The organism is Paenibacillus sp. QJM3NY_38 (assembly GCF_056173265.1).
Genome location: NZ_CM149665.1, coordinates 1,676,885 through 1,734,555, shown reverse-complemented (window position 1 = coordinate 1,734,555; position 57,671 = coordinate 1,676,885). Strand labels below are relative to the sequence as shown.

Below are 57,671 nucleotides of genomic sequence, written 5' to 3'. Positions count from 1 at the left end.
CACAACATATAATCTGGACGAATATGTAGGCCTTCCCGAGAACCATCCCGAGAGCTACCGCACTTTCATGAATGAGAAGTTCTTCAATCATGTGGACATCCAGATCGAACGGACCCATGTGCCGAACGGAAATGCTGCCGATCCGGAAGCAGAATGCCTGAATTACGATAAAATGTTGGAAGAATTCGGCCCGGTTGATCTCCAGCTTCTCGGCCTTGGACATAACGGACACATCGGTTTTAACGAACCTGGCGAAGCCTTGAGTGGGGGTACGCATGTGGTTGAGCTGCAAGAGAAAACACGCAACGCCAATGCAAGATTCTTCCCTACCCTGGATGATGTTCCAACCCATGCGATTACGATGGGCGTTGCCACGATCTTGAAAGCCCGGCAAATTCTTCTCCTCGTCCGTGGTGAGGATAAAGCGGAAATTGTTCACCGTGCATTGAAAGGACCGATTACCACAGAATGTCCGGCATCGCTGCTTCAATGTCATCCGAATGTGGTTGTCCTTTTGGATCAAGGTGCAGGGAGACTGCTGGTATGAGCGGCGAACGAAAAGAATCTGTCCAATTGCTGTATGGTCAAGTCCTGACGCCAAACGGCATCTGCGAAGATGGCGTGCTGGCGATTCAAGGTGAGAGCATCTCCTACGCCGGTGATGCTTCCGGGCTCCCTGCCGATCTGAAGCAGGCCGCAGCGGAAGTGATCCATCAACCGGATGGGTACATTATTCCCGGTTTTATTGATATCCACGTACATGGGGGTAACGGTGAAGATTTCATGGATGCCTCCAAGGATGTCCTGGATAAAATCACGTCGTTCCACAGCTCCCAGGGAACAACGGCCATGCTTGCTACCACGATGACGGCCCCTAAGGCAGCCATCGACCATGTGCTGCAAGAAGTTAACGACTACCAGAGCCAAGGCATGCCTTACACGAGACTGGTGGGCGTACATCTGGAAGGCCCTTTTATCAGCCCGAAATGGCCCGGCGCACAAAATCCGGAGCATATCGTTCACGCTAATATCGATTGGCTGGAAGAGTGGGTATCCACTTACCCTGGCCTGGTCCGCCAGGTGACGCTCGCACCCGAGCGCGAGGGAGCACTAGAGGCTATCTCTTGGCTGAACACCCACGGGATCGTAGCCGCCTTGGGGCATACAGATGCCACCTATGAGGAAGTCGAAGCCGCCGTTGAAGCAGGTCTTAGCCATGGCGTGCATACGTTCAATGCGATGACAGGATTGCACCACCGCAAGCCTGGCGTGGTGGGCGCGATGCTCAGTGATGATCGCTTAAGCTGCGAGATTATCGCTGACGGTATCCATGTCCACCCCGCAGCCATTCGGATTCTGTCACGCATGAAGCAAGAAGGAAATCTGATTCTGATTACCGACGCGATGTCCGCTACCGGTATGGCTGACGGCGAATATACGATTGGTGACCTGCCGGTTGTTGTCGAGAACGGCATCGCCACGCTCAAGAGCAACCGAGACAGCCTGGCTGGCAGTACGCTGACGATGATCAAAGGCTTTCAGCTGTTGGTCCGAGAGGTTGGGTTAAGCATTGAGCAGGCTTCCCGCGTTGGAAGTCTTAATCCCGCCGCAAAGATCGGCATCGCAGATCTTACAGGCTCTCTTGAAGCCGGCAAGCTTGCCGATGTGCTGATGCTTTCAAGTGATCTGGAGCTTCAAGGCGTCTGGATTCAAGGACAACGCAAACATTAATCCTGATTGATTATTACTTATAGCAGACATAGCAAAGGAGCTGCCTTTTTAGGGATGATTTCATTCCTAAAGAGCAGCTCCTTTTGGTATAGAGGTTTTACCGGCTGTTCCGATTACCGCCAAACCAACCGTCATCCGTATCATTCTTCATCAGGTTGCCGCGGGTATCGTTCATGCCGTCACGACCGCCAAGGTTCAGTGGGAACACACGGTTAATCCAGGTGCCGAAATCGCGCGTAAGCGTTCCAACCGTGTTCGCTGCATTACCGTCAGTTCCAAAACGATTGGCATGCTGATAAAAATCCTCATCTGTGGAAACATATACTTGACTGATATGCGGAGCGGTCTTGCGAATTTTGCTCGTAATCTCCTGACGTACATGTTGAGGAACCTCTTCACGATTGTTGCTCATGATACCCATATTATTGTTGTTGTAAGTGCCATAAGGAACGCCATTGATGCCTGTTCCCATATGAGTGTCATTTGTCGTACCGTTCGTTCCGTTAGTACCCATCAGTCCATTCGTGCGTGTTCCGTTTAACGTATTATAATTGCTGCCGCCAAATCCGCCATTGGTTGTCGTTCCGTTTACACCGAAGCCGCGGTTATCGGCATTACGGCCTAAACCTGTTCCAAGACCTGTCGTATTGTCCACAGCACGTCTTGTGTCGTTTGCCATTCCTTGCAGGAGTCCAACGCTGCCTGTACCTGAGGTACCGAAGGTACGGTTTCTGACATTCGTGGTGTTCGTGCCCGTCAGCGTACGGTCAGTGGCACGATTAGCTCCAGTGCTCATACCCGTCACACGACCGTTGATGTTGTTCGTGTTCATGCCATCCCGGGACAGCGATACATACGCATTGCGGTTTGTCACGAATACATGGGCTGTACCTAAACCACTGATATCCGAAACTTTTCTCGACAGCGTTTTGCTGTATTTCAGGTTGGTCAGGTCATGCTGCTGCGTGCTGCGGACGTTCTGGTTGTTCCGTACGGAATTCACACCGATACGGCCATTGTCCACATTGTTCGTGCGTGTCGTGTTGCCGTCGTTGGCGTTACCGCATCCTGCTACTGCAGCCATACTCAGCAGCAATGCCGTGGAGACGGTCAGGTTGAGGGCCTTGGATTTAATCATGATTCATCCTCCATCTCTATAATGAGTGTATTAACATCGTATAGGATGACCTTGCGGCAGAAGTGGTATTCTGAAAGGTTTTAACATGGAAGATTACTGATGATCAAGCCTAATTTTATGGACAAAAAAACACCGATTAGATCACGAACATCCATCGGCGTTTTATTTCAATTTACTTATGAAGTGGAGGACTGCACCTGTATTCTGGCGTCATCCATAATATCGGCAAGCGATTGCTCCAGGACGTATTGCGGGCTCCATCCCAGCGCTTTGAGGAGCCCGGCCCCTTGCTGCCCCCCGGTCCCCTTATTTAACGAATCCAATGAAAGCGAGGCGGATTCAGGTCCCCAATCGATGGGCACCGCCGTCCCGGTCTCCTTCAGTAAGCGCTCAGCCAGCTCTCCAAGCGTATGCTCTTTCCCTGAATCGATGGGATACGTCATGCCGGAAGAACCGCTCTTCAGAAGTACGCCGTATGCAGCTACCGCATCCCGAACGTCCAGAAAGTCCCTGGATTCGAATCGGGAACTGATACGGAATAGCGGCAGGCCCCTACCCGCTTCACAGCCTGCAATATACCGGGCAAGCAGCGTGCAGAATCCTGTCGATTCTCCAGGGCCAATCAGATTGGACGGCTCAGCAAGGACGATATGCTGGTTAAACATGCTGTGCCAGGCCGCTGCGGACCAACTGGCAAAGGTTTTGCTAAGGCTGTATGGATGAGGAACCGCGGCCGCGCCTTTTGCGGGATCTACGCTTAGTCTGGATCCAACCATCACCATGCGACTGTCCGGACAATGCTGCCGAACAGCCTCAAGCAGATAAATGGTGCCCATAACATTACTCTCCATATATGAAGCAGGATGCTTCCACGACTCCGAAGCTGAATTTTTTCCGGCTAAATGTAAAATATAATCGGGACGGTTAGTTTGAATAAGGTCATTCACCTGTTCACGGTCCTCCAGGTGACACTCGGCGGAAATGACGCCTTGTATCGAATCCAGCGTTTTCTTATTTCGACCGGCAGCAACGACCGTACAGCCCTGCCGGACGAAATAAGCACAAGCATGTAAGCCGGTAAAACCTGTGGCTCCTGTGATCAGCAGTTTTTTGTTTGTTAATTTTCTGCTGCCATTCATACATCTCCTTTAACATTTGAGCATAATCCGGGAATGGATAGGTTGCATCGAGTCGCGTGCTGCGCAGCGTCCGATCCTGAACAAACTCATCCGTCGGAACCACAACCACATCGTGTTTCCCCCATATGTCCTTGAACAACAGCAGCAACTCATATTTGCTTACCGGATTCGGGTGTCCGAGATGGATGAGACCTCCCACGTCCTTGTTCATGAAGAATTCGATCGCTTTGGCAAGCTCCAGCGTTGTAACACCGTTCCATAGCACAGCCCGGTAGCCGGAGACCTCGCCTCGCTGCTTCATAAACCAGTTAAACAGGCCGATTCCGCTCTGCCGAATTTCAGGTCCGATGATCGAGGTTCGAATCGTCAAGTGATCCGGGTCTTGGACCTCGCCCAGCGCTTTGGTTAACGCATAGGAAGTCACACCATCGGGAAGATCATCTTCCCGATAGCCTCCCTTGGTCCCCAGAAACACGCAATCCGTGCTGATATGAATAAGTCTGGCCGAAATGCTATTCGCTAAATACCGCAACCGATGAGGTAAAAATCCATTGATATGATACGCGTTTATCTTGTCTTGCTCAGCTCGTTGATTCAAGACGCCTACGGCGTTGATGATGATATCGGGCCCAACCGCCTTCACGATATGCTCTACAGCACTCATATCGGTTACATCGAGCACCAGGCCTTGTGAATCGCTTCTGTCCCGGGTCGTATAAAAGACATGATGCTTGCCGGATAACTGAAAGTACTGTACAAGCATATGTCCCGCCATGCCATTTCCCCCGAGAATGAGCATCTTCATGGCAAGAATCCTCCGCGGCGCAGAATATCCCGTATTTCGACCTTCGTCATCAATTGATGCTCCGAGCTGAAGCTGTTGAAAGACACTTTGGGCAGGTGCTGATACCGTTCCTTCAGATCAGGAATATCTAAAGTCGGTAATATGACCAAATACTCGTCATCGTAAACAACGGTTGTCTGGCTTTCAAAATCACTCATGAGTATTTCATGGATCTTCTCTCCCGGTCGAATTCCGGTTTCAACCACTGTGACGTCGTTTCGCCCGGAAGCCTCTATAAGCACTTCCGCCAAATCCACGATGCGGCAGGTCGGCATCGTCATAACGAAGATTTCGCCGCCTATGCTTTCAATCGACGCCTTGAACAGCAAAGAGATCGCGTCCTTCAAGGTCAGGAAGAAACGGGTCATGTTGTGATCGGTGATGCTGATCTGTCCCTTTTGCCGAATCTGATTCTTGAATACATGAACGACGCTCCCGTTCGTTCCGAGAACATTGCCGCCCCGCACGCAAACAAATTTGGTGTGATTACTCAACAGATTAGCATACACAATCAGCTTTTCGCCAATCACCTTGGTCATGCCGTAAAAGTTGGATGGATTTGCAGCTTTATCCGTTGAAATATATATCACTTTTTTTACTTGGTTTTCAATGGCTGCTTCAATGACATGCTGCGTGCCTACAACATTGGTTTTCAGAGCTTCATAGGGATGCTCCTCACATACAGGTACATGTTTCAGCGCCGCAAGATGAAAGACGTAATCGACATCCTGGCAGGCTGCCGTAAGAGCTTCCTTGTCGCGGATGTCCCCAATTCGGAAAGTGAGTCTCGGATCTTCAAACTCACGGTCCATGGCCACTTGCGTAGCCTCGCTTCTGGAATAGACGATGACCTGCTTAGGATTTAGCGGCAGTAGCTGGCTGATCAGTTCATGTCCCCAAGAGCCTGTGCCGCCAGTCACCAAAATCCGTTGATTAGTGAACATTCACTTTCCCTCCAAGCACATATTTTACGACGGTACGCGACACATTGTCCGCCAAGTATCCGTCCGGGCACTTCCAGTCGCGACTCAATTGAGTCATCAATTTGACCGCTCCATGGATCCGGTCGGCGCTCAAGCCGGATACGATGTTACTTCCGCAATCCACAGTCTCCGGTCGCTCCGTCGTCCGCCGAACCGTTACTGTGGGTACGTGCATGATGCAGCATTCCTCTTGTACCGTGCCGCTGTCGGTGATGGCACACAGCGCATCCTTCTCGAGCCTCACAAAATCAAAAAAGCCAAACGGCTCGTGGAATTCAATGAGCGGATGGAGACTAACCTCCTTCGCCCCTTCAAGGCGCGAAGCCGTCCGGGGATGAAGGCTGCATATGAGCCGGTGTCCGAACGTTTCCGCAACCGCGTTTAACCCATTTAAAATTTCCTTTAAATTCTCAGGTCGATCCACATTCTCGGAGCGGTGTATCGTGACCAGAAAATATTGCTGAGGCGACAAGGACAGCTGCTCCATGATCCGGCTTTGATTGACCCGAGTTTCATAATGCTTCATGACTTCATAGATCGGGTTCCCTGTCAGAACGATACGCTGACTCGGCACACCCTCGCGAAGCAGATGATTCTTGCTGTAGTTCGTATAAGGCATATTGATGGAGGATACCGCATCAATGACTTTGCGGTTCTTCTCTTCAGGCACATCAAGATCAAAGCAGCGGTTCCCCGCTTCCATATGCACCACGGGATACCCCAGACGCTCAGCCAGCACAGCGCAAAGCGCGCTGTTTGTATCGCCTAGCAGCAGAACGGTATCGGGCTTCTCCTGCTCCAAGATTTCTTCCATACGGCTGAACATGACCGACAGCTGGCCTCCGAGCGTTGCCTGACGGTCCTGAAGGACGTAATCCGGACTGCGGAGCCCCATCTCCGAGAAGAACACCCCGCTTAAGGTATTCGTGAAATTTTGCCCTGTATGCACGAGCACATGCCTCGTTGCATACTGGTCTAATAGAGGAATGATCAAGCTTAATCGGATAATTTCGGGCCTCGTACCCAAGATTGTCATGACTTTCATATCGGATTCTCCCTTGCCAAGTTAATCACAGATCCGAAGGCGATCTTTCCGCAGCACGACCATTCTTCCCGTATTCATGAGGAGGCAGAGTGGATGCATACCTGCTTTTCAATGTCTCAGCCTGAGGACCGCTCTGCCTTTCCTCTCGTCTTATGCCTTCCGTCGCCTTGCGGACGTTCTGCGTTGTCTAGGCTTTGATGCCCGTCGCCTGGTCGGTTTTCCTTCTGTTCTTCTGGTTCTCGTGCGAGGGATTATTCGGCGCAGTCCGGCTTTTCCGCGTTTCTTCCGGATCCGCTTACGTTGTTTATGCCGTCTCGTCGGAGCAGCCCGGTGCTTCGCCGTTCTTGCCGTCGCCTGGAACCACTCAGGATGCTCATTCATCCACCGGGAAACCATTTCGTTCACTCGTACCTGGTACATCGCAGGACCATAAACAGCCTGTGCTTGCATCCGGTTCTGCATTCCCAAGGAAACTCCCTGATCCGGCTGATCCAGTATGGACCTTACTTTCTCCACCAGAGAGGCCGTACTTCCTGGGTCGGCTAGCAGATGCGGACAGCCGGCAGCTGTCAACACTTCCTGGAGTCCTCCTGAGGCATAGGCAACAACCGGTTTTCCGTACATCAGGCCCTCCAGTGCCGTCAACCCGAATCCCTCCGGTACTACACTCGGTACAACAACAACATCGAGTGCACAGTACACCTGTGTGATATCATCCTGGGTACCGGCGAATATGAATCGGTGCTGAGCTCCGGACCAAGCAATTCGATCGCGGCACAGCCTCTCATAGTCCAGGTCCAGCACGCTGCCAACAATGAGGAAGACCGCGTCCGGATAGGCATCCTTGAGCGAAAGCGCCATGTCGATAAAATGATGGACCCCTTTGCTCTCGATCAGAAACGACGAGATCATTCCAATTACGGGTCTGTTCGATGTGATCCCAAGCTTCTCCCGGTAGGAGGCCCTCCATCCCGGCCATGCTTCCGGCTGAATGTCAGACTCGCTCCAGGATGGAGGAAGAACCGTCATCTTCGACTGCCTCACTTCCGGCGGGAAGCTCTCGGCTACCGATTCGGAAATACTGATGACCCAACTGCTGTACTGATGGATTAACGAAGTGGAGAAATGGGCATACCCGTTATCCGTAATTTTTTCTGTCAGCTGCCACAGCACGGGAATCCCGAGTCGTTTTCCGGCAGCCGCCGGCATAAAATGCACGCAGGTATTGGTAAGGATCACCTGAGGTCCTTCATTTGCTATCCATTTTGTCAAGGCACGGAATACAGGTGTTGTCATTAACTTTTCCGCTTCGTTTATAAGATGGGCACCAGGTGTATAGATACTGTGGAGCAATGGGATTTTGTAGATTTTGACCATAATCCCGGATTGTCTGGCCAGCATGGTCAACCGGCCTTCATTCGGTGCAACCAGAACACAATCGAAGTATGGAGCTAACTGCCCGCAGAAGAACAGAAGCAGCTTTTCCGCTCCCGTAATGCTTGAAGGATTGGATACGTGTGAAAAAATCAACATTTTCGGTTTAAGGGCCATCGGTATCGTCCGCATCTTCAGTAACCGTGATTCTCGCAGTACCGGATGCGATCCACCTCCTTTTCACCCAGTTGGTACAATATATTAGGGAGACAAAGATACCGCAACGACGCTTGTTCCCCCAACATTCATCTATTTCTGAATATCGATCAAGGGAAGATGACCGAGAACATCGTGTTCAGCCGATGTGCATAGGTATGCTCCTGAAACGTTCTCTCCAGCGCACGATGGGCGATATCTTTACGCAGTTGGTCATTCGTAAGGTAATACTCAATCTTCTCCAGCAGTTCACCAGGCGATCGGTATGTCTCAATCTCCACACCCGGCGTGTAAAAGCGTGCCAGATCCGCGCGCTCATCACAGAGTTGAAGCGTACCGCAGGCACTGATCTCAAACGTACGAGGGTTTGGGGAAGCCGCAGGAATATGACCTCTATTTTGATTAATGTCGTCGTCATCTACCGCACGGTGCAGATTGATGATAATCTTGGCACTGTTGTATACGTCTGCCGTTTCCGCGGGGCCCATCCACTTGTTGACCTCGATTCGGTTGTTATATCGCCCATACCCAGGGAACCGTTCCCACCAATTTCCGTTAATAAATGTACGGTGCGCCATCAGTTGATCCATAATGGGCTCAAAGAACTGAATCCGCTTCGGGTAGGCTGTACCGACAAAACTGATATCGCGGGTTGCCGCTCCAGGTTTGACGATCGGACGATAATGGCCGGGAAATGCAGCGAATGGCAAATAATGAACCTGAGCGCAGCCCAAGTTCTGATAATGAGCCACACAGTTAAACTCCAGCGTAAACACATAATCATAGTGATGAACCCAGCCTATGGTCATATCGGTATAATACGGATCGTCGGTCATCCATACGGCTGTCCGAATCCCCATGGCCCGAACGGCATCCATCTGTTCCACAGGAAGATACATGCCGTCCAGCACCAGCACCAGATCCGGCCTGGTGCGGCTTGCTTCCGCTGCTACATCCTGCTTCGCATCCGTCAGCGAAAGCTGACGTACCATGCCATGCAGCGTGCCAATAATCGCCTCGTCAATCGGCGAATAGGGAAATCCTTTTCCCGAGCTGACAAACAAGACATGGATATCCCGCACAGGCGGGGTGTATACAATCCGGTTGACGATGCCTTGTGATTTCCCCCGGAAGTACCCTTCATCGTATCCCGCTTGAAGACCGGCATTCCTGCCTTGCCCGTATGCATCGGATACGGCGGACCGACGTGGTCCTGTAACTAAACTTCTAGCCATCCGCTTCGCTCCTCCCTGATATTTGCTTGAACGAAAAACAAAGTCCGTCTTATCGATTGGCTTCGATCAAAGTCAGAAGTTCCGGCAGTCGGTGAACATACGTATGTCTTGTCATCGTTGTCTGAAGCGCCCGCTGCGCTATACTTCTGCGCTGATCCTCTTGAGAGAGATAATAGGAAATCTTATGTTTCAATTCCGGAACGGAGCCAAAGGTTTCGATGTCGATTCCTGGCGTATAATACTGGCTCAGATCCTCACGGATATCCGTGATCTGCAGCGTACCGCAAGCATTGATCTCAAAGGTGCGCGGGTTGATCGAACGTCCCGGATAATTCAGGCTGTTGCGGTTATCGTCACCGCTTTGTGTGGGCCGGTGCAGGTTGATCACAATTTTGGCGCCGTTGTAGAATTTCACGGTTTCAGCAGGCGGAATGAAGCCGCTGTACACAAACGGAGAGAGTTCTTTATAACGGGTAAGTCGTTCCCAGTAGCCTCCGATAATACGAACCTGCTTCCCTTTCAAGAACGGTGCTAATTCATCAAACAGTGCCGCACGGTTGCGGAACGCGTTACCGATGAAACAAATGTCAGAACGATATGCCGGCCCTGCCATCGTAGGGGTGAATAGTTCCGGATGGACGCCTAGCGGAAGATAATACACTTCCTTCACCCCGACGCTTTGATACAATGAAACACAGCTCAGCTCGTGCGTGAACACAACATCAAAGTGCTGTGCCAATCCCGGCGTCTCCTCCGTAAAATAAGGATCATCCACAAACCAAATGGCCGTCCGGAAGCCGAGGTTCCGGAGCTGATTCATCGAATGGCGAAACCCCTCCGGAAATACGTGCAAGCCGTTCATCACCAGAATGATATCCGGCTTTTGCTGCAGCGCTACCTCCACCACTTGTTCCGGCGTCACCACGATACATTCCCGAACGATTCGGCCAAGTCCCTTGACTACCCCTTCATCAATGGACTCAAATCCTTGAGGGACATACAGAATTTTCAGATTGAAATATGGCGAGGGCTCGACTGGAATACGTTCCATCAGCGCACGGCACCCCCCCAAACGGTAACCTTCACTGTAACCTGCCTGGTAGCCCTCCTTCTGACCTGTAAAAAACGATAAGCTCACCATCTTCACCCTGTCTCTTATGGGATTTACAAAGGTTCATATAACTATATGCCAAGAGGACGAATGCATCATGGACGATTGTCCCTTGAACCGGGAATTTGGCGTATGCCCTTACGTATCGCCCCCTTGGAAACGGCAAGTGAAAATAAAAAAAGAGCGGTCCTTCACGGATTCGAAACCTTCCGTGAGAGCCGCCCTGTCCGCCTTCATACAGGTGCAGGAGGGATTTGCCCGTCTTCATAACCCTTCGCAAATCCCGATTTAAATCCTTCGTCATATGCCTGACTATAACCTTGGTTATACGCCTGGGATGAGGCGGGATAGAAAACGCGCCCTCCTCTTCGTAAACGATAGCGGCCTCGAATCCCGCGGCGTTTACGCAAACTCAAGTTTCCGCCACGACGCCGTCTTGCACCTTTAACAATCTTTAAGCGTCTTACTGCCAAGGACAATCTCTTGCTGCCGGCACGGCGTGCACGTCCGCTCTTTCGCAAGCCCTTTATTTTTACTTTCATCCTGTCATTAACCTCCCAAGTGCGTGGTTTGTTCCTGGTCTGCTGTACCATGGCTTGCAATCCTTCCGGCTGCAAGCCATGGGGAAGAAGGAGACCCCCGTTTCGTTCGGTTCCGCGGTATGCCTGTCAGCATCTCCGTCATAACTGACTGGTAACCGGTTAATAGCCGGATATTCTCAGCAAGCCTTTTCGCTGTCACGTCGGAATGGGCCGAGACTTCGGCGATATTCTCCAAAATGCCGGCCAATGCCTCCTGGCTTCTGGCGATAGATGATATCATGGCTACCCTTGCTTCATGTTCCCGGTGGGTGCGTGTAATCATCAATCCGAATCTCCAAAATCAAATTCATCAAAACCTCCGCTTGACGCCTGATCATCGGTACCTAAAGCCACACGCAGATTCCGGCAGAGCCCTGATCCGATTCGGGTCAGTCCTTCAATCTGCTCCACGATTTGCTCATGCATCACCAGCGAATCCTTCAATCCGCCGGTAGAGGGATCCTGCGAAAGCACCCACTCGCGAACTTTTTCAGCTTCGACAGCCTTCCCTTCCAAGATCAGAGAGGTCTCGCGCTGAATGGCTACGGCTGCTTCCAGCATTCGCATCAAAGACTCTTCTTTGCTCACCTGCATTCCCGCCTCTGTCATCCGGTAAGATTACCGGGTTATTCTTCCTCTTGGTCTCTCATTTCCTTTAACACGATCTCCAGGCTATCTGCTGCGGTTTGCTGCAGATCCGCCATGGCATTCAAATAAGACACGATGCTGCGATTGATCTGGGTCGTCTGTCCTCCTGATGATTTCGGTCCTTCTGCAAGCTGAAATTCATATTCAGGAAGAGAATGTATAATTTGAGCCATGCGAACAGCAGCATGGCGCTGAGCTTCCAAAATCCGGGCCAGCTGCTGTTGAGAATGCGAAAGATGCGCTATCATATCATCGATTTTGCTCTCCACGTCGGTACTCCCCTTCACTCTTCTATCAGTTCAGCATATGCGGAAAACGGATTCTCCGTGCAACAATCAAATCATATCTTCCCGCTTGCAAATAGCGATGATGCCTCTATCTGTAATCTTTGTTCCGCGGGTATCCGTTCAAGCCATCTGTGCATATGATCTTCCGCGGAAAGGATCTCTTCCGTCCACATTCCGATCTCTGCCGGGAGCGAACGTCTGAACAGCAAACAGCTCAATGGACTGGACGAGGAACTCGGCATAGCTGACTTCTCCTCATCCACTAATGCAGCTCCTAAATCCGTTACTGCAGAACTGGCGTAGACCATTTTTACACCAGGTTCACGCTCAAACTCGCACATCAGAACCCCAAGCCAGTTATCCATATGTGGAGGATCGTTGGCCAATATGACGATATACTCGCCAAGTGAAGCAGAAATCGCCTTATTCACAACGGCGGCTAGATGATCTCCGCTATTCCCCTTGATGTGACGCACGACTCCTCTTCGATCATGAATATACCGCCTCGTATTCGCTGTGGCGCCAGCATCGGCAACAAGCACCTCATAGAGATGGGGAGTCATTGTCTCAATATGCTGTATGACTTGAACCGCTGCATCATGCTGAGAATCCGCAGGGATAATAATGCTCGTTCCTTCGAACACGCTGCCCCTGTCCTTCTGACCAAGCCTTAGCCCGAGAGCATAACCGGCCTCATAACCGGCTCGGTAATGCTCGCCCGATACTCCCCCATCTCGCTGCTCTCCGGTATGGCCTGCAGCCCGAACTGCACGCCGTTTTTTCATGGCAATTCATCCTTCATATGCACAGCCGCCTCCTGCAACGATTCAAAAGTGCCGGCATCGCACCACCACTGCTGCAGGATGTCATACATTAATGTCCCGTTGGCTGCATACAGATTGTTGACATCGGTAATCTCCAATTCCCCTCGTTCTGACGGACTGATTCGGCTGATGATGTCAAATACGCTATGGTCATACATATATATTCCCGTCACCGCATGACGGCTCCGGGGATTTACGGGTTTTTCCTCAATGAAAAGCAATTTCCCGCTGCCATCCTCCGCAAATACAGGTACGCCATACCGATGGGGGCTATCCGTAGGACTAAGCAGTACCATAGCCGTACCGGAAGGCTGCTGTACATAATGCTGAATGAACGGCTTTAAATCATCCTGAAACAGGTTATCCCCCAGCAGAACAACGAATTTTTCACCGTGAGGTATAAATCCTTTCGCCAGCTCCAACGCCTCCGCAATTCCGCCTGCCTGCTCCTGCACCTTATAGGTCAAATTGACACCAAAGCTCCGTCCGTTCTCCAAATATTCGGCGTACAGGCCAACCGATTTGGAGCCGGTAATCAATAAAATGTCATCGATGCCCGCCTGATGCAGCTTGTGGATTCCATATGCAATCATCGGATGCTTTCCTACCGGAAGCAGGTGCTTATTCATATATTTCGTCAGCGGAAGTAGTCGGGTGCCGTTCCCCCCTGCCAGCAATACGCCCTTCATGATGCGTCACCTCTCTCCTCGATGAATTGTAATGGGTCTACATTCCACTTCTCTACAAACCGTCTCCGGTTTCGTTCAATCAACTCCTGGAATCCGCTCGGGAACCGGGTTCGGAAGCTTGCACTCCCTTCATGGTGCACCAGCACATTCCCTGCCACCACCAACTTGAACCCTGCAAGGCGAGCGCGATAGCAGTAATCATCATCCTCATAGTGTCCGGGCGAGAACATCTCATCCAGGTATCCCACCCGATCCATAACCGTGCGCTTAAACAAATAGCATAACCCCACGATACGATTCACTTCGTGCCACAGCGCCGCATTCGGTACATTCCAGCGTTCTGCCTCCTGGATGTAGCCTGCTCTGTCCGTATAACCTACCTTTACCTGCTGGATACCGCTTGCGTAATTCGTTACAGGCCCCACGACCCCGATCTCCTCCTGGCTGTATAACGCTTCTTGCAATAACGTCAGCCACCGCGGCGAAACAAAAACATCATTGTTCAGCAGCAATAATTGATCTCCCAAGGCCAACCGAAGTCCATGGTTACACGCGATGGGGAAGCCGGTGTTTTCTGGCAACGAGACAAGCAAAAGCCCTTCCCGTACACAATATTCACCGGTTCCATCCCGTGAGCCATTGTCCACCACAATAATCTCGTAGGGGACATCGGTATATGCCCGGATATGCTCCACACAGGTACGGAGCAGATGCAGTCCGTTATACGTGGGAATAATAATACTCGTTAGTCCGCTCATAGGCTGTTCCTCCGTAAGGCTAATTCCGTCCGTGACACCTGTCCCCATTGAAGGCGCCCGCCAAGGTTTTTCATCGTATCTCCCAGGGCTTCGATATGATCGCCAATGATCAGCTTTGCCACTGGATTGTCCTTGCCGCGATTCGTCTTCCTTCGCCGGTTTACGCTCAAAACATCCACGGTCTGCACCGCTTCAATCCGAAGCCCCTGTCTTATGGCCAATGTCTGGGCTCTGGGAGGGACTGAAAGATTTGCATAACCGATACTCTCCAGCGCCTGCCTTGTCATCGCATGGGGAACAGCTGTTAGCGAATTGGCCTCCAGATCGTCACGTCCCAGCATGCGGTTGAGAAATGTTTTGCAGCGGGTAACTTCATCTTGGCGGCCAAATTCCGGCAGCAATGGCATGATATCATTCAATGCCACATCCACTCCGCGATCTGCCGCAACCAGATAGGAACTCAGCTTCTCCGCAGGCACCGGCATATCCCCGTCCATGAACAGAACGATGTCCCCGGTGCTCATCTTCGCTCCCAAGGCACGGGCCACATCATGCCCCAGCCGCTCGGGAATGTGGATCACCGTAACCCCTTCAAATGCACGCGCTGCCGCGTACGTATGATCATGGCTCCCATTCTCGACAACGATGATTTCATGCAATGGAAGCCGCTTTAGCTCTCGCAGCACCATCGGAATGGAACCCGCTTCGTTGCAGGCGGTCACGATAACGGAAGCACGCCCGTTCAGAGGCGGCAGCAGCGGTGCCGGAATCGACTGCCTGGACCCTCTGGCGTATCCTCGTCGGAACGCTTCCGCTACCCCCGGCAGGACGTGACAGAGCTGGTGCTGGGGGATTCCGCTGGAAGCCAGCCATTGACCCAAGGCCATGGATGCATCCCTTTTGGAGGCGGCTCCTCGTCTTCTCCCGGACATACCTCCTGCACTCAGTGCGAGCCGTTCCCAACGGCTGCTCCGTGTTAAACGGTATGCCACCACCCGTGAGGAACCTTTCCTTAAACGTCTTCGGCCTTTAGATCCTGATCGACTTATTTTTTTATGAATCCGTCTTTGCACGTGCTCACCTCACCACGCTCCGTCTTCGTCCACCATCGTGATATCCGCCCCGGATACCACGCTCTGCAATCACGGCTTCCAGTGCTTCCAAATGATCGCCAAGCACCAGCATTTCCAGCGGATCTCCGCCCGGGATTCGACCGGGATTCAAGCGTCCAACCTCCACGCGGTAGACCGCCTCTACACGCAGCCCCCGGTTCACCGCAGCCGCTTGCGCTTTCGGCGGAATGGACAGCTCACTTGCACCGATTGTCTCCAGCGCCCGACGGCTTAAGGCATGCGGTACAGCTGTCATGGACGCGCCCCGCAAATCAGATCTTCCCATCATCGAATTTAATGTATATTTCGCAAGAATAACCCGGTGAACCGGCTGCCGATCGATAGGACCGGTATAATCGTTCAAGGCCACATCAACGCCGGATTGAACCGCCTGCACGAAAGGCCTTAACTCACCGGAGGGAATAACCATATCGCTGTCTGTAAAAAGAAGAATTCGTCCTTTAGCTGCTTCTGCGCCCACACTTCGTCCCACATCGTGTCCCAGCGGCTCCGCATAAGATAACACCTTGGCTCCCATCCGTTCTGCGACAGCTGCGGTCTGATCCTTACACCCGTTCGCAACAACGATTACCTCGGTTTCGGGATGAACCGCCCGCGCTTCTGCTATGACCGCGGAAATCTTACCGGCTTCATTCATAGCGGGAATAATGACAGACACGCAAGGATGGGGGTGATTCTCCCGTGGGATCTGTGGCTCCATAGGACGGTAGGTGGTAGGAATAGCGGGTGGCTGCAACGATTCCCTGGAAGGACGCCGAGAAACCGGCCTTCTTCGGGGCCTTAACCGCTGCATTTTGCGCATACTTGCACTCCTCCTCCCTTGTAACGGTCACTTGCTCCTTGGCAATCTATCCTATTGTATGTTTGCTCTTCTTCATCGTAACGGCATATGTACGGTTACGCCCCAACGCTTATCCCCGTCCGCTATCTGTACATACAAAAAGGGCGGGGAGTAAACTCCCTGCCCTTTTTTACGATTTTATTGTCCGCCTATTGCTATCCATGATAACCATCCGGCTGCATGCGGATTGCCTGCAGACCTTGTGATGCCGACCATCGCCTGAAGCTCATTCCGTGACCTGACCCCCGCTTGAAACCCGGGGTCGCTGCATGATACCACCATGACATAATTTCCATCGGCATAAGGGGACTGGAGCGAGACGGCAACATCGATGGTGTCCACGCCTTCAGGAAACATGAACGGCATATCGCCAAACTGCTGCATTAATGGCCTGTCAGGCATCCCTTGTACCGGATTAAAGCTCAAATGCGCCAAGTCCACCGAATGGCTTGCAATTTTAGAGGAAGTAATCGATTCAGGGGATAAGTGAATGCTATATACAGAATAGTCTTCAATCGCCTCGCTTCTTACACTGCGATGTCGAAGATGAGCCGCGTCAATCGTATCATCGGCCAATTCATACTCGGCCGTACCGCCACGATCAATGCCCGGTCTGTACGCGGATGTCTTGAGACGGCCAGGATATCGCCGGTACGGTCTCTTCCCTCTTCCCCTGGTGATCCTTCTGGCTTTGTTCACTGTCGACTCTCTCCTCTGCTTCTAATCGTTACTCCATCCTATTCGGCAAGGGGGGCGCCTGCCACTGTTCCATCGGTTATCCTCAGATGGTCTGCATCAAATGAACCCAGCGCTCGGCCGTGTGGTCCCATCTGAAGCGCTGCCGCACCGTTTCGCGACCGGCCATTCCGATCTGTCTGCGAAGATTTTCGTCCTGCAGCAGATTGTTAATCTGCTGTGCAAGTCCGGCTGGAAAATCATCGCTTTGCACCAAATATCCCGTCACTCCGTTTTCCACAATTTCCGGAATTCCTCCGGCGCTTGAAGCGATGACCGGCACGCCTGCTGCCATGGCTTCGACATTCACGAGTCCAAACGCCTCTCTGGGTGCAGACGGAACAACCACGATGTCTGCAAGCGAATACCAATCCGCAATAGCCGGGTATGGCACAAAGGGGCGAAAGTTTACCCAATGCTGGTAGGGTCTTGCAGCTTTTTTCAATTCCCGCACATAGGCGGTTTCCCGATCCGATCCGTATCCGGCGCTCCCGATAATGAGCAGCAGTACATCCGGATGCTTATCGATGATCTGCGGCAGTGCTTCCAGCAAATGGTGAACGCCTTTATCCGGAATAAGTCGTCCGGCAAACAGGATGATGCGCCGCCCGTTCCATCCGTAATGAGCAAGTCGGGCTTCCCGCAATGCCTTGGCTGCCGGGCTGAAGGGCGGGGTAAAATGCTCCAGACTGACTCCGAGATGATTGATCGTAATTTTATCCGACAGCTCCGGATGCCTTATCGTGATATCTTCCAGCAAAAAACGGCTGTTCACCACGATGCCGTCCATCCACCTGGCGATGTTTTCAAACCGCTGCTCGCTCATATACGGAGGCGATATAAAGGTATTGGAATGGAGATTAAGTACAGTCTTTACATCCGGGAGATGCATCTTCAGACGCTGAGCCAACAGCGGGCGATTGTGTACTTCGATAATATCCGGTCTCCATTTCTGGAGCCTCCGCAGCAGGGAAGGATAATAATTCGCTCCCGATGGCAGGCGGTAACACGGAACGCCGTTGATCGTGTCTTTTGAAGGGAGTCCTTTTCCAAGCACTCCAAATATGCGCACATCCATGGCTCCCTGTGCCAATGGAATGGTCTGCTCCACTACACGCTCGACAGAGCTGCTCCTCCCCGAAGGAATCACAAAGGACCCCGGCGTCACAACGGCCACCTTCCGCAAACCCATAACTCCACACCCTTCTCACAACGTATCTATATGAAAAACCACTACTGATATATCATAGATACCCATCCCCCTTGATACCAGCAGTGTTTCATTGCCCTAATTCAAAAAAGCGCATCCCTGTCATGTGTATGGCCGGATACCTTAACATATACCGAATCAGGGTCTATTGGTGACAAATCTTTCGATAAAGAATAGGCCAACCACGGGCGACACCCGTCCACCCGGGACAAACTTCCTGCTGCATACGATGTGGTACAAAGACTCCATGATCTGTGGTAACAAGGAGGATGACCATGCATCCGGAATTTGTCGGCATTCTGCTCAACAACAACACGTATCGCAGAATTTCCAGCGGGAGAATCGGCACTGAATCACTGGCTAACTATGAAGAAGCCGCTGCCATGTACGGACTGGTTCCTTGTTTTTTTACCATTCATCATATTTCATTGGATACCGGAAAGGTGACAGGATATATACCCATTCCATCCGGGTACCGCCGTGTCCACATTCCCATTCCACGCGCCATCCATATGCGCGCCATCTACCACAACCGACGTGAACTCAAGCGGATCGACGATCTGATCAAACAAGGAATCTTTGTGTTTAACGGCCGTACGCGCTACGGCAAGGATACGATACACCATATGCTGGAACAGGATCCGGGATTAACGAATGCCTTACCGCATACGGTAAAGGCTACGCCCGTCTCCATTCGATCCATGTTAAGCCAACATGGTGACCTCGTCTTAAAACCATGCAGCGGCAGCATCGGCATCGGCATTATGCGGCTAAAAAGCAGCACCGGGCACAGCCAATTGACGTATTCGCGTTCCTCCCCTTCGGCTAAAGGATGGAGAACAGTAACATTGGCCGAGGGCAAGCTTCATCCGTTAATCTACCAGAGAATCAGACGTGCGCCCTTTCTGGCACAGGAGCGCATTCCGCTGGCAGAATACAGGGGGCGTCCCTTTGACATCAGGGTCACCGTGCAGCGGGGGGGCAGCGGCAGCTGGGAAATCGCGGGCATGTTCGCCAAAACCTCGCCGCCTCAAACCTTTGTCTCCAACATCGCGCAGGGGGGCTCCGCCTATCAGGTACCGGACATTCTAACCCGCTGCATGCCGAATGCCCCTATCGGAGAAACCCTCGAGCGTATTGCGGAATTTTCCCTGCATATCGCCCGCATCCTGTCCCTGTTTATTCCGTATGCTGCCGATTTTGGACTGGACATCGGGATTACCGAAGATGGAAGGCTCTATTTCATTGAGTGCAACGGCTGCGATCAACGGTATGGTTTCCTGGAGGCTGGCATGGGAGAGGCATGGAAGAACTCGTATCGGAATCCAATGGCTTTTGTCCGCCATCTCTACGATAACGATGCCTGGCCCTCGTATTGAGATAAGCCGAATGCGTTGGCGATGACGCTTACGGTTTGATCCCGATACGGGATACACCGCCCCTTGTCTGTATCGAAACCTAATTCCATGTAAACCATGTAGCCGTGAATCAACAGAGCTTTTTCATGCTAGCACTGCGAGCACAACCCAAAAACAGCCACCGCCTTTGAGAAATACTCAGGCGTGGCTGTTTTGGTGTTGTTACGGGTAAGGATTAGGGATCATCCTCTTTAACATAAGGAGGTCAGGTGAAAACTTTAATGAGGTACCTGAGATTTAAAATCCCCTTTGCTGGACTGATCGGCATGATAGAATATGACATCCCCATCCATCAGAGAAAACCGCTTACCATACGGATCGTTATACGTACGGCTGTATCCTTCAAGCTGCCATTGATTCATGAGTGGGCCATGAATATATTGCAAATGGGGTTTGGCCGTGTTGCCCTCCCGGATCGTCTCGATGTTGAAATTGACCACGATATACCCTTTTTTGAGAAAAATCGAGGATTTCTCGTCTAGGCGGTTCGTCCGTCCATAAGCGGCCAGGTCGGTCCCTTTCTTCACCACATACACGTCGGCAGGAAGACTGTATTCACCATACCAGCGCTGTACAGCCGCGTTGGCCCGCTCCGTGTCAACGGAGGCTGGCAATCCTGACTTCGGGCCGATCAGTGTGCGTATTTCGTATGGAAGCAGCATCCAGTCGAGCCGACCTACCCAGGTCTTGCTTTTGCTGATCTTCTCCAAGTACTGCTTCATGTAGGCCGCCGCAGACATTCCCGCCGGGGCTCCGCCGCGGTTGTACAAATACGAAGCCGTATCCTGCAGCTCGTCTTGCGGAACATTGCGCAGCCTGTCATTCAGGATGACATAACGCTTCTCCGTGTCCTGCGGGGAACCGATCCGAATAAACTTCCGGTTTCCGCTGTGGTAATACAGATCAACGGGCTGCCGTCCGCTGCCGTCCCGATGAACAAAATAAAAGCTCGGGGTAATTGAAATGCCGTCTTGTACACCAAACATATTGCCCTTCGTCTTCACATCGAATTTGAAATGGTAGCCTGTCTTTACGGCTGCATTCTTATATCCCTGTGTCGGATGCTTGCCCGGTGCGATGGGCAGTGTGTACGGAAGCGAGTTCCCGCGTGTTCCACCGTCAATATCGCGAAGTCCTGTCCAATAGGACGCGCCGCTTGGTACCGCATTCCCTTTTTGTTTGCGGAAGACCGTCTCCCAGTTATAATCGGCAATATCCGTGATATGGAAATCATATACGCGCCCGATCACTTCAACCGGTTCTATATCCGTAGCCACATGGTGAGCCAAATCCAGGTTCGCGCTGGGCTGCGTCGTGAAGTCGGATGGAGCGTTCTCCGCAATCGTACGGAAATATACCTGATAATCCCCCTCATCCACCCATACCGGCAGGAAAAACTCCGTATCCAGCTGAGCCGTCGGGATTGTAATCCAGGTGTCTTTTGGATAAAAGGTGCTCCTGTCGCTGCTGTAGACATCGAACGGAAAATACACCTGCTTCGATCTTATATACTTCGCATAGTCTCGGTCCCCGTATCCCTGGATGTTCCGATGCTGACCCGAGGTAGGGATGCGTACCGTAAACGGCCGATCCAAGATGAATGCAGAGCGGTTCCGGTTCGGGGTCGTCTTCTGATTGTGGGCCTGATCATCCGTCACCGAGGAATAATTGACTACCGGCGTATGGACGGTGACGGTGTTAATGGCGTGAATCGGAAATGATTGATTAGATCCGCCATTAATGTTGCCGGGTATGAGATCATAATCAATTGTCCCTGTGCTCGTTGTATTCGCTCTATTCAATAATGTATTGCTAATGAGATAGTTTCTGCCGTATAGGACGTCTCTTTGAATCGTCGCAGCCGGGGGAATGATCCCTGGTGTTGGTGCCGTTCCTTGCGCCCAGCTGTCACTCATGACGGTAGATCCGTTAAACAGGACTCTATCATTTTTCACCTGGTTTTGACCTACAGCCGACTCCGCTGCAGATGTAAAATTTATTGTCGGCACCGCGGGTTTGCTCGAACCGCCTGAAACAGTTTCTGTTCCTAAATCCACTTCTTCGCATGATGCAGGCTCCACATGATCGTCAACGTTCGCACTATGATCGGATGTAAGAACAGGAGGGGTGTAGCCGGCTGGAGTAAGGCTCACTGATCCGCCCGGTAATGCATAATTGCTGACGGTCGATCTGGCTAACTTATAAACCTCTAAATTATCGATTTGCCAGTAGGAAAACGGTCTAGTTATCGTAACTTGTTCTTCTACCTGAACCTCTTCTTCCATGGGTTCATCAGGTGTACCGGGATCATCCGGACCTGAGCTTGGTTCTCCCGGTATCGTCCAGGTAAGAATGTATGTCTTTTTGACGGGAACGGTGTAGGTAATTTCCCCCAACATATTTGCCCACTGGTTCTTGTACAGATAATTGAGCCCGAATACATTGACATATAGGGATTCCGAAGTCGGTATCCCGTCAAGAACATCATACTTTTCAGAGTCTCGATTGTCCGCCTTAATTACGCCCGTTGCCACGGGGTCCATAACCGTATGCGATGTAACGGTTCCCTTTCTCGCCGGACCGATTTGGATTCCGCATGTGTTGGGTGGGCCACCTGTTCCCGGATCTCCTCCACCGGTATTCCCGCAAGACGAGCCTGCCCCAACCTGAATCGAAGCATTGTCAGTTTCATCCAGTGCCTGGGCCGTATCTTTAAAATGAGCCGTAATCGTCGCTTGTCCCGTGCTTGCCACGGCTGTCACTACACCGGAAGCATTGACAGTCATGACACTGCTATCCGAGCTTCGCCAAGTCAACTTCTCATGTCTTTGCAGATTGTATGTACTTCCGTCAACCTTCGTTAATTTCGCTGTGAGTTGAATGGTACCGGATGGTGGCACACACGTCGCGCCTGTTATTTCTAAGCTTGATGTTCCATCTGCAAAGGTGGCTCGAAGGAGTTTGTCTTTGTAGACGTAAGTGTAAGTTGTAAAATCCGCATAAAATTTATTAAAATAAAATACCTGTTTGGCACCGGGATTTGCCCAATAATGATTGTATCTATCGTTATTAAATGTTTGACTAAAATTGATAGTTATGAGATTTAAATCCGCAACATTTGCAAGTGCCCCTGACCTTGGTAAAGTACTTGCATCAGCATACCCTGTATCTGTCGGAACACCACCGCTAACAATTAATGAGTTCCTATCAACCCTAACATTCGTGGCCTCAACCTCTTCTTTTGAAATTCCTCCATCTTTAATCCACAGGTTATAGAAGGGGGAGTTAGCGTCAATAACATAAAACGGTTTAGTTCGGGGGATCTTTGCCTCAAGCGCATCATCTGTGCAGTTTGGATATTTCGGAAGTGAGTTACCTTGAACATTTTCAGTTGCAGCTGAGTCGTCACAACCTCTACTGTCTCTCTTACTTACAGCACCTCCTGAGGCTCTCCAATGTTTCCCATACCAATTACCTGCATCAAAAATGGACCAACGATCCCAATAATAGACCCCACCATAATTCGTATTTTCTTCCGATCGGACCCTTGTTTTAGTACCACTTAAAGTGTCAGTTTTATTGTCCCATTTATTAACGCCCGGTGTAAAACCAGCAAATGGACGAATAGTTGCACCTGTACTCTTATCAATCCACTCTAATTTTTTGATTATTTTTCCATTCGGGACTTTGACAGAGATCGACTTCGTGGTTAATTGCTTTTTATCCGAAAACAAAAAACCACCATACTCATAATCATCAGGATCTTTTACCATTTCGTAATCGATATCCTTTGTTATATCCCCTGCTGCATCAATTACAATTGGATAGAAAAGAATAATATTAATAAAGAAAATAAATGACATCAATAACGAAAATAACGAAAGAATTCGTGACATCTTCAAAAGCCCTCCTACCTAATCAATATTGATCTGGAAAGGACTTGACTTATGATTGGTGCCCCTGCTGAAATAGACTCTATGGAAACTCTGATAGATCCATCTGTACTAAATTTCTCTTTTGGAATTACTAGCCCGTAAATTTTTTTGCTAGAATCACTTGATTCAACAACTGAAGGCACTATGAGATTACTTCCAGTCGGAACACCATTATAACCATGAATTTGAAGATTTACACGATCCGCTATAGGATATCCTTTTGGATTTTTGTTAATTACTATACGAGCCTTGACAATAATAACGTAACATTTGAGATCATCGGAAAATTTTGCCCAATCCCCGCTATTAGTTCTATATGAAAGTTTATTTTTTGTTGGAAGTAAACTCCTGTTCGGATCTCTTGGGTCATTCCAATCAATTGCTAGAAGATCTTCAACCTGTATAGTGGTACCGTCTTTTCCTTCGAACTTCAAATTCGAGACTTTCCAAGAATTAATCCCAGTATTAGCTTTGTTATCCGGCCCATTAAAAATCTCCGGTGCCACCGAGAAAATATTCGTCTTATGCCAATACACTTCGGCCGCGGCTACGGCATATTTATCAACGGGGAGCTCCTTGCCGCTTTTTACCTGAAGCAAACGCTCTATAACCGCAATAGCTTGAGCCCTTGTCGTAGTACCCGTAGGCGATATTACGCCTGGTGCAGTCCCGGATATGATACCGTCCTTGGATGCAAGATACATCCACTGCTTATCTTCCACGTTCTGATATCCCAGCGCTTTTACCGCTAGCTTAGCCATCTCTTCGCGCGTCATTCGTTCCGTTAAGTCACTGTTACCGAAATCGCCAGCCTTATAGATTCCTGCCGATTCTGCGGCAGCTACGTAAGGAGCATACCAGGAACCTGAACTTAAGGAAGCCATTTCGATATCCATGGCCAAAACCGCCATTTTAATAAATTCCGCTCGGGTTACCTGCTTGTTAGGCAGGAATCTTTTATCCGGATAACCATCCACATAACCTCGTTGGATTGCATCTTGAATAGCGCCCTGGGCCCAGTGCCCTTGAGTATCCGTAAATTGACTAGTCTTCGTGTCACGAGATTCCACCGTCTTGTCTGCATGACTCCCTTGCGCTGCCTCCACTGTGTTCAGATAGAAGCTTCCGACGAACAAGGACAATACCGTTAATACACTGATCGAGATTTTCTTCATGAATATCCTCCTATACAAGTTGTGGAATAAACCTATGCTATTGCTCCATATCTCCTTCCTACGCCCTTGCTTAGGGACATCAACCGCCGTCTCTCACAATTACACATCCATGACATTTTTGGATGAATGAGAGAAATTATAGTTATATTATCATATAATCATCTATTTTGGTATAATATTCCTATCCTGATTCTAATTTACTACTCTATTCGCATCTCCACATGAGATAATTAAATTCCCATAAATTTATAAAAACCTCGACGATAGTCACATGAAGATGTGTCCTTCGTTCGAGGTTTAATTGTTACACGTAGTTGAACGGTTATAGAACGGTAGAGGATTCATCCCGGTCCCCGGCCTGAATTTCAGCTTTTTCCGCGCTTTGCTTATATACAGCAGCCAATACCTTCTCATAAGCGCTTTCAAATTCATCGGGCAGCATCGGCTTGATTTGCTCCAATATGGTCAATAGCTTAAATAACGCCTGTACCTCCTCTTCCGATAAACCAAGCGGGTACATTGCAAAATGCCCGATAAATGTGTAACCTCGGCCTCGGCCTTGGTGAGTGATGGGAATATGCATGGCGCTGAGGGCATCCATATCCCGATAAATGGTTCTTTCGCTGGTTCCACAACGTTCGGCAAGCTCTCGAGCCAGTATACCTGGTCTTGCTTGTACAAGGGTAATGATTCTCATTAGTCGGATCAGTCGGTCTGTCATATGGCATTCTCCCTATCTTTCTAGTAAATTAGACATACATTTATTGACTGCTAAATAGTACATTCGACCCTGAAATCATTTTTCCTTTTTTATATACAGATTCTTCGTTCCCAGTTATTCTTTAAGTCTAAAGTCCCTTTTTCTATTCGCATTTTCAGAAGATAATTGCCGATATGTATCCAGATATAATCCAATTAGTTGATATAGGGTCTCTGCCTCCCTCAAATAATCCGCATCCCGAAATCGGATTGCGTATAAAAGCATCTCATCTGCCTGTCTACGAATCATTTCTTCTCCTCGAGCCAGCTTCCCCCGTTCCAGCTCTCTTCTTGCTTGCTCCAGAATGGAAGCATTCTGGTATAACTTCAGCACCTTCTCAACGCGATCATCTGCCCTCCGGTATTTCAATGCCGTATGATTGCTGAATTGAAGCGGAATCGTTCGAGACGGCTGCAAGACGACCTGCTGCTTCTGAACATCCATGTAGGTCCATAGAGCGGTAATTATGGGATACACCCCCGATTGCCTGGCTCCGACACTTAGCTCAAGAACCAGCTGTTTGGTTCTCCCTTCCGACAAAGAACCTAAAGACAATGAAATGTTGCGATCATTCAATATCTCGCCATGGCATCCATACATATGTCCTACTTGAACGTTTTCCCCTAATTGAAGGTGTAATTGGACATCTTCAGCCATGGGCTGATTAAAGCCGCCATGAGACTTCTTTTTTTGCTTTAACACACCAGCCCTCCACTCGATCAGCAGAAAGACCTGACTAGTGCCCCCAGCGAATACATGGCTGTGGCTCCATGTAAAATCCGAAAACAAGCCAGACTGCAATACATCCACCTCTTTCCTCTTCTTCTAATAATGTACCAATACAGATGGACATCTTACTGTCACGGAACATATGTTCTTATTATGAATTCGACAAAAAAAGACCACAGCCCTAGCTGCTGCGGTCTTTTGGATATGCTGATTTTTGTCAGATGTCGGACACGGAAGTCTTTTACTGCCTCGTAATTGACTTATTCCTACAATAAAACGGTCTGTACAATGGCAAATAATAATACATAAATGCCTATAGCAATCCCTAAAAACTTTATCCATTGGCTGGATCCGATGCGGTACAATTCGATAATGGCTGCGCTGTTCGCCGCCAGCCCGGTCATTAAAGCAAATATAAGGATGAGGAATGCCAGCTTTAACGACATGAAGCTGATCAATCCGCTTACGATAAGCGCCGCTCCGAAGGGCAGCTGAAAAGAACCGATCTTCGCAATGAATTCCTTCAAGTCAAGCTTCTGCTTCGTAATCATATTGCCCGTAAACCAGAAGGAACCCAATAAAATGACGGTTGAGAACAGCCCCAGTAAAAGCGCCCGGCTCCCCATGCCGAAATCACTTAACAGGGCCGACATCACACCCAATCCGGAATAGAACACCTGCTTTATACCACACTCATACGCAAAAGAATGAAGTTCCATTCGCAATTAAATGCAAAAAAACCGGAGACGTTCTCCGGTTTTAATGGCTGTTGATTTTACTATACAGGGTCTATTAACCTATTTCTGCTGCCGAAACGGGTTTATCTCCAGTATGTCTTGATGTACGTTGAATGGGAGCGTACGTTACTTTATCAATTAATAATCCGTTACCCACGGGTTTTCCATTCACTGTAATCATAATTTTCTTCACGTTGTTTTCCTTTATCATGATTGTAATCTCCTTTTATCTGTTCGTTCATTTTATGATCATTACTATGGGAAGGCTTGTTGGGCGCTTGCTTCATACATTACCCTTTACTTGAGCTAGTTAAACAACTTGGCCTGCTAATAGATTCACTTCCATCGCAAATGTGGGTAATATATTAATAGAAACCTGTCGGAATCTGATTCGTATTTACTATAAATAATCGAATGGTGGTGGTCCCTCTTGCATAAGCCGACAAAATCCAAACTAATTCAACTTTCTCTCATATTGCTGGTGACGGGGATCGCGCTGCCGGCCGGTGGACGGACCGCCAGCGCCAATTACTTTAATAATTTGTACGACAATATCCAGCAGTTCTCCGGACTGCCCGATGAAATAAACCAGCTCAAGAGCAACTATAACCAAGCCCTGCAGGAACTAGATAAAGCCAGAATCGCTTCCGAACGGCTGCAGCAGCAAAATCTGACGCTGGCGGAGCAGAACTCCAATCTCGCGGAGCAGAACCAGCAATTAACCCAAATGGTAAGCCAGCTTCAGGAGGCTGAAGCCGCTCGAAATCGCGGGGCGGAACGTATAAAGACCGTGGCGATCACCGCCGTGGCATTAGCTGCCGGATACTTTGTCATCATTCGCGCTCTGCGATTCGGCATGCGCCGAACGAATCGTTCTAAATAGGACAAGCTCTTATCAGATCCCTACCATCCAACCAGGCAAAGGAGGCGCGGCCATGATTATCCGAATGGAAGATGCAGCCGGCAGCGGAGCGGGACAAGCGGTTACGTTCTCCCTGACTGAAGGGGACACGGCCCATGTCCTCCATCCTGAGCAAATCGTTGCCTATCGGGGGCCCTCCTCCGGACGCAGCGACCGTCTCATGAACGTAAAAGGCATGTACCGCAAGAAAAAATGGATTCGTGCCGATATTACAGGGCCCAGTCAGTTTACTGCTGCACTCCCCCCAGGCTTCAATATGCATGAAATTGAGCTGGAAGGCGAACAGGACATGCTCTATGATTTTCGGCATGTTTTCTTTTATACCAAGCATGTTACGATGCAGACGCGAATCCTTAAGATCAAGAACATGCTGGTCACGCGAGACGCGATTAAGATGAAGTTTTCCGGAAATGGCAGCATCGGCATTTTGACCCAAGGTCCGGTATGTAAAGTCAAGCTGCATCCTACCGAGCCTTTATATGTGGACGCCGGGAGCATCATCGCCTATCCGGAAGCGGCCAAGCTGGACCTGACCGTATACGGCAATCATCTGGCCAGCCAGCATATGAACTACCACTGGAAGCTGACCGGGGACGGTTACGTGTTGTTTCAAGCGGGACGCCAGAATCAGCGACTCGTGGACGAATTAAACGATGAAGGCATCATCAAGCGTTTTCTGCGGGAAGCAATTCCCTTTGGCGGAGTGTTTATCAAATAATCGGGCCGTGTTATAATAGAGGGCGTAATCAGACTGCATGCTGGATTCTAACACCCTATGCGGTCACAAGGACAACAGAAGACAATCCATGCGCCTCTCGCGGCGTGTGGGAGAGGTTCGTGAACTCCCTCTATAAAAAACTATCGTGTCTTATTCGGTACTGCACACTAAGAATAAGGCTTGTTTTTTTACGGATTCAGTTCAATGAACTTCTCTTTCTTCTACAGGTTCAGCCCTTTTGGCTGTTCTTAAAATATGAAGGATGAGAGGTTTTTTTATGCTTAAAAATGAAAAAGCGGTCGTTGTTTTCAGCGGTGGTCAAGACAGCACCACCTGCCTGTTCTGGGCGAAGGAACGCTTCGCCGAAGTGGAAACCGTAACCTTTGATTATGGCCAACGCCATAAGCTTGAAATAGAATGCGCGGCACAGATCGCCAAGGAACAAGGCGTGAAGCAAACCGTGCTTGATATGAGCCTGCTGAATCAGCTGGCACCGAATGCGCTGACGCGCAGCGATATTGAAATTGCCGAAGGCGACGGCTTGCCCACTACGTTTGTGGAGGGACGAAACCTGCTGTTCCTCAGCTTTGCCGCTGTGCTGGCCAAGGGCATCGGTGCCAAACATCTGATCACGGGCGTATGCGAAACGGATTTTAGTGGTTATCCCGATTGCCGGGATAGCTTCATTAAGTCACTCAACGTTACGCTGAATCTGGCCATGGATTACCCGTTCGTCATTCACACGCCGCTCATGTGGCTCGACAAGTCGGAAACCTGGGAGCTAGCCGACCAGATGAATGCACTTGAATACATTCGCGACCATACGTTAACCTGCTATAACGGCATCAAGGGCGACGGCTGCGGGGAATGTCCTGCATGCAAGCTGAGAAAAGCGGGGCTCGATAACTATATGCAGCGCCGTAATCATGTATCCGAAGGGGGCGTCTGATATGAGCCGCGAGCCCGGGGCTTTCCGCATTGTAGAGCATCTGCAGAAGCTTGGCGAGGATATCGATGCCGGAAGCCTGCGTTACCATCGGAAGCGGGTGCTTGTCTCCAAGGAGTTTACCTTTGATGCTGCCCATCATCTGCATTGCTATGAGGGTAAATGCAAGAACCTGCACGGCCACACATACAAAGTGGTCTTTGGTATCAGCGGTACTCCCAATGAAGTGGGCATTACCGTGGATTTCGGGGACATTAAGGACTGCTGGAAAACAGACATTGAACCTTATCTGGATCACCGTTACTTGAACGAGACCCTGCCGCCAATGAACACAACAGCGGAAAACATGGTGGTCTGGCTGTTTGAAAAAATGGAAGAATCCCTTCGCAGCAGAGAGTCGCACGAGCAACAAGGCACACGAACCGAATTCGTTCGCCTGTTCGAGACGCCGACCAGCTACGCTGAGGTCAGACGGGAGTGGATGATCGATGAATAATGTGCATGTAAAGCCTGAGAACGATTCAACTGCCTCCTCCCCGGTCATAGCAGTGGACCGTCCGATTCCCGTGATGGAGATTTTCGGTCCTACTGTTCAAGGTGAAGGCATGGTCGTTGGCCGCAAGACCATGTTCGTTCGTACGGCAGGCTGCGACTATCGCTGCTCCTGGTGCGACTCCGCATTTACGTGGGACGGATCGGCCAAGGACACCATTTCGCGCATGAATGCAGACGAAATCTGGCAAGAGCTGTACCGACTGGGCGGTGAGCGCTTCGATCATGTCACCCTGTCCGGCGGCAATCCCGCGCTTCTCTCGCAGCTCGGCACGCTTGTGGATGAGCTGCACCGACATGGAATTACCGTTGCCGTGGAGACCCAAGGTTCACGCTGGCAGGATTGGCTGAATGACATTGATGAGGTCACCATCTCCCCCAAGCCGCCAAGCTCAGGTATGGATACGGACTGGGGCAAGCTCGATGATATCGTCTCCAAGCTGTCCGCTCGGGCGCCAGGCAGATCCTTCAGCCTCAAGGTTGTCGTATTTGACGATAAAGACCTCAGCTATGCGGAAACGGTCCATGAGCGATACCCGAACGTGCCGTTTTATTTGCAGACCGGTAATCCCGATGTAGGTACAGGTGATACCACTTCGCTGGTCTCCCATCTGCTGGATCGGTACGAGTTGCTTGTCGATGCCGTCATGCAATCCGACCGGTTGAACGATGTGCGTGTCCTGCCGCAATTGCACACGCTCGTTTGGGGCAATAAACGCGGCGTGTGACGTTATAATAAAAAATACGCTGATTGAGCATTTATTCATTTTAATAAAGGAGCTACCTTATATGGCTGGAAGACAAAAAGAAGAAATGGAAGACGTTACCCTGCTCGGCAACCAAGGCACGAAATACACGTTTGAATATGATCCCGGCATATTGGAGAGCTTTGACAACAAGCATCCTTACCGCGACTATTTCGTCAAATTCAACTGTCCCGAATTTACAAGCTTGTGCCCGATCACAGGACAACCGGACTTTGCGACCATCTACATCAGCTACATTCCGGATATCAAGATGGTGGAGAGCAAGTCCTTAAAGCTGTACCTGTTCAGCTTCCGCAATCATGGGGACTTTCATGAGGACTGCGTCAATATCATCATGAATGACCTCATCAAACTGATGGATCCGAGATATATCGAGGTATGGGGCAAATTTACCCCGCGGGGCGGCATTTCCATCGATCCATATTGCAATTACGGTCGTCCGGGGACCAAATACGAGGAGATCGCTGCGAACCGTTTGATGAATCATGACCTCTATCCGGAAAAAGTGGACAACCGATAGGTAGCCTTTTTCCTGAATGATGTCAGTTCTAATTTCATAATTTCATAATGATGATAAAAAGGGTTACCGCCAAAGGTGGGCAACCCTTTTTTGTCATTTTATCAGGAGGACTACACGATTACAGGGGATATTCCATATTCTTAAGCCGGTAATTCAGACGCCGCTTCTTGTACAGCATTTTCCCCGCTTCGGCCACATCGCTGATCGTCCCTTTGTTGCTGATCGAACCGAATACAATCCCGGCGATCGGGATCAGCTGAAACAGCTTCTTCATCCCGAAGTTATCGGTATAAGACTGAACGACTTCACGCCAGCCCTGCAGCTGTGAGAATACCTGCTCTGTCATTTGTTCATCATCAAAAGTGGCAAGTTCCTCGAGCACCGCTTTTTTTCCCACGATATCGGCAGATGCAAACTGCAAGCACTTCACGATAAACACCCGCTCCCGGGGATCGTTCGGATCATAACCGTAACAAAGCGCCATCTCCTGCAGCACCTTAAGCGATTGACCGAGCACCATCGGCAGATCGGCCGCTATCGTAAATATCCCCCCGATTCCCGTGGCTGCTCCTTGCGCTGCGGCGAATTTGACTCGTTTTACCGTCAGCGTATCCGCTGCAGTATCCATGACTTGGAGCGGCAGCTTCGCGGCAGATGCCAGCGTAAGCCCGGAAGTCGCCGCTACCTCCTCTTCGTTCTCATCTTCAATGGATTCCTCCTGAGCGGACTTTACGGAAGGGCCGGAAACCGCATTCGGACCGTCCAATCCCGCTGCCTGTGCCAGAACGTTCATAACCGACTTCTCGCGAACCAGATGCTTCCCGCCGCTCTGAATAAATCCGCCTACCTCATTCAAGGCGCTTCCGATTTTCTCTTGAACAGCCTTGGGCGTGAGGCGATCCAGCAGCATGAAAGGAATTCTTCCGAGCTTCTCCCAGAACATGACATCCTTCTGCTCTTTCTCCCATTTCAAAATCTCTTGAAGCTGCGACTCCAGCTGTTGTCGTGATTCCATCTCTGTCATCCTCACTACTCCTATCCAACATTAAAAGTAACTATAAACTGTATACGCAGTTCATTGAAGAAAGACGCAATAAATTTCAAATTTAATCTTACAACATCTCATGCAAGATTAACAAAAAAGAGATCAACCCCAATCGGGTCGATCTCCCTCTTTATTATCGCAATCCGTCAGGCGACGCAAGCATACAGATGTGAAATTATTTACCCAAGAAGGCATTCAGCATCCAGGTATGCTTCTGTACATCGCTGACCATGCCGGTCAACAGATCGGACGTAGCGTCGTCCCCTTCTTGATCTGCGGCTTCGATTCCCGCCTTCAGTTCGCCGGCAAGCTGCTCGAAATCCGCAACCAGCTGTCCGACCATCTGCTCGGCCGTGTTTTCATCAGAAACCTCTTTCAGCGTGACCAGTTTCAGATATTGCGCCATACTGGCTGCCGGTTTGCCGCCAATGGCCAGCATCCGCTCTGCCAGCTCATCCACATAACCAGCTGCTGTGTTGTACAGTTCCTCGAATTTCTCGTGCAGCATATAGAACTGAGGACCTTTTACATACCAGTGATAGTGGTGAAGCTTCACGCCAAGCAAACTCCAATTGGCTACCTGCGTGTTCAAAATTTGTTGAAGTTCATTGGTTGTCGTTCCTTGTGTTTGTTGGGTTAAGTTATTCATCTATATCGTCTCCTTTGTTATTGTATTTAGACTTATTCTAAATCCTTGTATTAATCATAACAGATTCTTATCTCTTTTTCAAAGGGAATCGGAAACTTATCAGATGAAGATAGGATGAAGAAATTACCTTCTATTTATACCTATCCTAACTTATTTTTAAGATCAACTGCTATGATAGGCATCATATTTCTCCGGCTGCAAGTAATCTTAAGACAACCCCAGGATCGTTTTCATTTCCTTCCGCTTTTGCTTCGGATTCATGACATATAAAGTATCCCCTGCCTCAATGACCGTACTCCCCTTAGGCGTAATGATCCGCTTCTCCCGAATAATAGCCGTAAAGAGAATATCGTCCGGCAGATTCAGCTGCTGAATCTCCTTGCCGACAATGGGCATCTCCCCATCCACCAGAATATGGTTGATCTCGGAATCCGTTTTTCCAAGAGCCATTAACTCTAATAAAGTCGGTGCTTTGACTTTATCCTTCTCCACCAGCGAAAGCATTTGCGTGAGCGGAGAGATCGTGGTGCCTTGGATCACCGCTGAGGTCAACACAACAAAGAACACGACATTAAAAAACAATTCTCCATGCTTGATTCCCGCCAGAACGGGATATGTAGCCAGGACGATCGGTACGGCCCCGCGAAGGCCCGCCCATGAAATTAATATTTTCTCCCGCATGGCAAATTTGGTAAACAACAGGCTGCTGAACACGCCGATCGGCCTGGCTATAAATATGAGAATCAGGGACAATAACAGTCCTTGCCATACAACCTCCGACAGCTCATTCGGGAAAACAAGCAGCCCGAGCAGCACAAACATGACGATCTGCATCATCCAGGCGAAACCTTGGTTAAATGCCTGAATCGTCTTGCGGTATGTCAGCTCGGTATTGCCGAGCAGCAAAGCCATCACGTACACGGCGAGCAAACCGCTGGCTCCAAGCCAAGCGGCGGCGGCATAAGTCATTACGGCGAATCCCAGTGCCGTTACGGGATATAAGCCCGAGGAATCGAAATTGATACGATTGATCACATATACGGCCAGCATTCCGATAAGAACACCGACAACCAGACCCAGTCCCATCTCCATTACGAACGATAAAATAAGACCGATCAAATTCAGTTCCGGGTATTCGATCCATTCGATAAGGGATACGGTTAGAAATACCGCCATCGGGTCATTGCTTCCGGATTCAGCCTCCAGCGTCATTCGAATCCGTTTCTTCAAATTCGTTCCGCCGAGAACCGAGAAGACGGCCGCCGCGTCCGTCGAACCAACGATCGCACCAATTAACAGCCCCTCTTGTAACGAAATATCCAGAATGAATGCAGCGAATATTCCGACGACAACCGTTGTCAGCAAGACACCTATCGTTGCAAGTGAAATGGCCGTCCCCATAAACCGGCTTGATTTCTTTGAAATCAGTCTGCATCCCGCCCTGAAACAATATGACAATCAACGCAAATATGCCGACCAGCTGTGTGAGCTCCGCATTATCGTAATAAATGAAGCGGCTGAGAATCATCCCGATGGCAATAAACAGCACCAGGGCGGGCATGCCGAAGCGAGAAGAAAATTTGGTGGTCAATACACCTGTCACTAGCAAGGCGCCGCATAATAAAATCATGGAATCAACAAAACTTGGCAAGCTCATCCCTCCGGTGCGTCAAATTCGTACATTATATTACCCGAAAATCATCGCTTCCTCGCACACAATTAGTACTCCATCGGTCAAAGTTTAACGGCGGAGCTGGCAGACAAGAAATTTGCAAACGTTTACTGGAAATTCCACGCCCAATGACTTTATACTGGTAACAAGCGACATACATAGGGGAGGCGTCAATCGAGTGAACATTTCTATTATGAAAAGCGATCAACTACATCAAGCTGTTGAGCTGTCCGACCGTATATTTCTGAAGCAGCCGGAACAGCCTTCTATGGGGGTGTCCTTTCCTCCGATATTCTCGCCGGGAATCAGCCATTCCTACGGTGCATGGGATCAAGACAAACTCGTTTCATTCATGGGATTCGTACCATTTACCATTCAAACTCGCGGTGCCCGATTAAATGTCTACTCCATCGGCTCCGTCTGCACAGATCCGGAATACCGGGGTCAGCGACTCGCAGGCAGTCTCCTGGAAGAGTGTATCCGTCATGGCGAAGCTTCGGGGGCATCCTTGATCCTTATTTCTGGCGGCAGATCCCTGTATACCCGGGCAGGCAGCCGTTTGTTCGGCCGTGCACTCCGGTTCCGTCTAGATCCGGCCGTCACTGAGCCCTTACGGGCGGTAACGGGAAAACAAGTGCGCATCCGGGCAATGCAGCCGCAGGATTTATTCCACCTTCAAAGGCTAATGGAACAGCGGGAAGCCGGTTATGTTACCACGGCTTCGGAGCTTAACAAGCTGCTGGGTGCGAGCGCCTACTCCAACGTGATCCGCCTTGAGCAGCAGGTGCTTGTCGCCGAAGAAGACGGCGTGTTGACTGCATTTGCTATCATCGCCGTACCCGGAGCTGTGATGACTCCTTCGAGAGAATCTACCCTTGTAGAATGGGGGGGAAGTCCTGAAGCGGCTGCGCTGGTCATAGCCGAGGCGATCTCTTCCTTCAACCTGTCAGAGCTAACCGTTCCACTGCCATGGCAGGATAACGAGCTGGCAGCGTTAATCCAATCCGCCGGCATCAAGCCAGAATATATTCAGAATGAGGGGACCGTGTATTTGGTTAGCGGCCCGGAACTGCTCCGTCAGTTGGCTCCCGCGCTGCCTGAGGGGTTGATTCAGGCAGATGGCGAGCATGGTCCTTACCGTCTTAGCTTGAACAATGAAGTATTGGAACTGGATGATGAGGGTTTGCTCTCGATCCTGTTTGATCCGGAATCCTCTTATCGGGCTAACGGAAGCATAACCTTTGAACCTATCCCTCTCCCGTACACAACAGGTCTTCAATATATTTGACGCAGATACTGAGGGTGCATTTGATCCTTCCCCTAGCGGGGAGGTCATGTGCACCCTTTTTATTTGCTAGGTTATAGATCTGAATCTATTACCCGACAGTATATACCGCTGCTATACATATCAACGATGGTCGTTCGCCTATTTTTAACTGGATATGTGCCCTTCACCTCCGCTTCTACATAGGATGAAATAACCTATCTGATAGAAAGAGGTGCATGGCTTGAATCATCATCCAAAAAGAGGCCTGCAATCCCAAACAAGCCTGGGTATTCCAGGGCTCTTCCCCGGATATCCGTTCTATCCTTATCCATACTATCCACCTTATTATCCGGTCTATCCTTTCCCTCCGTTTTATCCGGGATATCCCGGTCACGGATTTCCTGGACACGGGCATGGACATGGCCCATGGCATCCTGGCGGACCGGGATACGGTCCGGGTCCGTGGCATCCAGGCGGTCCTGGTGGTCCCGGACACGGACACGGTCCTGGCGGCGGTCCCGGTTACGGGCCGAGGGGAACACAGAGACAGCGCAGTAAGCGGTAAACACTCGCTAACGCGCAATAACAACCCGCCCGGTTCATCCCGGGCGGGTTGTTATTGATAATCCATATCTATAAATGAAGTTTACCGTCTCTTCGAGATCTCATCCCGATCCGGACTTATGGCACCGCCATTACCATCACCATAACCTTGATACAGATTAGGGTCCGGAACCGCATCCTCGGTGGCAGCCGCTGCTTCGGAACGTGAATCTACCGGCGCACCGGAACCGCTATAGGTGCCTTCCTCACGGTAATGATGTTCATTTAGGGCGCTATTGCTGCGGAATATATCATATACCCGGCCACCGTTCGTTTCATCTGCATCCACCATGACCAGAATATGGCCTTCATCCACATAGCCCCCATATTCCTCGGCTTGCTCTTCCGGAATTCCGAGTCCAATGAGACCACCTACCAATCCGCCCGCGCCGGCGCCAACAGCTGCTCCCGTAAGGGTTGCTGCGATCGGACCAGCCGCGACGATCGGACCAATGCCTGGAATGGCCAATGCACCTAAGCCAGCCAGCAATCCGGTTACACCGCCTAATACACCGCCTGTGGCCGCACCGGATGCCAAGCCCTCAGGTGCCTTGGTGCCGGTCTCCTCCTGAATATGAGAAGATTCACCGCGATCTTTAGCAATGACAGAGATTTCATCGGCTCTGAAACCTTGCTGCTGTAGTTCCTCAATGGCCCGGGTTGCTTCCTGCTCCGTCCGAAAAGCTCCTACAATTTTCTGAGTCATATGAATTCCTCCTAATGGTCATTTTCGGTTATCGCTGTACATTCCTAACTTAAACGCCAGCCGCCCTAATCAAACAAAAAAAAACGATATAGCGTCTGTAAAAGGCCTCCCCGCAGATATCAAAAAGCCCATGATTATCCAGTCATATAACTGGTAATATTTAACTCTATGAATATTCATGTTAATATAGCAAGTAAGCACTTGTACCTTAAAAATAGAATAGGGTTGGTGATTGCATGAACTGGTTCAAGCCATTCGAGGACGATCTTGCTGCTGCATTCGCAGTCTGCGAAGCAAGGTTATCCGAGCTCCCTGCTCCCTTGAATGAAATCGGTCTTTCCTACTTAAGAAAGTTTGACGTGTTCGAGCAGGACAGTTCCAAAAATTACATTTGTTATCTGCTTCCTTTTTGGATGAAAGAACTGACCGAACTCCCCGCCGATGTATACCGACACCTCTCAGCGGCCAACATTATCGGCATGTTATACTACTTCATTCAAGACGACATAATGGACTCGCCCCATGACAGTCAGTCTTCCACAGATTCGAAACATCATCTCGCACTTGCTAACCTGCTGTATTACGAGTTTCTCACATCCTATCAACCCTATTTTCCAGCAAACTCCGACTTCTGGTCTTATTTCAAAAACTACACGCACGAATGGTCGGAAGGCGTTATCCATGAAACCCAGGATGATTACTTCAAGCACAACCCTATCATGGTTGCAAAAAAGGCAGCTCCCGTAAAGCTGGGAAGCACGGCAGCATTGCTTTTATCTGATCAAGCAGGCCTCATTCCACGAACGAATGATGTAATGAACCATGTTTTGCTTACCTTGCAGATGATGGACGATTGGACCGATTGGAAGCAGGATCTTGCGGATGGCAGCTACAATTGCCTGCTGTCTCTCATTAAATCGGAATTGGGACGACCGTGCGACACAAATCTGACGATGACCGAAGTTCAAGAAGCCATTTATATCAACAACGCGTTGAAGCCCTATGCAGACATTGCTGCAGCGACCCATGCCCATCTCTTATCTGTAGATATAGAAGCCCCCCATCTCATCTCCTTTCATCAAACGATGGTAGACGAGCTTCAAGCCGAAGCGAATCATATCGAAAACAGTAAAGAAACCCTTTCTTTTGGCGGATTAAACTATTACTTGTCTATTCTAAGCAAAAAATAATAGATTTTATATTTGTTCCATGGTATTCTTTAAGAGTAAAAAATAACCAATTTATTTGAAAGGGTGATTCTTATGACGACAGAAGCCATCTTTCAAACACAATTGATTCAAAAAGCCTGGGAGGATCCTAGTTTTAAGGCAAAATTGCTTAGCGATCCGAAATCCGCCATCAAGGAAGTTCTTGGGGTACGGATTCCCGACCACATCGAGATTCGAACGCTTGAAGAGAACCCTAACGAGCTGTATCTGGTCATTCCTCCAAATCCATCAGGCGTGATCAAGTCAGAAGCCACAGCAAAAGCCATCTGGTAAAGACTACATAACAGCTTGGACATTTCATAAATAGATGTAATCGGCACAAAGAGTGGGGACGATCGCCGTCAAAGCGCTGCCGCAGCTTAGCGAATTATTCGCCAGCTGCGGGAAGCGTAATGACAGCATCCGTCCCCACTCCTTTTTTACTCGTAAAATAAATGTCTCCATTCATGGCTTCGATAATTCGGAATGTCACCATCAGGCCAAGCCCCGTGCCTTTGGTTTTGTTGGAGAAATAAGGCTCTCCCAGCCGTGCCAACACATCCGGCTCCATCCCTTCGCCATTATCTACAACATGAATAAATACCTGGTCCTGCTGGCGATAGCAGCGGATATGAACCAATCCCTCTTCGCCCAGCGCCTCGATGCTATTCTTAACAATGTTGATAAAAGCCTGCTTAAATTTCGAGGAATTCCCCCGAATCGTAATATCCTCCGGAATATCAACGGTAATCCTGCCTCCTTGGAGGTGGGCAAGCGGACCAAGTATGCCTTCGATATGTTTAAACTCCTCCGCAACCCGAAGCACGGTGTCTTTGCCGAATTCCGGTTTGGCAAAGGTCAAGAAATCCGTAATAATGCCGGATGCACGGTCCAATTCCACCAGAGCCAAATCCAAATATTCGCGTTCCGCGGCTTGGGCTTTTCCGGTGAGAAGCTGCAGGAATCCCCGCGTAACTTGCAGCGGGTTACGAACCTCATGCGCAACCGATGCTGCAAGCTCACTGATGATCTCCATTTTCTCCGATCGCTGTAGTTCATTGTTGAACATCTCAAGCTCCTTGGAGTATTGAAGAATCCGTTCGTGGTTTTTGGCAAAATGCCGTCCCAGAATGACAATCAAGGCAATAATGAAGCTGACAATCCCCCATTTCCAGAGGAAGAGATTGTAGCTGCCTCGGGTGAGGAAAAATTGCAGCAGCTCGCTTAAGCCCACAACTGCGAAGATTGCAAAGCCTGCATTAAAAATAACAGCGTCCTTATTACCCTTCACGGCATAATACATGGAGCTTCCGACCAGCAATACAAATTGAACGATCATCACAATACCCATTACATGAACGGAGAAGAAATAATACAGATCGAACCATTGATTCGAACCCCATTGATTAACAATCAGAAACAACCCGCAAAACAGCGAGTAAAATATTTGGAACTTGCGGAGTTTGCGCAGCAAGCCTTTCCAGCCGGGCCCAAAGATGGTTTCAAAAAAGAGACTGAACGAAGGAAGTAAGATAAATAATGAGATGTCATATAAGTGAGTATAAATATTGCCATATTGATTAAAAATCGTATAAAGAAACGGGGAGTATGTAAACACCAGTATGCCTACAGATAAAATAATGCAAGAAAGGGATAATACAGCGACCAAATACTTTCTGTTCAAAAAAATAGCGCAGATCAACATCACCAATGCGATAAATATAAAGGCGCTCCCAAGAATGATGTCCATTAAATTCGACTTGATAAACCGATTAAACATGTCCTGATAATCGCCGACGAGGATTTTCCCTTCAATCGTCACATGATCTCTAGCGGTCTCCAGCCAGATGTGAAGGTCCTTGCCGAGCATGTTCTGATGCAGAGGAAGCAAGATGTAATTAAGCTCATAATTGTACGTTCGGGTAGATTCGTAAATCTTCTCATGGTTCGCATAAACCGCAACCTGTTGTCCGTGGAGCTTATCAATCAAAATGCCAGGGGATGCGGATGCGATCTCGGGAATCTTCATATGAATCCACGCGGATGCCTTGGTATGCGGCTTAAAAGGCTTCGAATCACCGGCCGAAGTTTCCATCAAGTCATTGATATGAACGGGCACGCTCTCCGGTATCCCCCGGGACTCCGACCAGAGGATTCTCCACTCCTTAATCGCTGCACGAACTGCCGTTTCTTCGGTGGCAAAGACAAGCCTGGGGAGCCCCTGGCTTAAAGTAAATACGATGATCAGGAACACAGCGATTCTCCATCCAGACTTCATTGACGCACCTCAAACATTATAATGAGTGAAACTCTTACTGTGTTATTCGATGCAACAAAACCTTCCACCTTCTAATATTCGGAAAAATGATAAAATTTTCTATTAAAGATGTAACAAAGAGAGACACCGTTATGGCGTCTCTCTTCCCAATTATACTTCCGATTCCTGCGTAGCAGGTACGGCGGGAAAGCGGATAATGGCCTCGGTCCCGCTCCCCTTCTCACTAACAAAATGAATGGTGCCCTGCATCGCTTCGATGATTCGAAAGGTAACCATCAACCCAAGCCCCGTCCCTTTGGACTTATTGGAGAAATAAGCCTCGCCAAGTCTCTCAAGATCCGCAGCATCCATTCCGATGCCGTCATCTTTGATGTGAATGACCACTTCTTCTCCCTTGGCATAGGCCCATATGCGAATAACCCCTTCTCCATCCAGTGCTTCGATACTGTTCTTGACGATATTAATCATCGCTTGTTTGAGTTTGGAAGAATTACCCGTCATGAATAATTCCTTTGCGTTATCCAGCTCGATCGAGCCCCCGCTAAGATTGGCAAGCGGCAGCAGGATGCCTTTTACATGCTTCAACTCTTCATACACATTCAGCTTGGTCTCGTTCTCCAATTCAGGCTTGGCAAATGTGAGGAAATCCGTGATGATTCCCGAAGCCCGGTCCAGCTCCTTCAGCGCCAGGCCAAAATACTCCTTCTCCGCCTGTTTGGTGTTCTGTGCCAGCAGCTGCATGAAGCCGCGTGTCACTTGCAGTGGATTACGAACCTCGTGTGCTACTGAGGCGGCCAGCTCGCTGATGATCTCCATCTTCTCCGATCGCTGAAGCTCATTATTAAACATCTCCAGTTTCCTGGAATACTGCAGCACTTGCTCATGGCTGCGGACGAATTTACGGCCCAGCATGACAATCAAGGAGACAATCAGTCCGATAATGCCCCACTTCCATAAAAAGAAATGATATTGCCCGTCATGGTAATAAAAAGCCAGCAGATCTCCGAGCGTCGCTAACGCCATCATCCCGAAGCCTACAGAAAAGATATAAGCGTCCTTGTTCCGCTTGGAAGCATACAGAATCGTAGTACCGACCAGCAGCAGCATCTGCAGGATAATCAGAATACCCAGGATCTTCACCGAAACCAAATAGTAGATCTCATAAAATGAATGATGGCTGACCACATGGGCAACTAGAAATATCAGGCATATGACGGAATAGGCTATTTGAAATCTTCGGCAGTAGCGAATGACTCGATAGGGCCCGGGGCCATATATATTCTCAAAATAGTAATACAGCGCCGGCAGCACGGCGAAGAGTGAAATATCAAACACCGAGACCCACACGCTGCCTTGGTCTCCATAGAAAGTGTATAGGAACGGTGAATACGTAATAAGCATAGCCCCGCTTGCCAGAATAACCACGCTAAGCGACAGCCAGCTGGATACCGTATGCTTCGGAAGGAACAAGCAGCAAAAGAACATGACCATCGCAATAAACAGAAACGAGCTGCCCAATATGAAATCTTCCAGGTCCTTCTTGATAAAGCTTCCACGCAAATGCTCATATTCGCCAAGTATAATATCGCCTTCGATGCCTAACGTCATATCCCTGACGCCGTTCGTCCATATATAAACGGTCTTGCCGGCATCATCCGGATGGACCGGAAGCAGAAGAGAATGATTCGTGTACATATAGTCTCGCTTGGCTTCATACACCTGTTCATTCTCCAAGAAAGCCACAACATCCTGTCCCTTGATGCGGTCAATCATGATGGCAGAATGTTTCCAAGGGAGAGCCGGTAAAGTAAAACGATTCCATGCTGAATACACCCCATCTGACTCGGGGGGTCCCTTCTTGTCTGATATTCCCGCCAACCAGCTTCTTCCCTGCAGGTTGACCGGCGAAACAACCTCCTGTTGTTCGTTATCCCACATAAACTGCCAATCGGATATCACGATTTGAGAACTCTTTGCGTCCGATTTTCCCGGTGATATGGTCGATATAATCAGCAGCAGCGGTACCACCAGCAGAAGCAGGAATATGGATTTGGGCATATCCTTCATCTAGTCAGCACCTCTAACCGTCTATAGTCAATAAAAGTCCGCATCTTCTCTGTGCAGCTAATTCGACAAACTTCGTGTTCATTTACAATCAATATAACATGAAACGTCTGTTCCGTTTGTAAATTTTTTATTACATACAGGCAAATGAAAAGGGATCGCCCTTAACCCTAAGGTTAAAAGCAATCCCTTACACCTCTAGTGTGTGGAGCTTGTAGCAAGGCCGACTTTATCAACCATCTGCTGACTTTCGTCGTTCAACCCCACGAGCCTGATGTCTTTACCCGCTTCCTTGTACTTATTTAATACCTTGGAAATGGCATTCGTGGCTGACTGATCCCATACATGGGATTTGGAAAAATCAATCACGACCTGCTCAGGGTCCTCATTTACGTCAAACAGGTTTACAAAATACATCATCGTTCCGAAAAATAACGGTCCCCGGATTTCGTATACCTTCGTACCGTTTGGCTGCACATGCGGTACGGCATGGATTTTTGCCATTTTCCAGCCGAAATTCAGCGCGCTTAATATAATTCCGATCATGACCCCGATGGCCAGGTTATGCGTGGCCACCACGATGATTACCGTTGCCAGCATGACAATGGCATCCCCTAGTGGTACACGATGAAGTGTGCGAAGCGATCCCCATTCAAACGTGCCGATGGAAACCATAAACATGACCCCGACAAGCGCTGCCATCGGAATTTGTTTCACGACATCACCGAGCACAATGATGAGAAACAGCAGGAACACACCGGACACCAGCGTTGATAACCGGGTGCGACCGCCTGATTTGACATTAATCACTGTCTGTCCGATCATGGCGCAACCGGCCATGCCGCCGAAGAAACCAGTGATCACGTTGGAAACACCCTGCCCGCGGATTTCGCGGTTCTTGTCGCTGCCGGTCTCCGTCATCTCATCCACGAGTGACGCCGTCAGCAGCGATTCCGTCATCCCGACGACAGCAAGAGCCAGAGATATAGGCAATATCGTCATGATCATATCCAAACTGATGGTTACATTCGGAATGTGGAAGAACGGAAGAGCCTGCGTAATGTTGCCCATGTCGCCCACCGTTTGCACAGGAGCTTTGAACCACACCGCGATGATGGTCATCACAATGATGGCAACAAGCGCCGAAGGAACTGCTTTGGTAATCAGCGGCAGCAAGTAGATGATAAGCAGCGTTCCGATGACCATCAAGTACATCGGCCACGACTCGCCCTTGAAATTCGGAAGCTGGGCCAGAAATATGATGATGGCCAGCGAGTTCACGAATCCGGTGATGACCGGCTGGGGAACAAACGTAATAAACCGCCCGAATTTGAGCGCCCCCATCAACAATTGCAAAATACCTGTAAGAATGGTTGCCGCATACAAATACTCGATCCCGTGCATCGCCACGAGCGGCCCCATTAATGACGCCATGGCCCCTGTTGCTGCGGAGATCATGCCGGGACGGCCCCCAAAGAATGAAATACTGACTGCTATCACAAAAGAGGCATAGAGTCCAACCATGGGATCGACGCCAGCCATGATGGAGAATGCGATCGCTTCCGGTATGAGAGCGAACGCTACCGTCAATCCTGACAAAATATCCCTGCGCGAGTTGCCAAAGAAGCCTTGTTTAATCCATTGAAACAAAGTCCTGATCACTTCCTGTTCTATTATAGTGGTTTGACAATCCACTCTCAGGATTGTCCTGGTCCGATAATCACTTTTTCGATTATAACGGGATCATTTCAAAATTTCATTATTCAATTTAAGGAACCTATCCCACGATATCATTCATTTTCTCCCGTTTGTCTTGAATTACGTCCATTTTTCCAATTTAAAAAATATTCATAATACGGCAAATGACAGGGAAAGATAAAACTTGTTTGGTTTATCATAACCTGAAAAGATCCAAGATTCATTCTTGATTCAGCGGGTAAAGTCGAAGTATAGAAACCTATTGGATTTGAACACTTGGAAGGAGATGGACCCTATGCGAGACGAAAATAACCGCAATACGCTGGCAGATTTGACATATTTGGAATTCGAGGCCAAACGGAGAGTCGAGGATACGGACATGATTCCACAAGATGATCTGAGAGACGTCAACACCTACACGGAGCAAAGTTTAAGCAGCGAAGACGCGGACCACATCGCCTACGATCAGAATGAAGCTGCGCCTGCGGATGCGAAACCAGAAGAACGTCTGAACCCGGATCACAGCGCCATCGATGCATGGGAAGCGACCGGTGCCGATCCCGATCAGCGGACCATTGCCGACGAGAGAAGCTTTTCCTCCTCGGGACTGGCCGAAGCAGACCGGATCGAACGGAATCGACCAGTCGATGAAACTTACATTCGCGATGTCGCAGATGATGTAACGGATCGGGAATGGCGAGCCGCCGAAGATGAGCCCCCTTCTCGCCCCGGAGACGAAATTATCGGCCAATACTCCGGCGATACAGAACGGCGGCTTGCAGCTGACGCTTCATTAACCGGCAGCGGTACTGCGTTTTTAAATCAGGACATTTTTACGAATTACCCGTCCGAAGAAGATGAATACCAGCCGCTGGAGGATGTACCGGATGCGGACGCCATAGCGGCTAACAGCCCGGTGGACCCAGCCGTCCCGCCAACGGAGCAGATGCACGGAACCGATCTACTAAACGGCAGCCATGGTGAGGACGACTAAACCGGCAAGACCCGCCTCCCTAAGAGGAAGGCGGGTCTTATACTTGTATGGGTTCGATCCTCTATTTTCCGAATATGATATCCAGCCAGCCGAGAAATGACATCCACAGCAGGATGCCGATCAAGGTACCCCATATGAGTGCTGTTAATATGTTTCCCTTTCTTTCCATGCCTATGCCTCCCATACAACATCTTTTATAGTAAAACAGTATGGGTCGAGCTATCAGTTCTTATACTAGCCAACCATTTCAAAGACTAGATTTAATAGGAGGAACAGCCGATGAAGAAGCATCCTGACGAGAACCCGCGTTTAGTGACCGAACGCGACATTGATGAGGATTTTGGCCTGTTTGTCGAGGATTCATATCCGGACAGTATCCCGTTACCCGACAGCATCAAACACGAGAAGCCGGATGGCAGCGAAACGAGCAACCGCGGAAACTCTTCATCTTCCTGATCCTTCACACCGGAAATGTAACCTCTACGTTCACCCAATTCATACCTTCCAACATACACTACACCATACGACCCTGGAAGGATGATGCTGATATGAAAGGATTGCCGATCCGTCCCTGCGGACATAAAATCACGCTGCAGCAGCGGCTGGCCTCTTTAACCGGTCATCTGGTAGAAGTCAACGCACCGAACACCGGTTTGGAACCCGGACGTTTGCAGCGGGTATTCCCGAAAAATTTCATCAAGGTACAGGGCGAGCTCTTTGTGCCGTCCAGTCTCAACTCGGTTCGGGTATTTGATGTCAAGCCGCCGGGCAAAACGGTGCTGGTAGGCGTGCGGACCACCTTCTCTACCCGTGGTGCCTTTAACCGGATCCGTCTGGTCAGAATCGGAGCCGATTTTATTGAATTGCTCGCCAAGGATAAGAACCGTTCCCGGATTCTGCTCCCATTAAACAAAGTGGAGGGCATATTCCCGGTGAAGTAGAGACAGTTAAACGCTTTCCTTTTCCTGAGGCTTCCAGACTTGCGACAAGTCCGGAGGCTTATTTTTTTGATTATGGAGTGCAAGGCAGGACCGACTTTGGCTTCTGTGACATTACGTTACGTCGAAACGTTTTCCTATAGATTATGTATACTCACCTTTTTCGATTTTCAGTACTTGTCCAACCTGTGATAAAATATGATACAGATTAATTACTTAAGGCTTGAGAAGGAATAACAGGAGGAATCAATGATGTTGAAACGCAGAACACGCTGGATGCCCGCCCTATTCGTCATCCTGGCGCTGCTGCTCGTGATGACGGCATGCGGTCAGAATGACAAGGGAGCCGAAAGCGGCGCAGGCGGCGGAACGGGCTCGACGACCGGGGCAACAGCACCCGAAGCGGAAGCCCCGAAGGAAACCGAGGTTAAGCAGAACGTGCCGGACCCGAACGCCAGCCACCCTATCGTTACCATTGAGATGGAGAACGGCAAAACGATAAAGCTTGAGCTTTATCCGGAGGTTGCGCCGAACACGGTGAACAATTTCATCTCCCTGGTGGAACAAGGATTCTACGATGGGACAGGCTTTCACCGCGTCATCCCCGGCTTCATGATTCAGGGAGGCGACCCTGACGGTAACGGAACGGGGGGACCCGGCTACGCTATTCCCGGCGAATTTACGTCCAACGGCTTTCAGAATGACCTGAAGCATACGACTGGCGTATTATCGATGGCCCGGGCGCAGGATCCAAACTCCGCCGGATCGCAATTCTTCATTATGGTTGCGGATGCACCTTCGCTGGATGCTCAGTACGCATCCTTCGGTAAGGTGATCGAAGGAATGAAAACCGCAGAGGAGATCGTGGGCTTGGAGCGGGATCAGATGGACAAACCGCTTGAGGTTCCCGTCATGAAGAAAGTGACGGTTGATACGCTCGGCAAGGATTATCCGGATCCCGAGAAGCAGGAATAGCATCTTTTCGGACTAGCATTGCCTCGCAAGTTCATGGCATTGGCACACATCCCGGATCACTTGTGAATACAGGCATACCGGCAGGTTTAACGATACAACAAAACAAGACCCGTACGCTGAATTGAGCGTGCGGGTCTCTTTTTTAAGTTACAGCCTGTTGTCTCTTCTAGGAATGGGCCGGCTTCTCGATGACGTACAAGCAAGTGCTGTCAGGCAGCTTCACCGGCTTCCCATCTTCATCCATGAATTCGATTCGATCAGCCAATGCCTCGGCATATCCTTCCTGCAGATAATGCTGCTCCACGCGGATAATCGCCTCAGGACCTAGCGTCCTGCGTATACATTCCGCATACTGCGTAGGCGTAAAGTAGCCAAACTGCTCTTGCACTTCATGAACGTAAGCTTCAGCCCCCCAAGTATAGGTGTACAGGAACTCCATTGCATCGTTCACGGGAATGCGCACTTCCGCCTCGGCCAGCTGCTCGTATGATATGACCCGCCCTTTGAAATCCGAGGCATATCGGATCAGCCATTCTATACCGTCAGCCTCAAGGAAGCGAATCCTTCTCCATGCATCCTCGGGCTCGGTCATAATCCCGTCACGGATGATGATGCGCCCCCCTGGAGCAAGCACGTCATAGGCACTGAGCAAGGCTGCCTCCACGGTCGCCGTATTGAAGCGTGAACCGTCCGTCTCAATGTACGAATACAACTCATGTAAGATTGAAGAGAAGATAACCGTATCCACACTCCCCGGCTCCACGTAATCCCTGAGGTTCAGCGCGTCCCCTTTCATCACTTCCCATGCTTTGTGCTCCAAACGTTTACGTTTCTCCAGCGCTTCAATCACGTTCGAGGAGATGTCGATCCCGACCGGACGCGCTTGCGGCAACCGTTCCTCGATCAGGTCAAGCAGCACGCCGCCTCCGGGCCCGATATCCAGCACCGCCGTTCCCGTAATATAATCCAGAATCACTTTTTTATAATCTCCCGTGCTGTTCATATCGCTCAAATAACTCTCTTCGTTATGAAATCTGTCGTAGGCGTCGCGGCGCAGGCCGAACAGGTCGAACAGGAGCAGGACCGCTTTCTCATAGAGGGGCGATTTCTCCGCTTCGATGCAAAATTCAATTAATTTCTCCGCTGCTTGCGAGAATTCGAAGGTAAAAAATACCGTATCCGGCAGCTCCGGCTTCCGTTCAATCCGGTGGCTCAGATGCGGGTTGGCCATCACCGACATGAAGGCAAGACGCCCAATCCGTTTGGCGCAAATATTGCTCAATCATTCTCTTCTTATATACGTTCAGCTTCTTGACGCCTTTGTAATCGTAATACATATCGTTCATCAGCGGCTCAAAGCTTAAGTGGTTCACCGATTCCGGAAGCAGCCGATCCCCTTGCCCCTCCGCAAGCGGCTGATCCGGGTCCCGCTTCTCCGAATGGAGAGCAAGCAGAAGAACTTTCACGAATTCTTCCAACGAGAAATCCTGCAGGGCGGCTTCCACGTACCAGAGCGTCATATCCTGAAATCCATGCAGAACAGCTGACAGATCACACTGCTCACGAATCCCATGAAGCTGCTTATCGAAGTCTTCTCCGCGGGCAATCGAAACGGATCGAAGACGGCGCAGCCGTTCCTCGTAAGTCCACCGATCCGGTACGGTCCCTTCGGCAAGATTCCGAATAAGCTGAGTTATTTCTTCCTGAACGGAATGCCAGAGCTCCTCCGATACGCCGCCGATGATGCAGTGATTCAAGGGGATTAGCAGCCGGATCAACTCATCCGCGGTCAGCCGTCCTTCCTCCGTAAGCTTATGCAGCGGCAGATTCTCCTCAAAAGCGACTTCTCCGCGAATGTGTTGCCCAAGCAGTCCATGGGTAAGTATGAGTGTGTGGACCATCTCCTCATGCGGAGACATGGTTCCGTTGCCGTCCCGGATATGTCTCTCGTATAGCTGGGCAGACCCGATATTATGAAGGAACAAGTTAATACCCGACTGCTGCCAGCGAAGTCGATCCCGCATCGTTCCGCCCTTGGCCGTTTCCGCCCACACCAGTACTTCTTCCAGCAGTTCTTTGATCCAATAGGAAACAGGCAGCGAATCCAGTATCTTCAATGTACGTTCTACATAATCGAGCACGGGGTTGGCATGGGCCAATTGGCCAATGGACGCAATCCGTTCCAGATTCACGATTCGTTCTTCGGCTGATACCAGTTTCATTAACCAAGGATACCTCTTGGCAGCCGCTTCATCCCCCTGCCGAAAAGCGGTTATGATATCCAGCGCGTGCAGCATAGATTGTTCCTCCACTTCCTGAAATAATAATGAACACGTTACGTTTTTTCGCTGCTACGATTATAACAAATTCCTGTCGATGGAATGCAAGCATTTGGTAGTAGCCGATGCTACAGGGTATACTGGTCAACGAAACCATATTTTTTATTGATGTGAAGGAGTGAGTGTACATGAGCCTGAAAAATAAAACAGCCCTCATCACGGGTGCAGGTAAAGGGATTGGACGTGCTCTGGCGATTGCTCTTGCCAAGGAAGGCGTGCACGTTGGGCTTGTAGCCCGTACGGCAGCTGATCTGGAGCCGCTGAGCGCCCTGGTTGCTGAACAATATGGTGTCAGAGCCGTTGCTGCAGTTGCCGACGTTTCCGTGCAGAGTGAGGCCGAGGCTGCGTTTGCAGCGGTAAACATGGAGCTCGGCTCGGTAGACATTCTGATTAACAATGCGGGCATTGCCCAGTTCGGCAATCTGCTGGAAATGGAACCTGAAGCCTGGAAACGTATCATTGACGTAAATCTGATGGGGACTTACTACATGACGCGCGCAGCGCTGCCCGGCATGATCGAGCACAACAAGGGCGATATCATCAACATCTCTTCTACGGCCGGAGAGCGCGGATTCGCCACGGGCTCTGCCTATAACGCTTCTAAATTTGCCGTTATGGGACTGACCGAAGCTGTGCTCCAGGAGGTCCGCAAACACAACATTCGGGTGACCGCACTGACCCCAAGCACCGTGAACACGGATCTTGCCGTCAATGCCGGCCTGAAGATCGGGGACGAGGACCGGATGATGCAGCCAGAAGACGTAGCTGAGCTTGTGCTCGCTGCACTGAAGCTCCCGCAGCGCGTTTTTGTCAAAACCGCCGGGATTTGGACAACCAACCCGCAATAATGGCGCGTCGACAGACGCACCTATTGCTACAGCCATTCAAGGGTGTTCCCTGGTCATCGGCCAAGGGAGCACCCTTTTTTGCACACAGCCTGGATATAAAGCGACCGTAACGCGGCCAGCAACAATTGTTCTTTTTTCCATACGGAATCAAGTGTCAACAATCCGTTGTCATGATATAATGACATGGCGTCATACGACAGCCAGATATTTATCTTAAGCTACACTCATGGAAAGAAGATGACAACAGCATGATCGCTGACATTTTACTCGAAGTGGTACTTCCCATTTTTGTCCTGATAGGCTTTGGCATTATTATGCAATATGCCTTTAAACTCGATTTGTACACACTCGCCAAGATCAACTTTTATTACATTACGCCTGCAGCGGTATTTATGAGTATGTACGAATCCAAAATGTCACCGCAGCTCCTGGGCATGGTGGCCTTATTCTATGCGCTCTATATCGGCGTGCTCTACGTGATCAGCATGCTGGTTGCCAAGCAGCGCAAATTCAATCGGGGGATGAGAGCTGCTTTTACCAACAGCCTTCTGCTCGATAATTCGGGAAACTACGGCCTTCCGATCAATGATCTGGCCTTCAAGGGAGATCCGATGGCCGGCTCGGTACAAGCGCTCATCATGTCTTTTCAGAGCCTCCTTACGTTCACGTACGGAGTTATTTCCATTCAGGGAGCCAAGACGGAAGGATTATACAAACAGGCCATCATCGGATTTCTGAAAATGCCCGTTCCTTATGCCCTCGTCATCGGCATTGTGCTGCATGCCCTGGCGTTGCCGCTCCCGGTCTTTATCTCGCAGCCGCTGATGTATGCGGACCAATCCATGGTCGCGATCGCCCTGCTGACGCTCGGCGCACAGATCATTAAATATCCGCTCCGCCTGCGCCGGCTCGATGTTTACCTCAGCGTTCTGCTGCGTCTGCTGGTCGCGCCAGCCATCGGCATTCTGATCGTGCTGCTGCTCGGCTTAAAGGGTATCCCGGCTCAAGCCCTCATCATTGCTTCAGGCATGCCGGTTGGCGTAAATTCATCGATCTTGGCGGAAGAATATCAGAATGAGCCTGATTTTGCTGCACAAACTGTCCTTATATCGACCATACTAAACGTAATTACAATTACCGGCTTAATTACATTAGCCAAATTTGTAGCTTAACGCTAACTCATCTCTGCTAGGAGGAATTTACATATGAATTTTGATCTTGCAATAGACCGAACCTGTACCGACTGCCAGAAGTGGGACAATGTTCCCACCATCTTCGGCGTGCCGGATGCGCTTCCGATGTGGGTGGCTGACATGGACTTTGCCGCGCCTCCCGCCGTTGTAAAGGCGCTCCATCAACGGGTGGAGCATGGCGTATTCGGATATACGTTCCCTTCCGACTCTTACCGTGAAGCGATATGCGACTGGATGGAGAAACGCCACAGCTGGAGTATTCAGCAGGAGTGGATTCAATTCTGTCCGGGTGTCGTTCCGGCACTCAGCCTGATCGTGGATGCGTTCACCGAGCCGGGCGATCAAGTCGTCATCCAGACGCCGGTCTATCCGCCATTCTATAGCGTCGTTCAGGACCATGGCCGTGAGCTGGTGCATAATCCGCTGCTTCGAAGCGAGGACGGCGATTACTCGATGGATTTCGAAGACTTGGAGAAGAGCTTTTCTACAGGCAAAGTCAAAATGCTCATTCTGTGCAGTCCGCACAACCCGGTGGGCCGGGTGTGGAGCAGAACAGAATTAGAGCGACTGGCTTCTCTCTGCCAGCAATACGATGTGCTTGTCGTATCCGATGAAATCCATGCGGATCTGGTGTTTGAATCCGGCGCGCATACGCCATTCGCTGCTCTGTCCGAGGATGCCGCCGAGCGTTCCATCATCTGCACCGCGCCAAGCAAGACGTTTAATATCGCCGGTCTGAACACGGCGAACATCATCATTTCGAATGCGCAGCTGCGCAGCAAGTTCCGCAAAATACTGAACCGTTACGCCATCGGCTCCATTACACCGATGGGCGCCGCCGCCACCGAGGCCGCTTACCGTGAGGGTGGACCATGGCTGGATGAACTCCTGGTTTATATCCGCGGGAACATGGAGCTGGTTGCGAATTACGCACAGGAGCATCTGCCCGAGCTGAAGGTGGTTATACCGGAGGCTACTTACCTGCTGTGGATTGATTTCCGTGGAATGGGCATGTCCCACGAGGACTTAAATCGCTTCCTGGTTCAAGAGGCAAAGCTTGGATTAAACAGCGGGGCGGCCTTCGGGAAGGAAGGCGAAGGTTTTATGCGCATGAACCTGGCCTGCACGCGTGCCACCGTTCAGGAGGCGTTGTCTCGTCTGCATAAAGCTGTCGAGGAATGGCGGAAAGCCTAAGGACATAAACTCAATCACAAAAGGAGCCGCGCTATACGCGCAGCTCCTTTTATTGCTTGCAAAATTTCGAACCCTGCCTAAACCTGTTATCCTGTTTCGCCCTCCGATCGAGCAGTCTTACATCATGCTTCCGCTGTCGTCTGTACCAGAAGTCAGCCCCTCAATTGTCACGGCTCCATTCAGACTGTCGCCGCCCACCTGTCCCCGCTCCATCTGATAACCTGCGTCCAGCATCGAACCATCCAGCTGATGAAGCTGCTGGCTGACTTGGTCCATCTGCTGGAACAGCTGACGATGTTGATAAGCTTCGGCGTACTCGCTCTGCTGCGTTGTCTCGTCCATTTGCTCGAATGCCGTTTTGTTCTCGCCCAGCACCTGGCGGTACTGCTCCGCTATAGCTGTTCGGATATCCTGCACTGCGTTCATCATCCCATGCAAGACCATTCGGCAATTCACCAGTTCCTGCCGGACGGCAGAAGAAGTTTCAGGCGTAACCCCAGCTTGAGCGCTTTGAAGCTCGGCTTGGAACTGGCTGAGCTGACTTGCGATCATCCCGACTTCGTTCATTCCCCCGTTTTGCGCTGCAGTGGTCAATTGACCCGACAACTGGTTGAGTCTCATCGACATATTTTGAATATGATTCATTGCAATTCCCCCTTTTCCGGATAGCGTCCATGTTTAAGGATAGGATGCGATAAACCATGGATTGCTATTCATGTCGATATCTGGTCAGGGGGTCCCGTCTGTTGGAATACGGGACGGGATGCCGATATAATAGAGTAAGCCATCATATGAAAGTAGGTAGATTATAGAGTCCTCATGATCAAACGCAAAAAAACGACACTTTTCCTAATTGCTGCCTTATTACTCGCCATATTTTATATGCAGCTGCAAACCTCCATACCGGGATTCATCAACGATCTCGAGTTTGATTTTAACAGTAAAGAAACACCTGAAGTCACCCAGCTCCACCCGTATGTATTACAGCAAAAGAATGAGCTTGTCCGTCTCACGAAGAAAAAAGGGATCACGATCATCATAACGGACGGTTACCGCAGCCATGAAGAGCAGACCCGCATCTACAATCAGGGCCGCAGCACCGAGGGCGACATCGTGACGAATGCCAAGGCCGGAGAATCCCTCCACAACTATGGACTTGCGATTGATTTTGCGCTAAGACTAAAGGATGGAAGCGTCATCTGGGATATGGAATATGACGGGAACGGAAACGGCAAGGCTGACTGGATGGAAGTTGTGGAAATTGCCAAAGATTTAGGCTTCCAGTGGGGCGGCGATTGGGCCAACTTCCCGGATTATCCGCATCTGCAGATCGATTTTGGACTGACGATCCGTGATTTGAAACGGGGAAAACTCCCTCCCATGGACGCTTCCGAGTATTCGGAAACAAAGTGAAATCATATTGCTATTTGAAGAACTCGATAGGTAAGGTATCTCCAGATAAGCGCAGCTAGATCCCATATATAGAATATTAACGGACACCATCGACGTTATTTAAGAATTTATGCCGTATTTTCAGAATATAACGGACACGAAAGTCGCTATTCTAATAAAATATAGATTATTTCCGCTTTTAAGCGTATATAAGAGCTCCCCTGTCCGTATGAAGAAAATAGTGACTATTTTAACGAAATAACGTATGCTGAGTCCGTAAGAATTACTACACGTCAAGGTCGACCAGATCCTTCTGGTCGGCCTTTTTTGACGTTGTTCTCTGCAAAGGCGCCTGGATGGATGTTTGATATCCAACCAAATGCTTGACATTCGATTCACCTTTTGGTTATATAGTCATATATATGAGTATATAACCTTAACAGGACATGAAGGCAAGGCGGTGATTCTTATTGAGCGGTACCGTACACCCAGATAATAAGCCCCTGTTCATCCAGATCAAGGAGAAGATCGAGGACCAGATCGTGAATGATCTACTGCTTGAAGGTGAACAGGTTCCTTCCACGACGCAGCTATCCCAATTTTACAAAATCAATCACATCACGGTATTAAAAGGCATCAACCTCCTGGTTGATTCCGGACTCATCTATAAAAAGCGAGGTGTCGGCATGTTTGTTGCAGAGGGGGCCAAGGAAATGCTGCTCCAGACCCGAAAGAGTGCATTTGCGGAACATTATGTGGTGCCTATGGTACAGGAAGCAGACAAACTCGGCTTATCCACGGATGAGCTTTTTCAAATCATAACCCAGTTAAAAGGAAGTGACGTCCATGAATCTTGATATTCAGTTTGATCGCCTATCGGTGATATATGGTGACCTCGAAGCCGTCCGCAATGTTTCGTTTCATCTCCCGGCCGGCAAAGTTTATGGTCTCTTGGGGCGGAACGGAGCAGGCAAAACCTCGCTTCTGTCTGTTCTTGCTTCATTTCGTGAACCCTCATCGGGATCGGTTACGATTGGCGGCGAGCAGCCCTTCGAAAATGCCAAAATCATGAGGGAAGTCTCCTTCATCTACGATGTCGACTATAAAGACGAGACCGACAAGGTCAAGGCCGCGATTGAATCCGTTGCCAGGTACCGGCCCCATTTTGATACGGCTTATGCCCTGGAGCTTGCCCGCAAATTCAATTTGCCCCTGGATAAACAGCTGAAGCAGCTCTCCAAAGGCATGCAGTCCGCTTTTAACGTATGCATCGGCCTTGCCAGCCGCTCGCCGGTGACCATATTGGATGAGGTTTATCTCGGCATGGATGCGCCGTCACGCGAAATTTTTTACCGGGAGCTGCTGGAAGACCAGGAGCGCCATCTCCGTACATTCATTCTCTCCACCCACCTGGTTTCGGAGATGGATTATCTGTTCGAAGAAGTCATTATCATTCACAAAGGCCAGTTCGTGCTGCAAGACGATTATGAAAGCCTCACATCCCGAGGCGTTTCCGTTACGGGCCCGGCGGCAAAGGTAGATGAATTCATCCAGGGTATGAAGGTCCTCAACGTGCAGCAGCTCGGTTCTACCAAAGCCGTCATGGTCTATGGAGAATTAAGCGAGGAAGCTCAGCTGGCCGCACATCGGGCGGGGCTTGAGATCGGGCCGATCTCGCTCCAGGACTTGTTTATCCATCTGACGGGGGAGGAATATTCCGCATGAAAAAGACATCATCTGCCGTAACCAGAGTTTCGACGGACATGTTTATTCATCAAGGCAGCTGGGCCTTGGGATTTCTATTTATTGTGCTGCTAATCTATATTGGAGTCGGCATCGGTACCAGCATTGGTGTCAATGTTCGCGCAGGAATCGCAGAGGAGGACTACTTCTCTATCACTTACCGCTCAACCAAAGGATTTATGCTCGTCATCGGCATCATTTCGGCCTACGGCTTTCTGAGCTATTATGTAAGAAACGGGATTACGCGCAGGGATTTCTTTAAAGGAGCCGCATTGGCGGCCGTCTATCTATCATTGGCCTTTCCAGTCGTGGTGGGTCTGGTCCATTGGATCATCGGGATGGTTACCTCCCATGATGCCAGCAGCACCTTGATGCAGAAATTCGATAACAACTGGCTGCTGATACTTGTCTCCTATGGCGTCCAAATTTTTATCTACTATCTGATGGGATGGATGATTGGATCCGGATTTTACCGGTTTGACTGGATTCGCGGCTTGGGGTGGATCGCCTTAGCCCTCGTGTTGATCGCCTTCATGGATGCATTGTGGCAATTCGAGCTGGCTTCCATATGGGAACAGTGGCTGCCGGTCACGACAGACTTTTCCGTTACGCTGCCGGTCTCTCTTGCAGGCTCCCTGATCGTCATCCTGATTGCGCTTATTCTGATTCGGCTGATCACGCGAAGAGTTACGATCGAAATGTAATATGTACGCCAAAATGGCTGATTCACGGATAGCAGCATATCTACTCCGGAGTCAGCCATTTATCATTTTTTACATTGCTTGAATTAAGCAGCGCTGCTCTTCTTTTTATTATAAATATCGAAGGCTACCGCCGCGAGAAGAACCAGACCCTTGATGCCTTGCTGCCAGTCGATGCCAAGACCTACCAGCGACATCCCGTTATTGAGCACGCCCATGACAAGACCGCCGATGATGGCGCCAAAGACCGTACCGATTCCGCCGGTAGCCGATGCGCCGCCAATGAAGCTCGCCGCGATGGCATCCAACTCAAAGTTCGTGCCGGCTCTTGGCGTCGCCGCGTTCAAGCGGGCGGCAAAGATCAACCCGGAGATCGCTGCCATTACGCCCATATTAACGAATACCCAGAACGTGACCTTCTTGGTTTTCACGCCGGACAGCGCCGCCGCCTTCTCGTTGCCGC

At 49.9% G+C, this 57,671-nt stretch carries 57 protein-coding genes and 2 pseudogenes (2 of these 59 running past the window's edge); 23 read left to right on the top strand and 36 right to left on the bottom strand.

Features of this window, described 5'->3' with window-relative positions:
* Positions 1–547, top strand: partial view of a glucosamine-6-phosphate deaminase gene (gene nagB, locus AC0VZ8_RS07565; RefSeq protein ID WP_071223468.1) — the 3' portion only. The gene continues 182 nt to the left of window position 1, outside the view; only the last 547 of its 729 coding nucleotides appear in the window; the start codon falls outside the window, past its left edge; its stop codon occupies positions 545–547.
* Positions 544–1,731, top strand: a complete 1,188-nt coding sequence (gene nagA / locus AC0VZ8_RS07560; protein ID WP_475486537.1) for an N-acetylglucosamine-6-phosphate deacetylase — start codon at positions 544–546, stop codon at positions 1,729–1,731. The genes nagB and nagA overlap by 4 nt, the downstream gene beginning before the upstream one ends.
* Positions 1,732–1,828: 97 nt before the next feature.
* Here nagA and AC0VZ8_RS07555 read toward each other — a convergent pair whose 3' ends face one another.
* The 19 genes from AC0VZ8_RS07555 to AC0VZ8_RS07465 all read right to left on the bottom strand — a co-directional run bounded on the left by AC0VZ8_RS07555 (position 1,829) and on the right by AC0VZ8_RS07465 (position 18,504).
* On the bottom strand, positions 1,829–2,869 hold the full coding sequence (locus AC0VZ8_RS07555) for a YhcN/YlaJ family sporulation lipoprotein (protein WP_071223470.1): 1,041 nt from the start codon (positions 2,867–2,869) through the stop codon (positions 1,829–1,831).
* Between the two features lie 176 nt (positions 2,870–3,045).
* Entirely contained in the window at positions 3,046–3,969 is a 924-nt protein-coding gene (locus tag AC0VZ8_RS07550) for an NAD-dependent epimerase/dehydratase family protein (RefSeq protein WP_475487658.1), read from the bottom strand.
* A complete protein-coding gene (locus AC0VZ8_RS07545; protein ID WP_475486536.1) occupies positions 3,881–4,813 on the bottom strand; it encodes an SDR family oxidoreductase in 933 nt (310 codons plus the stop codon). The genes AC0VZ8_RS07550 and AC0VZ8_RS07545 overlap by 89 nt, the downstream gene beginning before the upstream one ends.
* Positions 4,810–5,796, bottom strand: coding sequence for a polysaccharide biosynthesis protein (locus AC0VZ8_RS07540; RefSeq protein ID WP_475486535.1), 987 nt, complete (start codon positions 5,794–5,796; stop codon positions 4,810–4,812). Before AC0VZ8_RS07540 ends, AC0VZ8_RS07545 begins: the two co-directional genes overlap by 4 nt.
* Positions 5,786–6,880, bottom strand: coding sequence for a non-hydrolyzing UDP-N-acetylglucosamine 2-epimerase (gene wecB / locus AC0VZ8_RS07535; RefSeq protein ID WP_475486534.1), 1,095 nt, complete (start codon positions 6,878–6,880; stop codon positions 5,786–5,788). The genes AC0VZ8_RS07540 and wecB overlap by 11 nt, the downstream gene beginning before the upstream one ends.
* Before the next feature lie 150 nt (positions 6,881–7,030).
* Positions 7,031–8,431, bottom strand: coding sequence for a glycosyltransferase family 4 protein (locus AC0VZ8_RS07530; RefSeq protein ID WP_260066923.1), 1,401 nt, complete (start codon positions 8,429–8,431; stop codon positions 7,031–7,033).
* A gap of 149 nt (positions 8,432–8,580) precedes the next feature.
* A complete protein-coding gene (locus AC0VZ8_RS07525; protein ID WP_071223476.1) occupies positions 8,581–9,705 on the bottom strand; it encodes a CgeB family protein in 1,125 nt (374 codons plus the stop codon).
* Positions 9,706–9,754: 49 nt separating this feature from the next.
* Complete coding sequence (locus AC0VZ8_RS07520) at positions 9,755–10,846, bottom strand: CgeB family protein (RefSeq protein ID WP_475486533.1); 1,092 nt, start codon at positions 10,844–10,846, stop codon at positions 9,755–9,757.
* 203 nt (positions 10,847–11,049) lie between these two features.
* The gene (locus AC0VZ8_RS07515) at positions 11,050–11,358 is read right to left on the bottom strand and encodes a hypothetical protein (protein ID WP_074961975.1); all 309 of its coding nucleotides are present in this window, start codon (positions 11,356–11,358) and stop codon (positions 11,050–11,052) included.
* A gap of 7 nt (positions 11,359–11,365) precedes the next feature.
* Positions 11,366–11,680, bottom strand: coding sequence for a hypothetical protein (locus AC0VZ8_RS07510; protein WP_071223479.1), 315 nt, complete (start codon positions 11,678–11,680; stop codon positions 11,366–11,368).
* Positions 11,680–11,991, bottom strand: a complete 312-nt coding sequence (locus AC0VZ8_RS07505) for an alpha-helical endospore appendage domain-containing protein (protein WP_233354786.1) — start codon at positions 11,989–11,991, stop codon at positions 11,680–11,682. The genes AC0VZ8_RS07510 and AC0VZ8_RS07505 overlap by 1 nt, the downstream gene beginning before the upstream one ends.
* Positions 11,992–12,023: 32 nt before the next feature.
* Positions 12,024–12,314 carry a nucleoside-diphosphate sugar epimerase gene (locus tag AC0VZ8_RS07500; RefSeq protein ID WP_071223480.1) on the bottom strand — a complete coding sequence of 97 codons (291 nt, stop codon included), beginning with the start codon at positions 12,312–12,314 and terminating at the stop codon, positions 12,024–12,026.
* Positions 12,315–12,385: 71 nt separating this feature from the next.
* Entirely contained in the window at positions 12,386–13,117 is a 732-nt protein-coding gene (locus tag AC0VZ8_RS07495) for a glycosyltransferase family A protein (protein ID WP_475486532.1), read from the bottom strand.
* The gene (locus AC0VZ8_RS07490) at positions 13,114–13,845 is read right to left on the bottom strand and encodes a sugar phosphate nucleotidyltransferase (RefSeq protein ID WP_194541426.1); all 732 of its coding nucleotides are present in this window, start codon (positions 13,843–13,845) and stop codon (positions 13,114–13,116) included. The genes AC0VZ8_RS07495 and AC0VZ8_RS07490 overlap by 4 nt, the downstream gene beginning before the upstream one ends.
* The gene (locus AC0VZ8_RS07485; RefSeq protein WP_071223483.1) at positions 13,842–14,603 is read right to left on the bottom strand and encodes a glycosyltransferase family 2 protein; all 762 of its coding nucleotides are present in this window, start codon (positions 14,601–14,603) and stop codon (positions 13,842–13,844) included. The genes AC0VZ8_RS07490 and AC0VZ8_RS07485 overlap by 4 nt, the downstream gene beginning before the upstream one ends.
* Entirely contained in the window at positions 14,600–15,535 is a 936-nt protein-coding gene (locus tag AC0VZ8_RS07480; protein ID WP_475486531.1) for a glycosyltransferase family 2 protein, read from the bottom strand. The genes AC0VZ8_RS07485 and AC0VZ8_RS07480 overlap by 4 nt, the downstream gene beginning before the upstream one ends.
* A 145-nt stretch (positions 15,536–15,680) precedes the next feature.
* Entirely contained in the window at positions 15,681–16,538 is an 858-nt protein-coding gene (locus tag AC0VZ8_RS07475; RefSeq protein WP_475486530.1) for a glycosyltransferase family 2 protein, read from the bottom strand.
* Positions 16,539–16,715: 177 nt separating this feature from the next.
* A complete protein-coding gene (locus tag AC0VZ8_RS07470) occupies positions 16,716–17,276 on the bottom strand; it encodes a WIAG-tail domain (RefSeq protein WP_071223485.1) in 561 nt (186 codons plus the stop codon).
* Positions 17,277–17,358: 82 nt separating this feature from the next.
* Entirely contained in the window at positions 17,359–18,504 is a 1,146-nt protein-coding gene (locus AC0VZ8_RS07465) for a glycosyltransferase family 4 protein (RefSeq protein WP_260066929.1), read from the bottom strand.
* 293 nt (positions 18,505–18,797) lie between these two features.
* Here AC0VZ8_RS07465 and AC0VZ8_RS07460 point away from each other — a divergent pair, with 293 nt between their 5' ends.
* Positions 18,798–19,901, top strand: coding sequence for a YheC/YheD family endospore coat-associated protein (locus AC0VZ8_RS07460; RefSeq protein WP_071223487.1), 1,104 nt, complete (start codon positions 18,798–18,800; stop codon positions 19,899–19,901).
* 257 nt (positions 19,902–20,158) lie between these two features.
* Here AC0VZ8_RS07460 and AC0VZ8_RS07455 read toward each other — a convergent pair whose 3' ends face one another.
* The 6 genes from AC0VZ8_RS07455 to AC0VZ8_RS07430 all read right to left on the bottom strand — a co-directional run bounded on the left by AC0VZ8_RS07455 (position 20,159) and on the right by AC0VZ8_RS07430 (position 27,487).
* Positions 20,159–22,840 carry a DUF5704 domain-containing protein gene (locus AC0VZ8_RS07455; RefSeq protein WP_475486529.1) on the bottom strand — a complete coding sequence of 894 codons (2,682 nt, stop codon included), beginning with the start codon at positions 22,838–22,840 and terminating at the stop codon, positions 20,159–20,161.
* A 1,010-nt stretch (positions 22,841–23,850) separates the two neighbouring features.
* Positions 23,851–25,050 (bottom strand): S-layer homology domain-containing protein, encoded by a 1,200-nt coding sequence (locus tag AC0VZ8_RS07450; protein WP_475486528.1) that lies wholly within the window; start codon positions 25,048–25,050, stop codon positions 23,851–23,853.
* Positions 25,051–25,372: 322 nt separating this feature from the next.
* Positions 25,373–25,771: a helix-turn-helix transcriptional regulator gene (locus AC0VZ8_RS07445; RefSeq protein WP_071223490.1), complete on the bottom strand. Its 399-nt coding sequence runs from the start codon at positions 25,769–25,771 to the stop codon at positions 25,373–25,375.
* 114 nt (positions 25,772–25,885) lie between these two features.
* Complete coding sequence (locus AC0VZ8_RS07440) at positions 25,886–26,512, bottom strand: hypothetical protein (protein ID WP_260066932.1); 627 nt, start codon at positions 26,510–26,512, stop codon at positions 25,886–25,888.
* Between the two features lie 293 nt (positions 26,513–26,805).
* A complete protein-coding gene (locus AC0VZ8_RS07435) occupies positions 26,806–27,201 on the bottom strand; it encodes a hypothetical protein (RefSeq protein ID WP_475486527.1) in 396 nt (131 codons plus the stop codon).
* Between the two features lie 130 nt (positions 27,202–27,331).
* Entirely contained in the window at positions 27,332–27,487 is a 156-nt protein-coding gene (locus AC0VZ8_RS07430) for a hypothetical protein (protein ID WP_201259443.1), read from the bottom strand.
* 219 nt (positions 27,488–27,706) lie between these two features.
* Between AC0VZ8_RS07430 and AC0VZ8_RS07425 the strand changes: the two genes are divergently transcribed.
* The 6 genes from AC0VZ8_RS07425 to queF all read left to right on the top strand — a co-directional run bounded on the left by AC0VZ8_RS07425 (position 27,707) and on the right by queF (position 31,701).
* Positions 27,707–28,159: a cell division protein ZapB gene (locus AC0VZ8_RS07425; protein ID WP_475486526.1), complete on the top strand. Its 453-nt coding sequence runs from the start codon at positions 27,707–27,709 to the stop codon at positions 28,157–28,159.
* A gap of 52 nt (positions 28,160–28,211) precedes the next feature.
* On the top strand, positions 28,212–28,916 hold the full coding sequence (locus AC0VZ8_RS07420) for an AIM24 family protein (RefSeq protein ID WP_071223494.1): 705 nt from the start codon (positions 28,212–28,214) through the stop codon (positions 28,914–28,916).
* A gap of 277 nt (positions 28,917–29,193) precedes the next feature.
* The gene (gene queC / locus AC0VZ8_RS07415) at positions 29,194–29,865 is read left to right on the top strand and encodes a 7-cyano-7-deazaguanine synthase QueC (protein WP_194541411.1); all 672 of its coding nucleotides are present in this window, start codon (positions 29,194–29,196) and stop codon (positions 29,863–29,865) included.
* Position 29,866: 1 nt separating this feature from the next.
* The gene (gene queD, locus AC0VZ8_RS07410; protein ID WP_071223496.1) at positions 29,867–30,358 is read left to right on the top strand and encodes a 6-carboxytetrahydropterin synthase QueD; all 492 of its coding nucleotides are present in this window, start codon (positions 29,867–29,869) and stop codon (positions 30,356–30,358) included.
* On the top strand, positions 30,351–31,142 hold the full coding sequence (queE, locus tag AC0VZ8_RS07405; RefSeq protein WP_071223497.1) for a 7-carboxy-7-deazaguanine synthase QueE: 792 nt from the start codon (positions 30,351–30,353) through the stop codon (positions 31,140–31,142). The genes queD and queE overlap by 8 nt, the downstream gene beginning before the upstream one ends.
* Positions 31,143–31,203: 61 nt before the next feature.
* Positions 31,204–31,701, top strand: coding sequence for a preQ(1) synthase (queF, locus tag AC0VZ8_RS07400; RefSeq protein WP_009591586.1), 498 nt, complete (start codon positions 31,204–31,206; stop codon positions 31,699–31,701).
* Positions 31,702–31,819: 118 nt separating this feature from the next.
* On the opposite strand, the gene AC0VZ8_RS07395 is transcribed toward queF, so the two are convergent.
* The 3 genes and pseudogenes from AC0VZ8_RS07395 to AC0VZ8_RS07385 form a co-directional block, all read right to left on the bottom strand.
* A complete protein-coding gene (locus AC0VZ8_RS07395) occupies positions 31,820–32,725 on the bottom strand; it encodes an EcsC family protein (protein WP_475486525.1) in 906 nt (301 codons plus the stop codon).
* A 196-nt stretch (positions 32,726–32,921) separates the two neighbouring features.
* Positions 32,922–33,395, bottom strand: coding sequence for a Dps family protein (locus AC0VZ8_RS07390; RefSeq protein WP_071223499.1), 474 nt, complete (start codon positions 33,393–33,395; stop codon positions 32,922–32,924).
* A 207-nt stretch (positions 33,396–33,602) separates the two neighbouring features.
* Positions 33,603–35,052 (bottom strand): annotated as a pseudogene (locus AC0VZ8_RS07385) (potassium/proton antiporter).
* A 193-nt stretch (positions 35,053–35,245) separates the two neighbouring features.
* Between AC0VZ8_RS07385 and AC0VZ8_RS07380 the strand changes: the two are divergent.
* A complete protein-coding gene (locus tag AC0VZ8_RS07380; protein ID WP_071223501.1) occupies positions 35,246–36,355 on the top strand; it encodes a GNAT family N-acetyltransferase in 1,110 nt (369 codons plus the stop codon).
* 194 nt (positions 36,356–36,549) lie between these two features.
* Here the strand turns inward: AC0VZ8_RS07380 and AC0VZ8_RS07375 are convergent, their stop codons facing one another.
* Complete coding sequence (locus AC0VZ8_RS07375) at positions 36,550–36,903, bottom strand: hypothetical protein (protein WP_475486524.1); 354 nt, start codon at positions 36,901–36,903, stop codon at positions 36,550–36,552.
* Between the two features lie 77 nt (positions 36,904–36,980).
* Entirely contained in the window at positions 36,981–37,643 is a 663-nt protein-coding gene (locus AC0VZ8_RS07370) for a general stress protein (RefSeq protein WP_475486523.1), read from the bottom strand.
* Between the two features lie 236 nt (positions 37,644–37,879).
* On the opposite strand from AC0VZ8_RS07370, the gene AC0VZ8_RS07365 reads away from it, so the two are divergent.
* Both AC0VZ8_RS07365 and AC0VZ8_RS07360 read left to right on the top strand, forming a co-directional pair.
* Positions 37,880–38,833 carry a hypothetical protein gene (locus AC0VZ8_RS07365; protein ID WP_475486522.1) on the top strand — a complete coding sequence of 318 codons (954 nt, stop codon included), beginning with the start codon at positions 37,880–37,882 and terminating at the stop codon, positions 38,831–38,833.
* Positions 38,834–38,905: 72 nt separating this feature from the next.
* Positions 38,906–39,145, top strand: a complete 240-nt coding sequence (locus tag AC0VZ8_RS07360; RefSeq protein ID WP_194541401.1) for an NHLP leader peptide family RiPP precursor — start codon at positions 38,906–38,908, stop codon at positions 39,143–39,145.
* A 94-nt stretch (positions 39,146–39,239) separates the two neighbouring features.
* Here AC0VZ8_RS07360 and AC0VZ8_RS07355 read toward each other — a convergent pair whose 3' ends face one another.
* The 3 genes from AC0VZ8_RS07355 to AC0VZ8_RS07345 form a co-directional block, all read right to left on the bottom strand.
* Positions 39,240–41,129 (bottom strand): ATP-binding protein, encoded by a 1,890-nt coding sequence (locus tag AC0VZ8_RS07355; protein WP_475486521.1) that lies wholly within the window; start codon positions 41,127–41,129, stop codon positions 39,240–39,242.
* 150 nt (positions 41,130–41,279) lie between these two features.
* Positions 41,280–43,196, bottom strand: coding sequence for an ATP-binding protein (locus AC0VZ8_RS07350; protein ID WP_475486520.1), 1,917 nt, complete (start codon positions 43,194–43,196; stop codon positions 41,280–41,282).
* Positions 43,197–43,391: 195 nt separating this feature from the next.
* Positions 43,392–44,843, bottom strand: a complete 1,452-nt coding sequence (locus AC0VZ8_RS07345; protein WP_475486519.1) for a SulP family inorganic anion transporter — start codon at positions 44,841–44,843, stop codon at positions 43,392–43,394.
* Positions 44,844–45,186: 343 nt separating this feature from the next.
* On the opposite strand from AC0VZ8_RS07345, the gene AC0VZ8_RS07340 reads away from it, so the two are divergent.
* The 4 genes from AC0VZ8_RS07340 (at position 45,187) to AC0VZ8_RS07325 (ending at position 47,798) form a co-directional block, all read left to right on the top strand.
* Positions 45,187–45,885, top strand: a complete 699-nt coding sequence (locus AC0VZ8_RS07340; protein ID WP_475486518.1) for a hypothetical protein — start codon at positions 45,187–45,189, stop codon at positions 45,883–45,885.
* A 279-nt stretch (positions 45,886–46,164) separates the two neighbouring features.
* Positions 46,165–46,341, top strand: coding sequence for a hypothetical protein (locus tag AC0VZ8_RS07335; RefSeq protein ID WP_260066944.1), 177 nt, complete (start codon positions 46,165–46,167; stop codon positions 46,339–46,341).
* 92 nt (positions 46,342–46,433) lie between these two features.
* A complete protein-coding gene (locus tag AC0VZ8_RS07330; protein ID WP_260066945.1) occupies positions 46,434–46,826 on the top strand; it encodes a hypothetical protein in 393 nt (130 codons plus the stop codon).
* A gap of 249 nt (positions 46,827–47,075) precedes the next feature.
* Entirely contained in the window at positions 47,076–47,798 is a 723-nt protein-coding gene (locus AC0VZ8_RS07325) for a peptidylprolyl isomerase (protein WP_475487657.1), read from the top strand.
* Positions 47,799–47,964: 166 nt separating this feature from the next.
* Here AC0VZ8_RS07325 and AC0VZ8_RS07320 read toward each other — a convergent pair.
* Positions 47,965–50,095, bottom strand: a pseudogene (locus tag AC0VZ8_RS07320) (class I SAM-dependent methyltransferase).
* A 170-nt stretch (positions 50,096–50,265) separates the two neighbouring features.
* Between AC0VZ8_RS07320 and AC0VZ8_RS07315 the strand changes: the two are divergent.
* From AC0VZ8_RS07315 to AC0VZ8_RS07305, 3 genes are all read left to right on the top strand, one after another.
* The gene (locus tag AC0VZ8_RS07315) at positions 50,266–50,985 is read left to right on the top strand and encodes a 3-ketoacyl-ACP reductase (RefSeq protein WP_475486517.1); all 720 of its coding nucleotides are present in this window, start codon (positions 50,266–50,268) and stop codon (positions 50,983–50,985) included.
* 248 nt (positions 50,986–51,233) lie between these two features.
* The gene (locus AC0VZ8_RS07310) at positions 51,234–52,157 is read left to right on the top strand and encodes an AEC family transporter (RefSeq protein WP_071223514.1); all 924 of its coding nucleotides are present in this window, start codon (positions 51,234–51,236) and stop codon (positions 52,155–52,157) included.
* Positions 52,158–52,190: 33 nt separating this feature from the next.
* Positions 52,191–53,372 carry a MalY/PatB family protein gene (locus tag AC0VZ8_RS07305; protein ID WP_475486516.1) on the top strand — a complete coding sequence of 394 codons (1,182 nt, stop codon included), beginning with the start codon at positions 52,191–52,193 and terminating at the stop codon, positions 53,370–53,372.
* A 117-nt stretch (positions 53,373–53,489) separates the two neighbouring features.
* Here the strand turns inward: AC0VZ8_RS07305 and AC0VZ8_RS07300 are convergent, their stop codons facing one another.
* Positions 53,490–54,017 (bottom strand): hypothetical protein, encoded by a 528-nt coding sequence (locus tag AC0VZ8_RS07300; protein ID WP_475486515.1) that lies wholly within the window; start codon positions 54,015–54,017, stop codon positions 53,490–53,492.
* 174 nt (positions 54,018–54,191) lie between these two features.
* On the opposite strand from AC0VZ8_RS07300, the gene AC0VZ8_RS07295 reads away from it, so the two are divergent.
* The 4 genes from AC0VZ8_RS07295 (at position 54,192) to AC0VZ8_RS07280 (ending at position 57,211) form a co-directional block, all read left to right on the top strand.
* Entirely contained in the window at positions 54,192–54,785 is a 594-nt protein-coding gene (locus tag AC0VZ8_RS07295; RefSeq protein ID WP_071223517.1) for a M15 family metallopeptidase, read from the top strand.
* Positions 54,786–55,234: 449 nt separating this feature from the next.
* Positions 55,235–55,621, top strand: coding sequence for a GntR family transcriptional regulator (locus AC0VZ8_RS07290; protein ID WP_071223518.1), 387 nt, complete (start codon positions 55,235–55,237; stop codon positions 55,619–55,621).
* On the top strand, positions 55,611–56,489 hold the full coding sequence (locus AC0VZ8_RS07285) for an ATP-binding cassette domain-containing protein (RefSeq protein WP_475486514.1): 879 nt from the start codon (positions 55,611–55,613) through the stop codon (positions 56,487–56,489). Before AC0VZ8_RS07290 ends, AC0VZ8_RS07285 begins: the two co-directional genes overlap by 11 nt.
* On the top strand, positions 56,486–57,211 hold the full coding sequence (locus AC0VZ8_RS07280) for a Tat pathway signal protein (protein WP_475486513.1): 726 nt from the start codon (positions 56,486–56,488) through the stop codon (positions 57,209–57,211). Before AC0VZ8_RS07285 ends, AC0VZ8_RS07280 begins: the two co-directional genes overlap by 4 nt.
* A gap of 83 nt (positions 57,212–57,294) precedes the next feature.
* On the opposite strand, the gene mmsB is transcribed toward AC0VZ8_RS07280, so the two are convergent.
* Positions 57,295–57,671, bottom strand: the end of a protein-coding gene (gene mmsB, locus AC0VZ8_RS07275) for a multiple monosaccharide ABC transporter permease (RefSeq protein ID WP_071223521.1). Its footprint extends 790 nt past the window's final position; only the last 377 of its 1,167 coding nucleotides appear in the window; its start codon lies off the right edge, out of view; the stop codon is at positions 57,295–57,297.

What these genes read in the sequence shown, in the direction of transcription:
- AC0VZ8_RS07300 (WP_475486515.1), bottom strand. Translation starts at nt 54,017, where the DNA reads ATGAATCATATTCAAAATATGTCGATGAGACTCAACCAGTTGTCGGGT.
- AC0VZ8_RS07285 (WP_475486514.1), top strand. Translation starts at nt 55,611, where the DNA reads ATGAATCTTGATATTCAGTTTGATCGCCTATCGGTGATATATGGTGAC.
- AC0VZ8_RS07505 (WP_233354786.1), bottom strand. Translation starts at nt 11,991, where the DNA reads ATGCAGGTGAGCAAAGAAGAGTCTTTGATGCGAATGCTGGAAGCAGCC.
- AC0VZ8_RS07280 (WP_475486513.1), top strand. Translation starts at nt 56,486, where the DNA reads ATGAAAAAGACATCATCTGCCGTAACCAGAGTTTCGACGGACATGTTT.
- AC0VZ8_RS07305 (WP_475486516.1), top strand. Translation starts at nt 52,191, where the DNA reads ATGAATTTTGATCTTGCAATAGACCGAACCTGTACCGACTGCCAGAAG.
- AC0VZ8_RS07480 (WP_475486531.1), bottom strand. Translation starts at nt 15,535, where the DNA reads ATGTCCGGGAGAAGACGAGGAGCCGCCTCCAAAAGGGATGCATCCATG.
- AC0VZ8_RS07365 (WP_475486522.1), top strand. Translation starts at nt 37,880, where the DNA reads ATGAACTGGTTCAAGCCATTCGAGGACGATCTTGCTGCTGCATTCGCA.
- queD (WP_071223496.1), top strand. Translation starts at nt 29,867, where the DNA reads ATGAGCCGCGAGCCCGGGGCTTTCCGCATTGTAGAGCATCTGCAGAAG.
- AC0VZ8_RS07485 (WP_071223483.1), bottom strand. Translation starts at nt 14,603, where the DNA reads ATGAGCGGACTAACGAGTATTATTATTCCCACGTATAACGGACTGCAT.
- AC0VZ8_RS07295 (WP_071223517.1), top strand. Translation starts at nt 54,192, where the DNA reads ATGATCAAACGCAAAAAAACGACACTTTTCCTAATTGCTGCCTTATTA.
- AC0VZ8_RS07360 (WP_194541401.1), top strand. Translation starts at nt 38,906, where the DNA reads ATGACGACAGAAGCCATCTTTCAAACACAATTGATTCAAAAAGCCTGG.
- AC0VZ8_RS07390 (WP_071223499.1), bottom strand. Translation starts at nt 33,395, where the DNA reads ATGAATAACTTAACCCAACAAACACAAGGAACGACAACCAATGAACTT.
- nagA (WP_475486537.1), top strand. Translation starts at nt 544, where the DNA reads ATGAGCGGCGAACGAAAAGAATCTGTCCAATTGCTGTATGGTCAAGTC.
- AC0VZ8_RS07525 (WP_071223476.1), bottom strand. Translation starts at nt 9,705, where the DNA reads ATGGCTAGAAGTTTAGTTACAGGACCACGTCGGTCCGCCGTATCCGAT.
- AC0VZ8_RS07460 (WP_071223487.1), top strand. Translation starts at nt 18,798, where the DNA reads ATGCATCCGGAATTTGTCGGCATTCTGCTCAACAACAACACGTATCGC.
- AC0VZ8_RS07430 (WP_201259443.1), bottom strand. Translation starts at nt 27,487, where the DNA reads ATGATAAAGGAAAACAACGTGAAGAAAATTATGATTACAGTGAATGGA.
- AC0VZ8_RS07510 (WP_071223479.1), bottom strand. Translation starts at nt 11,680, where the DNA reads ATGATTACACGCACCCACCGGGAACATGAAGCAAGGGTAGCCATGATA.
- AC0VZ8_RS07340 (WP_475486518.1), top strand. Translation starts at nt 45,187, where the DNA reads ATGCGAGACGAAAATAACCGCAATACGCTGGCAGATTTGACATATTTG.
- AC0VZ8_RS07540 (WP_475486535.1), bottom strand. Translation starts at nt 5,796, where the DNA reads ATGTTCACTAATCAACGGATTTTGGTGACTGGCGGCACAGGCTCTTGG.
- queF (WP_009591586.1), top strand. Translation starts at nt 31,204, where the DNA reads ATGGCTGGAAGACAAAAAGAAGAAATGGAAGACGTTACCCTGCTCGGC.
- AC0VZ8_RS07495 (WP_475486532.1), bottom strand. Translation starts at nt 13,117, where the DNA reads ATGAAAAAACGGCGTGCAGTTCGGGCTGCAGGCCATACCGGAGAGCAG.
- AC0VZ8_RS07465 (WP_260066929.1), bottom strand. Translation starts at nt 18,504, where the DNA reads ATGGGTTTGCGGAAGGTGGCCGTTGTGACGCCGGGGTCCTTTGTGATT.
- AC0VZ8_RS07490 (WP_194541426.1), bottom strand. Translation starts at nt 13,845, where the DNA reads ATGAAGGGCGTATTGCTGGCAGGGGGGAACGGCACCCGACTACTTCCG.
- AC0VZ8_RS07335 (WP_260066944.1), top strand. Translation starts at nt 46,165, where the DNA reads ATGAAGAAGCATCCTGACGAGAACCCGCGTTTAGTGACCGAACGCGAC.
- AC0VZ8_RS07445 (WP_071223490.1), bottom strand. Translation starts at nt 25,771, where the DNA reads ATGACAGACCGACTGATCCGACTAATGAGAATCATTACCCTTGTACAA.
- AC0VZ8_RS07555 (WP_071223470.1), bottom strand. Translation starts at nt 2,869, where the DNA reads ATGATTAAATCCAAGGCCCTCAACCTGACCGTCTCCACGGCATTGCTG.
- AC0VZ8_RS07545 (WP_475486536.1), bottom strand. Translation starts at nt 4,813, where the DNA reads ATGAAGATGCTCATTCTCGGGGGAAATGGCATGGCGGGACATATGCTT.
- AC0VZ8_RS07310 (WP_071223514.1), top strand. Translation starts at nt 51,234, where the DNA reads ATGATCGCTGACATTTTACTCGAAGTGGTACTTCCCATTTTTGTCCTG.
- wecB (WP_475486534.1), bottom strand. Translation starts at nt 6,880, where the DNA reads ATGAAAGTCATGACAATCTTGGGTACGAGGCCCGAAATTATCCGATTA.
- AC0VZ8_RS07315 (WP_475486517.1), top strand. Translation starts at nt 50,266, where the DNA reads ATGAGCCTGAAAAATAAAACAGCCCTCATCACGGGTGCAGGTAAAGGG.
- AC0VZ8_RS07355 (WP_475486521.1), bottom strand. Translation starts at nt 41,129, where the DNA reads ATGAAGTCTGGATGGAGAATCGCTGTGTTCCTGATCATCGTATTTACT.
- queE (WP_071223497.1), top strand. Translation starts at nt 30,351, where the DNA reads ATGAATAATGTGCATGTAAAGCCTGAGAACGATTCAACTGCCTCCTCC.
- AC0VZ8_RS07325 (WP_475487657.1), top strand. Translation starts at nt 47,076, where the DNA reads ATGTTGAAACGCAGAACACGCTGGATGCCCGCCCTATTCGTCATCCTG.
- AC0VZ8_RS07370 (WP_475486523.1), bottom strand. Translation starts at nt 37,643, where the DNA reads ATGACTCAGAAAATTGTAGGAGCTTTTCGGACGGAGCAGGAAGCAACC.
- AC0VZ8_RS07350 (WP_475486520.1), bottom strand. Translation starts at nt 43,196, where the DNA reads ATGAAGGATATGCCCAAATCCATATTCCTGCTTCTGCTGGTGGTACCG.
- queC (WP_194541411.1), top strand. Translation starts at nt 29,194, where the DNA reads ATGCTTAAAAATGAAAAAGCGGTCGTTGTTTTCAGCGGTGGTCAAGAC.
- AC0VZ8_RS07395 (WP_475486525.1), bottom strand. Translation starts at nt 32,725, where the DNA reads ATGACAGAGATGGAATCACGACAACAGCTGGAGTCGCAGCTTCAAGAG.
- AC0VZ8_RS07530 (WP_260066923.1), bottom strand. Translation starts at nt 8,431, where the DNA reads ATGGCCCTTAAACCGAAAATGTTGATTTTTTCACACGTATCCAATCCT.
- AC0VZ8_RS07450 (WP_475486528.1), bottom strand. Translation starts at nt 25,050, where the DNA reads ATGAAGAAAATCTCGATCAGTGTATTAACGGTATTGTCCTTGTTCGTC.
- AC0VZ8_RS07515 (WP_074961975.1), bottom strand. Translation starts at nt 11,358, where the DNA reads ATGAAAGTAAAAATAAAGGGCTTGCGAAAGAGCGGACGTGCACGCCGT.
- AC0VZ8_RS07475 (WP_475486530.1), bottom strand. Translation starts at nt 16,538, where the DNA reads ATGCGCAAAATGCAGCGGTTAAGGCCCCGAAGAAGGCCGGTTTCTCGG.
- AC0VZ8_RS07330 (WP_260066945.1), top strand. Translation starts at nt 46,434, where the DNA reads ATGAAAGGATTGCCGATCCGTCCCTGCGGACATAAAATCACGCTGCAG.
- AC0VZ8_RS07520 (WP_475486533.1), bottom strand. Translation starts at nt 10,846, where the DNA reads ATGGTGAGCTTATCGTTTTTTACAGGTCAGAAGGAGGGCTACCAGGCA.
- AC0VZ8_RS07420 (WP_071223494.1), top strand. Translation starts at nt 28,212, where the DNA reads ATGATTATCCGAATGGAAGATGCAGCCGGCAGCGGAGCGGGACAAGCG.